A 55,665-nucleotide genomic window follows, 5' to 3' on the forward strand; every position below is an offset into this window, starting at 1 on the left:
AAGGTCGAGCTGCCGAAGAAGGTCGACCGCATCCTGCTCGGCGAAGGCCGCCTGTTCTACTCGCTGGCGCTGCTCGAAGGCGACAAGCCGGTCGCGCGCATCGCCGGCTGGCAGGGCGATTTCCGCCAGCTCGATCCACAGACCTACGGCCAGTACCGCGCCAAATTCCCCGAGATCGACAAGATCCCGCTGATCGGCAAGACCAGCGAAGCGTCGGTCAGCGGCGAGAAGGTCGTCTCGCTCAGGCCCGATATCGCCGTGTTCAGCCTCGCCGGCCACGGCCCGAGCGTGCACAACCCGCTGGTCAAGCAGCTCGAAGCCGCGAAGATCCCGGTGATCTTCGTCGATTTCCGGCTCAAGCCGATGGAAAACACCGTGACCAGCATGCGGCTGATGGGCAAGGCGCTGCAGCGCGAAGCACAGGCCGAGAAGTTCATCCGTTTTTACGAACAGAACATGAAGCTGGTCACCGATACGGTGAAAACGATCCCGGCGGCGCAGCGGCCGAAGGCCTTTCTCGATCTGCGCGCCGGTGCCATGGACGGTATCTACACCGCCGGCAAGGGCAGCCTGGGCGAGATGGTCGAGGCAGCCGGCGGCAGCAATATCGGCAGCGGCCTCCTGAGCACCGAAATCGGTGAAGTGAACCTCGAGAAGGTGATCGCGACCAATCCGGCCGTCTACATCGCGACCGGCGCCGGTACGCCAGATGCGAAGCTCGGGCTGAAGTTCGGCCCGGACGTGAGTGCCGATGTCGCGCGTGCCGCGCTCAAGGCCACGTCGACCCGTGCCCAGCTCGGCGCACTCGGCGCGGTGCGCAACGGCAAGTCCTACGGCGCGTGGCACCACTTCTACAACACGCCGTATCACGTCGTACTGGTGCAGCAGTTCGCCAAGTGGCTGCAGCCGGCGGCGTTTGCCAAGCTTGATCCGCAAGCGACGTGGGCGGCGATGTACAAGGACTTCCTGCCGGCGGTGACGCCGCAGGGGACGTACTGGGTCGACGCCGGGGACGGCCGGTGAGCGCACCCGAAGTTGACGTACTGAAGCCGGCCGACACCGTCGCCGGCTACCAGCGCCTGCTGGGCCGACGCCTCGCGATCATCGCCGCATTGCTGGTAGTGATCGTTACGTCCTTGCTGCTCGACTTCACCATCGGCCCGTCGGGCATGCCGATCGGCGATGTGGTCCGGGCGCTGTTCGACCGTGCCGCGGCCGACCCGGCCACCGCGGTCATCGTCTGGGACATCCGGCTGCCGTATGCGCTGATCGCCGTCGCGGTCGGCCTGGCGCTGGGCCTGGCCGGTGCCGAGATGCAGACCATCCTGAACAACCCGCTGGCCAGCCCGTTCACGCTCGGCGTGTCGCAGGCGGCGGCGTTCGGCGCCGCGCTGGCGCTGGTGCTCGACCTGAGCATTCCCGGCGTTTCGCCCGAATGGGCCGTCGCGGTCAACGCCTTCATTTTTGCCATGCTGTCGGCATGGCTGCTCGACTTCGTCACCCGCGTCGTCGGCATGAGCACCTCGGGCGTGGTGCTGTTCGGCATTGCGCTGTTCTTCAGCTTCGACGCGCTGCTGGCGCTGCTGAAGTACGTGGCCAGCGCCGAGGCGCTGCAGGGCGTGGTCATGTGGACGATGGGCAGCCTGTCGCGCGCGACCTGGCCCAAGGTGATCGCGCTGTTTGCCGCCTGTGCGCTGCTGCTGCCGTGGTCGATGCGCAATGCGTGGCGGCTGACCGCGTTGCGGCTCGGCGAGGATAGAGCCGCGAGCTTCGGCGTCGATGTGCGCCGGTTGCGGCTCGGTTCGCTGACGCGCATCAGCCTCTTGACCGCGCTGGCGGTGTCCTTCGTCGGCACGATCGGCTTCATTGGCCTGATCGCGCCGCATATCGCACGTCGCCTCGTCGGCGAGGACCACCGTTTCTACCTGCCGGCGAGCGCGCTGGTCGGTGCGGTGGTGATGTCGCTGGCGTCGGTGGCGTCGAAGAATATCGTGCCGGGCGTGATCGTGCCGGTCGGCATCGTCACCGCGCTGGTGGGGATTCCGCTATTCATGGCGATCGTGTTCCGCCACGGCGGGAGGGCATGATGACGACATTGTCGATTCAAAACGTCCGCGTCCGCTACGGCCGCCGCGAGGTGATTCCGGGGCTGAACATCGCCGCGCTGCAGCCGGGCGAAGTGACCGCCTTGCTCGGCCCGAACGGCTGCGGCAAGACGACCTTGCTCAAGGCCGTCGCCGGCCTGGTGCGCTGCGACGGCAAGGTGGTGTTCGACGGCCAGACCTTCGGCTACGGCGATTTCGCCGCGCGGGCGCGCCACATCGCCTACCTGCCGCAGACCTTGCCGCCGACGGTGCACCTGCGCGTGTTCGAGTCCATCCTCGTCGCCCGCCAGGCGACCGCGGTCGGGCTGGCACGCGGCGGCGACCACGCCGAAGTGCTGCAGGTGCTCGACCGGCTGGCCATCGGCCATCTGGCGATGCGCTATCTGAGCGAGCTGTCGGGTGGCCAGCGCCAGCTCGTCGGCATCGCGCAGGCGCTGGTGCGCGCGCCGAAGGTGCTGCTGCTCGACGAACCTTTGTCGGCGCTCGACCTGAACCATCAGTTCCAGGTGATGGACCTGCTGCGGCAGGAAACGCGCGCGCGCGGCATGGTCACGGTGATCGTGCTGCACGACCTCAACGTCGCCTTGCGGCATACCGACCGGGCGCTCTTGCTCAAGGAAGGCCGGCTGGTGGCCGAAGGCAGGCCCGATGCGGTGATCAACGCGGCGACGCTGGCCGAGGTCTACGGCGTGCGCGGGCGGGTCGAGCCGTGCTCGCAGGGGTACAGCCAGATCATGGTCGACGGTCTCGAACCAGCCCACGATCTTGCTGCGCGCCGCTGATCGGGGCTCATGTGCTGCTCGGAATCCTCATTTACTTATGTAAATTCCGGTTCCTGCGCTGCGCTTCACCCCACTGAGCGTCGCTCGCGACAGATCGTGAACCGGTTCTGTCGTTTCGCGACCGAAGAACGCCACCTTCGGGTGGCGTTCTGCATTCTGTCGGTCAGTGCTGGACAAGTAACTTCTTTAAGATATATCTTAAGATGCATCTTTAGATATATCTTGTGAGGGCTTCATCATGCGAGGCGAAATGGGAAGTCGGGGCGGCCGCCGTGGCCGCGTGTTCGATCATGGCGATCTGCGCCTGGTGGTGCTTGCACTGACGGCGCAAAGCCCGCGCCACGGTTACGAGATCATCAAGGTGATCGAAGAAAAGTTCGGAGGCAACTACGCGCCGAGCCCGGGGGCGATCTACCCGACGCTGACCTTGCTCGACGAGCAGGGCCTGCTCAAGGGCGAGGTCGACACCGACGGCAAGCGCCGCTACACGGTCACGCCCGATGGCGAGGCGTATATCGTCGCCCACCGCGACACCATCGACGGCGTGATGGTGCGGATGGAGCTGATGGCGCGGCGCATGGCCGGCCATATGCCGCCCGAGCGGGTGATGCAGGCGATGCAGACGCTGAAGCAGGCGCTGCTGCTGCGCGAACACGGCTGGACCGATGCATCGGTCGCCGCCGCCGCCGCCGCAATCGAAACCGCCGCGAGGGAGATCGTCGATGGGCCGCGCTGAATCCTGTTGACGCGGCCATCAATGGCCCAGGCCAGACGCGCCGCGTCGTCCATCAGACAAGGATGAATACATGCAAGAAAAACACAGTGTTACCCGCGTTCGCCATCCGCTGAAGATGCGGCTGATCACGGTACGGAAGGCCGAACGCATCGCGCCGCACATGCTGCGCGTGACCTTTGCCGATGAATCGCTGTGCGACTTCACGTCGGCATCGCACGACGACCACGTGAAGCTGTTTTTCCCGACGCCGGGTCAGGTGGCGCCGGTGCTGCCGACGCTTGACGAGTCCGGACTGGTTTACGCCGACGATGCCGAACGTCCGGTCACGCGCGACTACACGCCGCGCAGCTTCGACCCGGTGGCCGGCGAGCTGGTGATCGATTTTGCGCTGCACGGTGACGGCCCGGCGGCAAGCTGGGCCGAACAGGCCCGGCCCGGCCAGACGCTCGGCACGGCCGGTCCCAAGGGCTCGTTCGTCGTCCCGGACGATTTCGACTGGTATCTGCTGATCGGCGACGAAACGGCGCTACCGGCGATCGGTCGCCGGCTGGCCGAGCTGCCGGTCGGCGCCCAAGCGATCGTCATCGTCGAAGTCGGCGGTGCCGGCGAGGAGATCGTCATGCCGAGCGAAGCGCAAGTCTCGCTGAGCTGGTTGCACCGCAATGGTGAAGCGGCCGGAACGCCGGCGCGGCTGGTTGACGCGGTGCGCGCGCTGGCGCTGCCGGACGGCGAGGGGTATGTCTGGGCGGCTGCCGAGCTGTCGGTGATCGGCGCGATTCGCAAGGTGCTGGTCGACGAGAAGGGCGTCGACAGGAAGCGCATCCGCGCCGCCAGCTACTGGAAGCACGGCGCCGTGGCGCACCACAGCGCGCTCGAGGACTGAGCCCAAGACCCTGCTGGCTACGTGCACCGGGTTTGCGCCAGCGTCCTCGGGGCTCCTGTCGCGCAGGTCGTAGATTCGAACCCCGCTCAGGCGGGGTTTTTCCTTGGCGCCAGTAGCAGCGATGAGGCAATCACCGCGCCGCCGAGCAGCATTCGCGGCACGCTGCCTTCCGGGTGGCCGATGACGAGGCTGATCGCGATGCCGACCGGGATATGCATATTGTTCATCGCGCCGAGCCGGCCGGCATCGACCATGCACGCGCCCTTGTTCCACCAGAAGTAGCCGAGCGCGGTCGATACGAGGCCGAGAAACACCAGCACCGCCCACTGGGCCTCGGTCGTCGGCAGTTTGGCTGGATTGCCGAACAAGAGGTACGACGGCAGCGCAACGAGGAGTGCGCCGATGAAGAAGTAGCCGAAACTGGCGTGTTGCGGCAGCGGGCTCGGGTGGCGGCGCAGCAGGTGCTTGTAGCCGATCTGGCCGGCGGCAAAGCTCAGGTTCGCCAGCTGCAGCAGCAGGAAGCCGGCGAGGTAGTCGCCGGTCAGCGCGTCGTAGCGGACGATGGCCGCGCCGATCACCGCAACCAGCGCCGCGAGCAGTGCGCGCGGCTTGAAGCGGCGGCTCATTGCGTCGTCGATCAGCGTGATGTAGATCGGCGTGAAGATCGTGAACAGCAGCACCTCGGGCACGGTCAGGAAGCGGAACGCCCGGTACAGGCACAGATAGGTGACGCCGAACTGCATCGCGCCGACGGCGATCAGGCCGAGCCTGAGCGGCGGCACAACCGCGCGCCAGCGCAGGAAAGGCAGGAATACCGCGCCGGCGAGCACGACGCGGGTGAGTACGGCGAAATCGGCATCGATGCGGCCGGCGAGAAAGGCGCCGATCAGGTTGAACGACAGCGCCCAGATGACGGTGATGGTGGCGAGGGAGGGCACGGCAGCGGCGGTGTGTGATGAACGGCCGATGATACCGTAACGGTGGTGCTTGAAATTGCAATCATCGTCGGCACCTGTAGCCGATCGCCCTGCATCGAGCCCTCACCGAGCAAACATCATGAAGCGTCTTTCCGATATCAATTTCTCCATCCTCGACCTCGCGACCATCGTTCGCGGCGGTACGGCGGCGGATGCATTCGCGCGCAGCGTCGCGCTGGCGCAGCAGGCCGAACGGCTTGGCTACACGCGCTTCTGGCTGGCCGAGCATCACAACCTCGACGGTATCGCCAGCTCGGCGACCAGCGTGCTGATCGGCCTGATCGCTGCCAATACCCGCAGCATCCGCGTCGGCTCGGGCGGGGTGATGCTGCCCAACCACGCGCCGCTGATCATCGCCGAGCAGTTCGGCACGCTCGAATCGGTTTATCCGGGCCGGATCGACCTCGGCCTCGGCCGCGCGCCGGGCACCGACGGCGTCACCGCCAGGGCGCTGCGCCGGCATCTGGTTGGCAACGAGCAGGAGTTCGCCGACGAAGTCGCCGAGCTGCGCGGCTATCTGGCGCCGCCCCGTGCGGGCCAGCATGTGCGGGCGATTCCGGGCGAAGGGCTGGATATCCCGCTCTGGCTACTCGGTTCGGGCTCTTACAGCGCACAGCTTGCCGGTCAGCTCGGCCTGCCGTTCGCCTTTGCCAGCCACTTCGCCCCGGATTATCTGCTGCGCGGCATCGAGCTGTACCGGCAGACGTTCCGGCCGTCCAAACAGCTGGCCGAACCGTACGTGATGATGGGCGTCAATGTGCTGGCGGCCGATAGTGATGCGCAGGCGAGCCATATCGCCACGTCGATGAAGCTGCGCTGGCTGCGGATGATCCGTGATCAGCGCGGCCCGATCGAAGCGCCGGTCGAAACCATGGACGGGCTGTGGAACGAGCTGGAGGCCGCGCAGGTCAATGCGCGACTGGCCGCATCGGCGATCGGTTCGCCCGAAACGGTGGCGCGACAATTGCAGGCACTGCTCGACCAGACCCAGGTCGACGAGATGATTGTGGTCAGCGATGCTTACGATTTTTCCCATCGACAGCGCTCGTACGAATTACTCGCAGGGCTGTTCAACAAGGCTTGATTGGCGCGACTTGCAACGCCGGGTGTTGATCGCTGCGGCCGGATTTTCTGAAACGACGTTCGTGGATAAAAATGACAGCATTAGTCAATTAGATGTCATTGTTATGTCTGACTTCGTCGGCCCGCTGCCGGCTCCGATCCCATTTTCATCCCGCGCCCACCATGACGACCATTTGCCCGAAATGCCGCCACTCCCGCTCGCCCGACGCCACCGTGCCCGACTGGCAGTGCCCTCACTGCGGTGTGGCTTACAACAAGGCCGCCGAGGCGTTGAACACGCCACGGCTTGCGACGAGCGGCTACGTGGCCAGACCCGAACCACGGCGCATTCCCTGGGGTGCGCTCATTCTGGGTGCGGTGATTGCCTGGGGGGCGTGGAGCGGTATCAAGTTCGGCTTGGCCAAGTACGACGGCACCGAAAGCACCAGCGCCAGCGCGGGCCAGAATCCGTCAACCGATGAACTGGCCCGGCTGGCGGGTACGGTCAAACCCGGTGATGTGGTGATGTACACCACCACGCATTGCCCCTACTGCGCCCAAGCCAAGGCATGGCTGAATCAGTATGGCTTTGCGTTTGACGAGTGCGACGCCGAACAGTGGCCCGAATGCGCCAGCCAGATGCAGGCACTGGGCGCGAACGGCGTGCCCTTCCTGCTGGTGCGCGGCCAGCCGATGAAGGAAGGCTTCGATACCGAGCAGTTCCTTGCGCTTTTGAAGTAAAAGCGCGCCGGCGCAGTGCGCGCTGCGCCTATTCGGTCGTGCTGGCGTTCCAGAACACCTGCTTCACATAAGGCCGCGCCACCAGATGGCTGCTGATGCGTTCGAGCTGGGCCGAATCGACCGATGTCGATTGCAGCGTGGCGGTGATCTCGACGTCGTCGTCGCCGAACGGCTCGATCTCGAGATCGCCGAGCGGGTAGTCGGCCTGTTCGAGCAGCGCTTCAAGCTCGACCAGCATCTGCTTCTGCCGCTCGTCCGCGACAATCATGCACAACTGGTAAGTGACTTCGCTGCGCTGATCATCGATCGGCATCCGGTTGATCGCGTTGACGACCGGGCGTAGCAGCGTGTTCGAGGCAATGACGAAGCCGGCGGCGAGCACCGCCTCGGCAATCAGGTCGGCGCCGGCGCAAGCGCCGACCGCGGCCGATCCCCACAGCGTTGCCGCGGTGTTCAGTCCGCGCACGTTCAGGCCTTCCTTCATGATCGTGCCGGCGCCGAGAAAGCCGACGCCCGACACCACGTAGGCGACGACGCGCACTGCGCCGCCGCTGCCGTCGAGTCGGTACGCCATGTCGACGAAGATCGCCGCGCCGACGGCGACGAGGGTATTGGTGCGCAGCCCGGCGGTGCGCTGGCGGTACTGGCGCTCGAACCCGATCACCGAGCCGAGTACGAAGGCGGTGATCAGGCTGACGAGCGAATCGAGCAGCGCCGGCAGGTTGAATTGAATGATGGCTTGCATGGGCAGCTCCAATGAGGCGGCGCAGATCACTGCACCGCCGTTCTTATTATGTGGATGTTTGATGACAGTCTCTGCGTGGCGCTGCGAATGAAACGCAGCGCAGCGGTGCTGGCAAGGCGTGTGCACGATAGACAGTACGTTTAGTACAGCGAGTGCGCACAGCGCCGCCAGCAGCGTTTCATTTGCAGGGCCTTATTGCCAGCCGTAGCGGCGGGCGTAGAACCCCTTCATCAACTGCGTCAGTGTCATGTAGCAGACCAGGATGCCGACCAGCCACGGGAAGTACGAGAGCGGCAGCGCCTGCAGCTTGAAGTAGCCGGCCAGCGGGCCCATCGGCAGAAAGATGCCGATCGCCATGATCACCGCCGTCATCAATAGTAGCGGCCAGGCGGCGCGGCTCTGGATGAACGGGATCTTGCGCGTGCGGATCATGTGCACGATCAGCGTCTGCGACAGCAGGCCGACGACGAACCAGCCGGACTGGAACAGCGTCTGGTGCTCGGGCGAATTGGCGCCGAACACATTCCACATCACGACGAAGGTGGTGATGTCGAAGATCGAGCTGATCGGGCCGAAGAACACCATGAAGCGCGACAGCTCGTCCGGGTTCCAGCGCTGCGGCTTCTTCAGCAGCTCGTCGTCGACGTTGTCGAACGGAATCGCGATCTGCGAGATGTCGTACAGCAGGTTCTGCACCAAGAGATGCATCGGCAGCATCGGCAGGAAGGGGATGAAGGCGCTGGCGACCAGCACGCTGAAGACGTTGCCGAAGTTCGAGCTGGCGGTCATCTTGATGTACTTGAGCATATTGGCGAAGGTCTTGCGGCCTTCGATCACGCCTTCCTCGAGCACCATCAGGCTTTTTTCCAGCAGGATCAGATCGGCCGCTTCCTTGGCGATATCGACCGCGCTATCGACCGAGATGCCGATGTCGGCGGCGCGCAGCGCCGGCGCGTCGTTGATACCGTCACCCATGAAGCCGACGACGTGGCCGCGCTCGCGCAGCAGCCGGACGATGCGCTCCTTGTGCATCGGCGTCAGCTTGGCGAACACCGTTGCGGTCTCGGCCACGGCGGACAATTGCAGATCGCTCATCGCGTCGATCTTGTCGCCAAGCACGACGCCGTTCACCTTCAGCCCGACCTCGCGGCAGACCTTGAGCGTCACCAGTTCGTTGTCGCCGGTCAGCACCTTGACCTCGACACCGTTGGCCTTCAGCGTCTTCAGCGCCGGCGCGGTGCTTTCCTTCGGCGGATCGAGGAAGGCGATGTAACCGGCGAGCACCAGTTCGCGCTCGTCGGCGACACCGTAGTTGGTCACATCGAGCGGCACCGGCTTGCTGGCGACGGCGACGACGCGCAGCCCTTCGCGGTTCAGCCCGGCCGCAACCTCGCGGATCTGCGCCAGCAGGCCGGCGGAAAGCGGCAGCGTCTCGTCGCCGCGGCGCACGCGGGTGCACGCGGCGAGCACTTCCTCGAGCGCACCCTTGCAGATCAGCAACTGCTGGTCGTCACGCTGTTTGACGACGACCGACATCCGGCGGCGGACGAAATCGAACGGCACTTCGTCGACCTTCTCCCAGCCGTGGTCGGCGTTGAATTCGGCCTGTAGTTCGGCGTGTTCGAGTACGGCGACGTCGAGCAGGTTCTTCAGCCCGGTCTGGTAGGCGCTGTTCAGATAGGCCATGTCGAGCACCGTGTCGCAGCGCTCGCCCCAAGCGTCGGTGTGGCGTTCGAGCGCGATCCGGTCCTGCGTCAGCGTGCCGGTCTTGTCGGTGCAGAGGATGTCCATCGCACCGAAGTTCTGGATCGCGTCGAGCCGCTTGACGATCACCTTCTTGCGGCTCAGCACCACCGCGCCCTTGGCCAGCGTCGACGTGACGATCATCGGCAGCATTTCCGGCGTCAGGCCGACGGCGATCGACAGTGCGAACAGTGCCGCCTCGGTCCAGTCGCCCTTGGTGAAACCGTTGATGAACAGCACCAGCGGCGTCATCACGAACATGAAGCGGATCAGCACCCAGCTGACCTTGTTCACACCGGTCTGAAACTGCGTCGGCGTGCGATCCTGCGCGGTGACCTTTTCGGCCAGCGCGCCAAAATAGGTTTGGTTGCCGGTGCCGACGACGAGCGCGGTGGCCGAGCCGCTGACGACGTTGGTGCCCATGAAGCACAGATTGGCCAGCGCCAGCGGATTGCGCTCGGCGTGCTCAAGCTGGTCGGCGAACTTCTCGACCGGCAGCGATTCGCCGGTCAGCGCGGCCTGACTGACGAACAGGTCCTTGGCGGTCAGGATGCGCAGATCGGCCGGAATCATGTCGCCGGCCGAGAGCTGGACGATATCGCCCGGCACCAGGTCACGAATCGGCAGTTCCAGCCGGGCGCCATCGCGCAGCACCGTCGCGGTGTTGCTGACCATGGCCTTGAGCCGGTCGGCGGCGGTGGTCGAGCGCTTTTCCTGCACGAAGCGCAGTACCGTCGAGATGCCGACCATGGTGGCGATGACGACGGTTGCCTGCATGTCGTCGGTCGCCGCCGAGATCAGCGCGAGCACGGTCAGCAGTACGTTGAACGGGTTGCGGTAGCACAGCCACAGGTGAGTCCACCACGGCATCGGTTTTTCGTGTGCGACCTCGTTCGGGCCGGTGCGATCGCGCTTGGCGTCGGCTTCCGCGCTTGCGAGGCCGTCGTTGCGGCTGTCGAGCCGTTTCAGTGCCGCGGCCGGGACGAGGTGGGAGAGGGCGATCAACCGCTCGGACAGTTGCGACGACACCGACCGGCCGACGGCATCGCCACGCAGCAGGTCGAGCAACGCCAGCCGCCGCAGTTGTCGGGCCGAGAGCCCTTTTTGCAGAAACGCGAGAACGCGCAGTTTGATGAAATCAAAACGCATAGTACTTCCCCGGCCGGGACGCACGACGGCGCCCGGCTTGTACGGGTCGTGCCGACGCGGGCAGACAACGGGCGCAGCAGCGCTTCTTGCGGTACCCGTCAAAGCCGCTAACAAACCCCAGCGAAGCGGTGCTGGCAAGGCGCGCGAAACGCAGACAGTACAAGGAGAGTACGGCCAGTGAGTGCAACGCAGGCAGCAGGGGTTTGTTCGCGGCGCAAAGCCGGACGCAAGCCGTCATCGCCGATGGCGACACGAACTAACAAAAATTCAGGAAGGGGAGTACGAGCCCGTTGGACTCGAAGACGCCACTACCCGCCAGATCGGCAAGGGCAGCGGCAGGGGAAGACCTGCGTTGACCTCGCCGCTAGCGACCGATGCAAGATCGGCTACTAGAACCACTTTCCACGAGGGAACTCCATCTACGAAAGACCGGCGGAAGGTAAGCCAATGGCGTCGGTTTTGTCCAGCCTTTTTGCCGGGCTTGGTAAAAATTGCGGTTTGAAATATCGGTGCTCAGTCGCTGGAAATCGCCCGCGTGGCAACCCGGTGCCGATCGGATGATGGCGGTAATTGCAGCTTTAAAATTACTTTTTCGCTGAACTTGACGGCAAGTTGCGTGAATTATTCGGCGGGGTCCTGAGGGCGGGCTTTGTCATCTGCGCATTCCGGTGCCGGCCCGTCCCGGCTTTCGCCTGCGGGCATGCTCGCACCCGCGGTCAGATGCAAGTGTTGTTGCAGGCTTTGGCGGCTTGCCGGTACAAGGCCAAACGGACCCGAATAATCCACATTTGCAGTGCCTGCATTTCCGGTAATACTGGCGGCTTGCACAACAAGACAGGCTGGAAGGTCACAGCCTCGGCCGCTTCAGATCACGTTTCATAGGCAGATGTCCGCTCATGCGTATTCCATCCTTCCCCCGACTGCTGCTGTTCATCGTCGTTTATGGCGCGCTGGCGATGTTCAGCATGAGTACGCGTGATCCGGTCACGCACTCGACCATCGTCTGGCCTGCTGCCGGCATTTTGCTGGGCACGCTGATGCTGGCGCCTTACCGGCAATGGCCGGTGTGGGCGCTGCTGACCGTGGTGCTGCACACCGGCGTGGCGCTGCTGCACGCGAGGGCCTTGCCCGTTTCGCTGCTGCTGTCGCTGCTCAATCTGCTGGTGATGGCAGGCATTGCCGCCGCATGGCGGCATCAGGCCGGTGAGCGGCAGACGCTGACGAACCCGTCCAGCCTGTTCTGGTTCGTGCTGCTGGTGCTGGTGGGCTGTATTGTCGGCGCTTATGTCGGGGTATTTCTGCTGCATGCGTTCGGCTACGTCTCCGGCAGGATCGATCCGCAAATCTTTGCCGTCGCCGATGGCGTCGGGGCGCTGATCGGTGCGCCGCTGGTGATGGCCTGGGCCGGTTTTCATCCCGCGCGCTCGGATGGGGCTTCGCGACGCAACGCGTGGCTGGGCTTGCTGGGTTTCCTGGCGCTGATCGTTACGGCCGAACTGGCGTTCGACGGGCCGACCGCCACCGCGGTGCTGGCATCGACCCGGTACGAACTCTCTTATCTGCCACTGGTGTTCGTGGTGCTGATCGCCATGGTCTGGCAGCGCCGCGGCATGACGCTGGCGCTGGTCGTGCTGGCGGCGATTGCCGGGCTCAATACCTATCAGGGTGAAGGGCCGTTTGCCGCGTCGGCCTACGGGCTGACCAACCCGCTGCTTGAAGTACAGCTCTACCTTGGCGCTGCAGCGCTACTGGGGCTGCTGATGGCGACCATGAACGCCAGTCGCGACGAAGCGCTGCGCGAGGCCGTGGCGTGGAAAGTGCGGGCCGAGAGCATGTTGCTGAGTACCAACCAGCTGATGTACGAGGTCGACCCGCGTGACGGCAAGGTGGTCTGGGCCGGGCAGATGGTCGAATTGCTCGGACTGGATGCATCGGCGCTGCCCACGCTGGCGAGTTTCATCGAGCGCGTGCACCCCGAGGATCGCGAGCGCGTGACCCGCTATGCCGAGCAGCGCGGCAGCGGCGACACGAACGCACGCAAGCAGCGTTTCCGTTTTCTGACTGGCGACAACGAGTACGTGGTTTTGCGGGACATCGGCGCACCGGTGGTCGATTTCGACGACACCGTCTACCGCGTCGGCGGCTTGCTGCGGCTGGACGAGTCCGACGTCGAGCAGGGCTGAGCGGATGGAAGCCGCTGAAGAACGCCCATCGGTTGGCGTGCTGCTGGTCCACGGACTCGGTGGCACCCAGTATGACCTCGGTTCGCTGCACAAAATACTCAAGCGCGCCGGCGTCGAGCCGCACACGCTGACCTTGCCCGGCCACAGCGGCAAGCCCGAGGATTTGCTCGATGTACGTGCCGAGGACTGGGTGGACACGGTTGAGGCGCGGTATCGCGAACTGGCGCTGGAGCACCCGACGCTGCACGTGGTGGCGATGTGTCTGGGGTCGCTGATTTCGGTCGAGGCGCTCAAGCGCATCGAGCAGCCGTCGGGCAAGCTCGTGCTGCTGGCGCCGCCGGTGTTTCTCGATGGCTGGGCGACGCCGTGGTACTGGATTTTCCGGCATATCGTCTACCGGATTCCGTACTTCGCCCGCAGCATGAAAATCGCCGAGGAAGATCCGTTCGGCGTCAAGAACGACCTTGTTCGCAGCATCGTCAAGGCCAAGTTCGAACGCGGTGATGACTTTCACTATCCGTGGGTGCCGCTGGCGTGCATCAAGCAGGTCGATCGCTTGCGGGGCTGGGTGGGCAAGGGGCTGGCCGCCGTGCGCAGCCCGACCCTGATCATCCATGCGCGCGAGGACGACCTGACCAGCCCGCGTTCGGCCGAGTTTCTGGTGCGTGAAATGGGCGGGATGGCGCGGATGATCCTGCTGGACAACAGCTACCACATGATTTGCGTCGACAACGATAGAGATCAGGTGGCAATCGAAATGCTGCGCCACTTCGGTCTGGATACCTCGGTGGTCAAGGTGCGCACCCGGGCACGCGGCTAGATGGTTTTTCCGCCTGCCGCCGCCCGGGAGTATTACCAGCCGGCGCTGCGGTAGGCCGACTCGATCAGCGCGATCGTGGCCGCGGCATCGTCGCCGGTGATCGGTGGCGTGCCGCTGTCCAGACTGGCAATCCAGTCGTTCAGTTCGAGCAGGTAAGGATCGGTGGTGTCGAACTCGAGATCATCCGGACTCAGGCCCGTGGTGGATTCGATCCGCAATCGGGCCGGGTCGAAAGCCACATCGCTGCTGAGCGTGGCGTGCTCGAACCGCAGGCAATAGCCGTGGCTGTTGGCCGGAAAAGCCGTACCGCCAAGGTAATGCACACTGGTGCCGCCAGCGAAGGCCAGCTGCAGCGCAACGGTGTCTTCAAGCTCGTGGCTGGCGGGCCGCTTTGAAATCTGCGCCTGCACCGCCAGTGGCTCGCCGAGCACGGTACGCAGCCAGTCCAGCTCGTGTGCGGCAACCTCGTACAGATAGCCACCGCTGCCGGCGCGCTGGCCTTTCCATGGCGAAATCTGCAGGAAATCGTGCTCTAACCGCCAGAAGGAAAAATGCAGCGCCCGGCCGAATTTTCCCGTGCGGTAGGCCCGGGCGATGCTGCGGTAGGGCTCGAAGTAGCGCAAGACATGGCCGACCATCAGCGACACACCGGCATCGCGCACCGCAGCATTGATCTCGGCACAGGCCGCTTCGCCGAGGGCCATCGGCTTTTCCAGAAAGATGTGTTTGCCGGCGCGTGCGGCATTGATCGCGTTGCCCTGATGCTGTGCCGGTGGCGTGGCAATCAGCACCGCATCGACCTCGCCCAGCGCCAGCAGCGCCTGTTCGTCGGCGCAGGCGCGCGCCGAATGCAGTGCGGCAAGTTTGGCCGTGCGCGCCGGATCGACATCGGTCACCGCCACGACCCTGGCGCTGCCGGTCTTTTCGGCCGTGGCCGCCAGAAACGCGCCGAACTGGCCGCAGCCGATCAAACCCAGTCTGAGATCGCTAGTCATGACAACTCCGTCGTGGGGAGGGGAACCGCAACGCCGCGCCGTGCCGCATCCAGCGTGGCGTAATGCGCTGCAAGCTGTTCGAGCAGCAAGGCATGGGAAACCGGCTCGGTGCCTTCGCTGAAAAACCGGTGCATCTGCTCGAACAGCAGTGCGTAGCCGACGTCGAACTCGATCTCGGCCGATGCGCGCCGGCTGCCATAAAGCTTCAGTGTGAAGCCGTACCAGTCGCTGCCGGGGCCGACCAGCGACAGGACGCCGCGCGCCGCACCGACGGCGGAGTCGGCGGCGTACTCGAGCGTAACCGTGGCGGGGGCGCTCAAACGATGCGGATCGCCATCGGGGCTGGGTAGATCGGCGTGGATGATGCGCGCGAGTCCGGGGCCGAGCGTGCTGAACAGGCAGGCGTACAGATGCGGCAGATACCAGTCTGCGGTATCGGTCGGCCCGGTCAGGGTGAAGAAGCGCAGCGTGCCGATCTCGGCCAGCGCCGCTTTAACCGTCTGCGCCGCATGCGTATGCAGTAGCGCCGAGGCCGAATAGACGCTTGCGCCATGTTGATCGGCAAGCCGCAAGATTGCTCGGGCGTCGGCCAGACTGCCGGCAAACGGCCGATTGAAAAAAACCCGCCGGCCGGCTTCAAGGTGTGGCCTTGCCAGAGCAAGGTAGCGGGCAGGATCAAGCGTGGCGATCAGAACGCCGTCGCAACCATCGGCCACCGATGCCGCCGATGGCGCAACGCTGGCGCCGGTGAGCGTGGCGATCTCTTGTGTGGCGGCGATGTCCTCGTCCCACACCCGCGCGGCGATCAGCCCGTGTTCGGGTTCACTTTGCCACTGCTTGGCCCACATCCTGCCGTGGCTGCCTGTGGCGCAGCCGATGATGCCAAGGCGGATCGGCCCGTCTGCATATTCGCTCATGATGCCTCCCGTTGGATGGGTCATTGTGCGCGGGAGGGCGGAGGGCGAGAAGCCTGGGCGGCCCGCCAGGCAAGCTCGGCAAAGCCGCCGGAGCGAAGATCGGTGACTGGGGCGAGGCCCGGAAAGCGAGGACGGCGAAAGCCCCGGCCCGGATCAGCTAGTGCTGTCCGGCGCTCGGGGCTCTCATGCGATACATGCGTGCAGCACCGCCAGATGGCGGCGGGTGCTTAGCGCGAGGTTGACCGGCCCAGCACCGCCGCCAGCGCAGTCGCCAGTGCGGTATCGGGCAATGGACGATCTTCGCGCGGTTTGGTTTGCTGTGCCTGTTGCGGCTTGTTGGCCGGCTTGCGGCGCGGCTGTGCCGGCTTGCCCTGTCGCGGGTTTGCCGGCTTGGCACCTTCCACGGCGGGCTTGCTGGGCGCCGGACGCGGATTTTCCTTGGCTCGTTGTGCGCGGCGTGCATCTTCGGCGGCCTTGATTCTGGCCTTGATCGATGCCGATACCGCTGCGGCGTGGGTTTGTTGTTCGGCACTCAGCTCGCCGCTGACGCTGCCATCCAGCCCGTAACGCGCACCGCCGGCTGCCATGGCAGCCTGATACGCGGGACGACGTACCCACAGGAACACCGCGCGGGCAACCTTCTCGACATCCAGTCCCTTGGCTTCGCACTCGGCCTTGAGGCGGTCACGGGTATCCAGTGCCAGGGGCTTGGGATTCCGGGTGTCGAAGGCGACCGGCCAGTGCTCGGCCAGCAGGGCGAAGGCGGCTTTGCGCTCTTCGGTCATTTTTTGTTTGCGGTTCAGTGTTTCGGTCATGACGCCTCCGTTTGCACAGGAGTACAAAATACGGAATAAAGGTTAAAAACAGGCAAAGAAAAACCCCGATAAGCACTGCATTATCGGGGTTTGAAGTGTTTGGTGGAGCCGGCGGGAGTCGAACCCGCGTCCGAAAGCCCTCCACGAAGAGATCTACATGCGTAGTCTGGTTCATTTAAGTACTTTTAACCGATGACACGCCAGCCGACGGGCTTGGCACCAGCGAGTTACCTTGGATTTAACCCTTGCTCAAGTAACCCGAGCAAAAGCGATCCCATCTAAATGACTCTGCTGCCGGTTGCCCGACCTACCCGATGGGAGAAATAGTGCAGAGTCCAGCGCGATTAAGCGGCTAGAGCGTAGTCTTGGTCGTTTGCGACTAAGAATTTTCAGCGTTTTACGGGGTGACTGAAATCCCGGCATGCCCTCATCCGCTTTGTAACCCCCGTCGAAACCATGGCGGCCCCAGATGTAGCGAGATGATTATACCGCGTTTGCCTGTATGTGGGGCAATGCATCGGCAGCCCCGTTCAGCGCTACCTCGACCTCTTGCGTCATAACCGCAATTGGCATGGCAGAATCGTTGCGGGAAGCCGGGTGTTCGCAGGTTTCGGTCTATCAAGCAAAGTGGAGGTTGGAATGTTCAAAGCAGTGTATCTGACACGGGATGGCGAGTTTTCCGCCGGGGTGGCTGAACTGGACGAGTCGGCTTTGCCAGCCACGGGCGTGGCATTGCGCGTTGAGTACTCAACGCTTAATTACAAAGATGCGCTGGCGATGACCGATACCGGCTCGGTGGTGCGGCAGTTTCCGATGGTCGCCGGGGTGGATGCGGTCGGCACGGTGCTGACTTCCGATTCGGCGGATTTTGCCGCCGGCGATAAAGTCATCCTGAACGGCTGGGGTTGTGGCGAATTGAGCTGGGGGGCGCTGGCGCAGCGGGCGACGGTGCCGGCCGAGGGATTGGTGCGTTTGCCGGCGGGCCTGAGCGCCCACGATGCGATGGCCTTGGGTACGGCGGGCTACACCGCGATGCTGTGCGTGCAGGCGCTGAAAAAGCACGGCCTGACGCCGCAATCGGGGCCGATTCTGGTCACCGGTGCGAGCGGTGGCGTCGGCTCGGTGGCGATCATGCTGCTGGCGAGATTGGGTTTTGAGGTGGTTGGCGTGACCGGCAAGGCCGATGCGGCCGACTATTTGCAAAAGCTTGGCGCCGCCGAGGTGATCGATCGCTCTTCGCTATCGGGCGTCGGCAAGCCGTTGCAGAAGGAGCGTTGGGCCGGGGTGGTCGATTCGGTCGGCAGTCATGTGCTCGCCAATGCCTGCGCACAGGTCCGGCGTGGCGGTGCGGTGGCCTCGTGCGGCCTGGCGGGCGGGATGGATTTCCCGGCGACGGTGGCGCCGTTCATTCTGCGCGGGGTTACGCTGTATGGCATCGACAGCGTCTATGCGCCGCGCCAGCAGCGCCAGGAGGCGTGGGATTTGCTGGCGGGTCTGATCGATCCGGTCTTGCTGGCCAGCACGAGCACCGAGATCGGTCTGGCGGAGACCTTTGCCGCGGCGGCCGACATCATCGCCGGGCGACATCGCGGCCGGTTTATTGTTGACGTGAATCGTTAAGCGCTCCGCCAAACAAAACGCCCCGATATGTCGGGGCGTTTTTACTGTGCTGAAGTTTGAAGGTCAGCCTGGAAGGTGCGCGAGCAGATCAAGCGGGTGAGTGATGCGCAAATCCGCTCCCCACGCGGTCGGTTGGTCGTCGCTGCTGATATAGCCGTAATCGGCGATGACCGTTTTCATGCCGACGCGCCGGCCGGCCTCGATATCACGCTCGGCATCGCCGACGTAAATGCACGCACCGGGCGGAACGCCGAGCTGCTCGGCAGCGTGCAGCATCGGCTTCGGATCGGGCTTGGCGACGCCGACGGTATCGCCGGACACGACGCAGCCCGGTTGCACCGGTAGCGGCAATTTGCGTACCAGCGGGTCGGTAAAACGCCCCGGCTTGTTGGTGACGATGCCCCAGGGCAGGCCGCGCGCGCCGATGGCGGCGATCAGTTCGGCAATGCCGTCGAACAGTACCGTGTGCTCGCACAGTGCCGCAGCGTAGTGCGCCAGAAAACGTTCGCGCAGCAAGGCAAAGGCCGCATCGTCGGGCGTTACACCAAATCCCAGTTCGATCAGCCCACGCGCGCCGTGCGATGCCAGTGGGCGGATCGCCTCATGAGGCTGCTCGGGCAGGCCCTCCTCGATCAGCAGCCGGTTCAGCGCTGCGCCAAGGTCGGGCGCGGTATCGGCAAGCGTGCCGTCGAGATCGAAAAGAATGGCACGAATCATGGCGCTGTCCTTGTTGTATCAAGCTGGGGCCGGGTGCTATGGCCGGTGTTCAAAGCGGTTTGCGGCAGGCCACCAGATAATTGACGTCGGCGTCGTCCGAAAGTGCGGCAATCCCCGAAAGGGGGTTGTAGCTCATGCCGCTGACGGTGATCGTTTCCAGCCCGGCGGTGCGCGTCATCCGCGCCAGCTCCGACGGTTTGATGAACTTGGTGTAATCGTGGGTGCCGCGCGGCAGCAGCCCCAGCAGGTATTCGGCGCCGATCACCGCCAGCGCATAGGCTTTGGGATTGCGGTTCAGCGTCGAGAAAAATACCCAGCCGCCGGGCTTGGCCAGGCGGGCGCATGCGGCGACGATGCTCGCCGGTGACGGAACGTGTTCAAGCATTTCCATGCAGGTGACCACGTCGAAGCTTTCCGGCGCCTCTTCGGCCAGCGCTTCGACCGCGATACAGCGGTAATCGACCGATTGGCCCGACTCGAACAGGTGCAGCTTGGCGACCTTGAGCGATTTCTCGGCCAGATCGATGCCGGTCACTTGCGCGCCCGATTGCGCCAGCGCTTCACTGAGAATGCCGCCGCCGCAGCCGACATCGATCGCGCTCGTGGCAGTCAGCGGTGCGTGGTCGGCGACGAATTGCAATCGCAGCGGATTGATCTGGTGCAGCGGCTTGAATTCGCCTTCCTTGTCCCACCATTTGTGGGCGAGGGCGGAAAACTTGGCGATCTCGGCCTGATCGGCATTGAGCGGGGTGGTGGTGTCGGTCATCGGTATCGGCGTAAAGGCGGGCAAGCCGCTAGTTTACCTCGTGCGTCGCCGCGGCTGAACCTCCAAGCGCGGCGGAGCGATCAACGCGGCGCGATGCGCGCCTGCCAGCGCTTGGCATTGGCGAGCAGTTGCGCCGATTTGAGTCGGGTCAGCTGACCGCCCGCGAGCTGGGCGACACCGGCAATCCAGACGTGGCTGACTTGGTTGCGATCGGCCGCATACACCAGCTGCGACACCGGATCGTACGCCGGCTGGGTGCTCAGGGCCGAGAGATCGACCGCGATGATGTCTGCTTGTTTGCCGGGGGCAAGGCTGCCAATGCGATCGTCCCAGCCGAGCGCCCTGGCGCCGTTCAGCGTCGCCATTTCCAGTGCCTGCCACGCCGGCAACGCAGTCGGCGTGCCACTCTGGCCTTTGGCCAGCAGCGCGGCGAGCCGCAGTTCGGCGAACATATCCAGCTTGTTATTGCTGGCGGCGCCATCGGTGCCGATGCCGACATTGATGCCGGCGGCGAGCTGGTCGGTGATGCGGGCAAAGCCCGACGCCAGTTTCAGGTTGGACGCCGGGTTGTGCGCGACATGGACGCCGCGTTGTGCCAGCAGCGCGATCTCGGCATCGGTGCTGTGCACCATGTGCGCGGCGATCAGCGGGCTGTCGAGCAGCCCCAGCCTCGCCAGCCTTTCCAGCGGGCGAACGCCGTACTGCTTGAGGCTGTCGTCGATTTCGTCCTGGGTTTCGTGAATATGGCAATGGATGCCGACGTTCAATTTATCGGCCAGTGTGATGATGCGCCCGAAGGTGGCGTCGCTGACCGAATACGGCGCATGCGGCGCCAGCGTGAAACCGAGCAGCGATTCGCCGGCGAATTCATCGATACAGCTCAGCGCCTTGCGCAGGTACTGGTCCGCATCGCTGGCATAGGGTGTCGGGAATTCGAGGATCGAGCAGCCGACCATCATCCGGAAGCCACTTGCCAGTGCGGCGCGAGCGACGGCGCCGTGGTGAAAGTACATGTCATTGGCGCAGGTGGTGCCGCCACGGATCATTTCGGCAATCGCCAGCTGCGTGCCGTCGAAAACGAATTCGTCTGACACATGCGCGCTCTCGGCCGGCCAGATGTGATTGTTGAGCCAATCCATCAGCGCCAAGTCATCGGCATAGCCCCGCAACAGCGTCATCGCCGAGTGTGCATGCAGGTTGACCAGGCCCGGCAGCAGCGCGTGCTCGGGAAGATCAATCCGTTCGGCGTTCGGATAACGGGCGAGCGCGTCGGCAACGGGCAGGATGGCGTCGATGAGATCGTTCTTGATGACCAGTGCATGGCCGGTAAGAACAAGGCGCGGTTCGATCGGAATCAGCCAGCGCGGCAACAGGATCTGAGTGGACATGGATTTGAATCGGTTTGGCGTCGTGATGGAACGTCAGAAATGCAAAAAGCCGACCTCGCGGTCGGCTTTTCGTTGCAGCGCGCTTAGATTACTTAGCGGCCGAAGCAACTTCCGAAGCGGCAGCAGCCACATCCGAAGCAACAGCTTCAACAGCCGAAGCAACTTCCGAAGCAGCAGCTTCAACAACAGCCGAAGCTTCTACAACAGCCGAAGCAGCAACCGGAGCTTCTTCTTTCTTGCCGCAAGCGGTCAGAGCAACAGCGAACAGGGCAGCAACGAGCAGGGACTTATTCATTTTAATTAACCTTTGATAAAGACGAGTTGGACAAAAAACCACTAGAGCTATCGACCGCTTGATCGATGGCTTCAAAAAAGCAGTTAGGCATCACTTGACGACCGACAGGGGCAGATTCTATCAACGTTTTGTGCAAAAAGGTAGGCAAAGGGCGGCTTCGGATGCATCGTATTGCCAGCCAATTGCAACAACTTGTACGAAGTAGCTGACGAATCCCAAGTGTGAGGCGTGTAAAAGCAAGCAGGGTGGATCGACTTGCGCGCTATGCCAGTCCGGGCGCGGCTTGGCGCCGGGTGCCCTGGTGTTGGCGCGTGCATCGCGACTACAGGTAGAGCCGGTTCCATGTCGATTCGGGCTGTGCAGCGGCCCAAATTTCAGCGTATTGCTGTTGTAGTAAGGCAACAGATGATGTGCTGCCCAGTTCGCCGTGCGGCCAATCGGCATGCCGCCGTGTCAGGTAATGCTTGCCGTCGCTGATTGACAGGCCATAGGCGATCAAACCACTGTCTTCCGGTACGCGCAGCCATTGCATCCGGTGGCCAAAGTGATCGCGCAGCTGCATGAAGCGCGGCGCTTCGGTCGCCAGATACTCGCAGCGCCAGGCTGCGAGTTGCAATTGACCGCCACCGACGAAAAAATCCCACAGCGCATCACAGACCACGCGGCTGCCGAGGTCGGTGATGCGAAAGTCGTCCTCGGCCAGCCACAGGGTCTTGCGGGCGCTGGCAACCAGCGTGGCGAAGGCGTCACGGTAGTCGCGGTGCCGATCGATCCGAAACGGCGGATCAGCCGGCAGGGCGAAGGAAGCCATAGTCGTAGCAGGTGTACAGCGCTTCGAGTGCCGCATCGTCGTACTCGCCGGCCGGTAGCGCGCGGGTATCGGCGAGTTGTTGCAAGGCGGGCAGCGCGGCCGGCTCGGCGGCGACTTCATCGCCATTGATATAGATACGTTCGTGCTCGAACAGCATCTGGCTTTTCAGATCGAGTACCACACCCGATTCAGCCACCTGCGCGCTGAAGTTGTCGAAGTCCAGCGGTTCGTCTGGCGCTTCGAAAAATACGTGCGGTTTGGGCTCGGTGAAATAGCGGCCGACAAAGCGGCGTACGCTGGTTTCATCCCACTGAATCTGTTTGAGCATGTCGGCCATGCTGGTGACAAAGGCGTCGTCGATTTCGCCCGGGTGCGTTTGCACCTGGCGCTGCGGATCGGCGTACATGCCGTCGAGGCACAATTCGTCCTGGATGAACTCGAGAAACTTGTCGGCGATTTCCTGCGTTTTCGGCGCGCGAAAGCCGATCGAGTAGGTCATGCCTGGATCGAGCGCGACGCCGTAATGGGCGTACTTGGGCGGCAGGTACAGCATGTCGCCGTGTTCGAGTATCCACTCCTGCTCGGCGGTGAAATCCTTCAGTACGCGGATCGGCGCATCCTCGACGAAGTTGCCCGCGTCATCGCTGGAAATCTGCCAGCGCTTGCTGCCGCCGACTTGCAGCAGGAACACATCGTAGGAATCGTAGTGCGGGCCGACGGTACCGCCGGGGGGGGCGTACGAAATCATCAGGTCATCGAGCCGGTAGTACGGCAGGAAGTTGAAACGGTAGAGCAGATCGTTGATGTGACCGACATGGTTGTTGACGTTGCTGACCAGCAGCGTCCAGTCGGTTGCCGGCAGGCGCGCGAGGCGGCGCGGCTCGAACGGGCCGTGTTCGAGCGACCATTTGCCGTTGCGGCATTCAAGCAGACGCGATTCGGCGTCGTCGCTGCAGGCCAGTTCGGTCAGCCGGGCCAGATCGATCAGTTCGGGGAAGTCGGTCCACGCCTGGCGGATCAGCAGCGGCTTTTTTTGCCAGTATTCGGCAAGGAATTGTTCGGGCGTGATGCCGCCGAGAAGTTGCATGGTCATGGCTGGGCACTATAACGACTGTGAGAATGACGCGATTATCGCACCGAGGGAGATTGCATGTTGAACCCAGGCGACATGGCACCCGATTTCGAACTGCCCGATGCGATGATGGATCCGGTCAAGCTATCGGATTACCGCGGGCGGCAGCATGTGGTGCTGTACTTCTTTAATAAGGATCACACGCCCGGCGGCGTGATCGAGGCGGTTGAATTCAGCGACCGTGTCGCCGCGCTGGCCGAACACGATGCGATCGTGCTTGGCGTCAGCCTTGATGACTGTATGGCGCATGAGCTGTTTATCGATGAAGAAGGCGTCGAATTCGATCTGCTTTCCGACGTTGAGGGCGAAGTCAGTCGCCAGTACCATGCCCTGCGCGAGTGGCAGGTGGGCAGCGTGGTAAGATACGGGATAGAACGCTCGACTTTCGTCATCGACAAGGCGGGGCTGATCCGCCACGCTTTCTACCATGTCACGCCGAAAGGTCACGCGGCCGAGATACTCACCCTTGTTCAATCGCTAGGATAAGCCCTGATGCAAATCGCCAAGAACACCGCAGTTACCATCAACTACGAAATGTTTGACCTCGAAGGCAAGCAGCTCGACAAGACCGAAGAACCGATCGCCTATCTGCACGGCGGTTACGACAATATTCTGCCGCTGGTAGAAGAAGCACTCGAAGGCAAGACCGTCGGTGACAGCATCGACGTAGTCATGGAAGCCGACGACGCTTTCGGCGAACACGAGCCGGAACTGATCCGCACCGAAGATCTGGATGTGTTCCCGCAAGAAGTCACCGTTGGCATGATGTTTGAAGCCGATGATCCGCAAACCGGCGATGTGTTGCTGTTCCGCGTGGTCGACATTACCGGCGGCAAGGTCACGGTTGATGCGAACCACCCGTTTGCCGGAGTCAAGATTCGCTTCGTTGGTAAGGTGGTTGACGTTCGCGCCGCGACCGATGAAGAAATCGCCCATGGTCATATCCATGGCGAGCATGGCCATCAGCACTAAGCGTCAAGCTTCTGCTTGAAAACAAAACGGGGCGACTTCTGGTCGCCCCGTTTTGTTTTTGCCCGCTACGATTTATCGATCGTTCTGCGGGCTGTCCTGTTGTTCACCCTTGCCGTTGACGCCGTCCTTGAAGCCGCGAATGGCGGCGCCAAGATCGCCGCCGGCGTTGCGCAGCCTGCGGGTGCCAAAGACCAGCACCACGACGACCAGAACCAGCGCCCAGTGCCAGAGACTGAAAGAACCCATGTTTATCTCCTGCCTGGCCCCGGGGCACTTGCAAGTGCCCCGGGGCCAGCGTGATTAAATCCCGATGGTGCCACCGTCGTTCTTGGTGATGACGATCGTGGCCGAGCGCGGGCGGGCGTTGCCGCCGTCCGGCCAGTGGCTGGTGAACTTGCTCGGGTCGGCCAGATCGGCCACTTTGGTGTCCTCGCCCGGGTGCTGGATGTTGACGAACAACGTCTTGCCATCCGGCGTTTCGGCCACACCGGTGATTTCGCAATCCTTCGGGCCGACCAGGAAGCGGCGCAGCGATTCGCCGTCCGGATTTTTGCCCTTGTGCGTGCTCACTTCCAGCGTGGCGGCGCCGATCGTATTGGCCACCTTGGTCGCACCGCCATCGCCGATCTTGCCCGGAATCGCGGCCAGCATCATGCAGTTGGTGACGTCGGAATAGGCGCCATCGTCGGTCTGGATCCACAAGAGGCCGCTCTTCGGGCTGAACCAGATGCCGTCCGGGCTGGACATGTCGTTGTCGTCGGTCAGCGCGGACAGATTGACCGCAGCGCCGGCCTTGGCTTCGGCGGCGAAGACATAGACATCCCACTTGAAGCTGGTCGCGGCGGCATCGGCGCCGGCTTCGGCGGTGCGGATGATATGGCCGTTGACGTTGCCGGTCTGCTTGCTGGCGCCCTTCATGTCCTCGTAGGCGCGCGGATTGGCCGCATCCGGGAGGATCTTGCTGCCCGAAGCGGCGGTGGTGACGCGATTGGAGTTGTTGGTCAGCGTGTAATAGACCTCGCCGTTCTTCGGGTTGACCGAGCACCATTCCGGGCGATCCATCTTGGTGGCGCCAGCGGCATCGGCGGCGATGCGGGTGTGGATGCAGATGTCGGCCAGCGAGGCGAAGGCGAAACCGGCATAGCCGCTGATCGCGGTATTGGCCAGTGTCAGTGGCAGCCAGGTGCCCGAACCGTCGGCGTTGAACTTGGCAACATAAAGTGTGCCTTCATCGAGGTATTTGTCGCCGGCGGCCAGGCCCTTGGTGGCATCGGCCGAATCCCAGACCGCTTTCGACACGTACTTGTAGATGTATTCGTTGCGCGAATCGTCGCCCATGTAGAACACCACCGGCTTGCCGGCAACGACCGGCGCGTACACGGCGCATTCGTGCGCGAAACGGCCCAGGTGGGTGCGCTTGCGCGGGGTCGACGAGGCGGCGTACGGATCGATTTCGACCACGTAACCGAAGGTGTTGGCTTCGTTGCGGTAGTCGGCGAGGGCGCTGGCGCCGCTGTTGGCGAGGTTCCAGCGTTTGTAGACATCGGCCGCGCCGGCGGTATCCCACTTCTTGCCCGATGCACCGCTCGGCACGCCATAACGACCGAAAGAGGCCAGTTCGTTCGCGCTGCGGCTGGCGAGGACATCGCCGGTGCGCGAGAAGTAGCCGGCCCAGTTTTCCTCGCAGGTCAGGAAGGTGCCCCACGGGGTGTCGCCGGTGGCGCAGTTGTTGACCGTGCCACGGCTCTTGGTGCCATCGGTCGAATAGAGGGTTTTGACCTGATCACTGCCGCGCACCGGGCCGTACAGATCCATCGGCGTTTGCGCGGTGATGCGACGGTTGTAGACGGAGCTGCGATTGAGCTGGAACTTGCCGGCCGTTTTCTGGACTTCGATCACCGCGACGCCATGGGCGCGGATTTCCTTGTCGACTTCGGCTGCCGGGCGCACGCCAGCGGTGGTGGTGGCGCCGGCAACGTGCAGGAAGGCGTCGGTGATGTTTTCGTGGTTCATCGCGATCAGGCCGCGTTCGCTACCGTTCAGGTCGCGTGCGGTGCCTGCTGCGTTGAGGCCGAAGTAGTTCATGCCGTCATGATGATCGCCGGCGCGGAAATCGAAGCTGGCCGCATCGTCGCTGCCGTCGTTCTTGTAAGCGGCAGTGGTGGTATTGATCGGATCGCCCAGTGCGTACAGGACGGTGGCGCTGTAACCGGCCGGCAGTGTCAGCGCATCCAGCATGTTCTTGGCGACCGGATTGAAATTGAAGCGGGCTGCCGGCGGCGTCGTCGGAGTGGGCGTCGGCGCAGGGACCGGGCCTGGTGTGGGCGCCGGGGTCGGGCCGGGCGTCTGGTTGCCTGTGGTGTTGTCGGTGCTGCCGCCGCCACAGGCGCTCAGTGCACCGCCGAGGGCGACACCGCCGAACATCATGGCCGCTGCACCACCAAGGCCACCACGCAGAATGCCGCGACGGCTGATGCGCGATTCGAGCACGTTCTCGAAGCTGCCGTTGTCGCTATCGTTGTGACCGATGTCGTCCGCATCGATATTGCTGATTTGCGTGTTGTTTTGTTCTTTCATCGCAGTGAGCCCCCTGTGCTTGTCTATTTACGCGAAGCGGCAAGCGTAGAGGGTGTCGATGACAGCAACGTTAAAGCCGCGGGGGATTGCAAAGTTGCGCGGGCCGCCGGGCTGGCTGCGGTTGGTGATTGAAACCGGCCTGCCGTCATCCGGCGCTACGCGGGTTTGACGCCGGGCATGCTGTCTCAATACTGGCCCCATTTTTGCTTTCGATTTGCGTGTCTTTTTCTTGCAACGCAAGCGTCATAAGGCCCACGCGGTCCAGAGGGCGGATATGCGTGATTTGCGCCGTCGATCGTCGTTTATCACATGAGCCGGCTGTTGCACTAGCCGGGGCTGATACCCTAGTATTTGTGTTAATCGCAGTTTGTGAACACAAGATGTTGTGTTTCTTCACAATCTATTCACAGACTTGTGCACATCATAGAATCCCCTCTACCCAGAAGGAACTGAGCGCATGTACGCCACGCTGGATAGCACTACTGGAAGCCGCATGACCGATACCCTCGATACGAGCAAACAGCACGATTACGGTGCATACGCCAACTACAAAATCATCCGCCGTAATGGCGCAGTGGTGCCGTTCGAGCCGCTGAAGATTTCCGTGGCCGTGACCAAGGCCTTCATCGCCGTGCAGGGCAGCCAGGCGGCATCGTCGGCTGCGGTGCGCGAGCGCGTTGCCGGCCTGACCGATGCGGTGGTGCGCGCGCTGATGCGTCGCAAGCCCGAAGGCGGCGCGATCCATATCGAGGAAATCCAGGATCAGGTTGAACTGGCGCTGATGCGCACCGGCGAGCACGACGTCGCGCGCGCCTACGTGATCTACCGCGAACAGCGTTCGCAAGAGCGCCATCACGCCAAGATCGAGCACGAAGTCGAGCACCACGACAGCATCAACGTCGTCTACGAAGACGGCAGCCGTCGTCCGCTCGACCTCGGCCGTCTGAAGTCGCTGATCGCCTCGGCGTGCACCGGTTTCGACAACGAGACCGATCAGGCCGCGATCCTGAACGAAGCACTGAAGAACATCTACGACGGCGTGCCGGCCGAAGAAGTGCGCAAGTCGGTGATCATGGCCGCGCGCCAGCTGATCGAAAAAGACCCGTCGTACTCGCAAGTCACCGCGCGCCTGCTGCTGGACAGCCTGCGCCGCGAAGTGATCGGCGCGGAAACCAGCCATGAAGAAATGGCCGATGCCTATGCGCGTTACTTCCCCACCTTCATCAAGCGCGGCATCGACGCCGAGCTGCTCGATGAAAAACTGGCCCAGTACGATCTGGCCCGTCTTGGCGCCGCGCTGAACCACAACCGCGACTACCAGTTCGGCTACCTTGGCCTGCAAACGCTGTACGACCGTTACTTCCTGCACATCGAGGACGAGCGCATCGAGCTGCCGCAAGCGTTCTACATGCGCGTGGCGATGGGTCTGGCGCTGAACGAAATCAACCGCGAAGAGCGCGCGATCGAGTTCTACAACGTGCTGTCGACCTTCGATTTCATGTCGTCCACGCCGACGCTGTTCAATGCCGGTACCCGCCGCTCGCAATTGTCGAGCTGCTACCTGACGACGATTGCCGATGATCTGGACGGCATCTACGAAGGCATCAAGGAAAACGCGTTGCTGTCGAAGTTTGCCGGTGGTCTGGGCAACGACTGGACGCCGGTGCGCTCGCTTGGTTCGCACATCAAGGGCACCAACGGCAAATCGCAAGGCGTCGTGCCTTTCCTCAAGGTGGTGAACGACACCGCCGTGGCGGTCAACCAGGGCGGCAAGCGCAAGGGCGCGGTCTGCGCCTATCTGGAAACCTGGCACGCCGACATCGAGGAATTCCTCGAGCTGCGCAAGAACACCGGTGATGATCGCCGTCGTACCCACGACATGAACACCGCCAACTGGGTGCCCGATCTGTTCATGCAGCGCGTGATCGAAGGCGCCGACTGGACCTTGTTCAGCCCGGCCGAAACCCCGGACCTGCACGACAAGTACGGCAAGGACTTCGCCGAAACCTACGCGCGTTACGAAGAAAAGGCCGCGCGCGGCGAGATGCGCGTGGTCAAGAAGCTGCCGGCGCTGAACCTGTGGCGCAAGATGCTGACGATGCTGTTTGAAACTGGCCATCCGTGGATCACCTTCAAGGACCCGTGCAACATCCGTAGCCCGCAGCAGCACGTTGGCGTCGTGCACAGCTCCAACCTGTGCACCGAAATCACCCTGAACACCAACGACGAAGAAATCGCCGTCTGCAACCTCGGCTCGGTCAACCTGGTGAACCACCTGAAGAACGTCGACGGCGCGATCGTCCTCGATCAGGAAAAAATCGCCCGCACCGTCAAGACCGCGATGCGCATGCTCGACAACGTCATCGACATCAACTTCTACCCGGTGGCCAAGGCGCGCAATTCCAACCTCAAGCATCGTCCGGTTGGCATGGGCATCATGGGCTTCCAGGATGCATTGCTGGCGCAGCGGATTCCGTACGCATCGGATGCTGCGGTCGCGTTTGCCGATAACTCGATGGAAGTGATCTGCTACCACGCCTACTGGGCATCGACCGAGTTGGCCGAAGAGCGCGGCACCTACCCGAGCTTCAAGGGCAGCCTGTGGGATCGTGGCATCCTGCCGCAGGATTCGCTGGAGCTGCTGGCGCAAGAGCGCGGCGGTTATCTGGAAGTGGATCGTTCGTCGCAACTGGACTGGTCGTCGCTGCGCGAGCGCATCGCTACCGTCGGCATGCGCAACTCGAACTGCGTCGCCATCGCCCCGACCGCGACCATCGCCAACATCATCGGCGTTTCGGCGTCGATCGAACCGACTTACCAGAACCTGTTCGTGAAATCGAACCTGTCGGGCGAGTTCACCGTGGTGAACGAATACCTGGTGCGCGACCTCAAGGCCCGTGGCCTGTGGGACGAAGTGATGATCTCCGACCTCAAGTACTTTGACGGTTCGGTAGCGCGCATCGACCGCATTCCGCAAGACCTGCGTGATATCTACGCGACCGCGTTCGAAATGGATCCGAAGTGGCTGGTCGAAGCCGCATCGCGCCGCCAGAAGTGGATCGATCAGGCCCAAAGCCTGAACATCTATATGGCCGGCGCCTCGGGCAAGAAGCTGGACGAGCTGTATCGGCATGCGTGGATTCGCGGTCTCAAGACCACGTATTACCTGCGCACGCTGGCGGCATCGAACGCCGAAAAATCGACCGGCCGTGGTGGCGAGCTGAACGCCGTACCGGTGGATGGTGGCTACAACGCGACCGCAGCCGTTGCCGCGCCGGTTGCCGAAGCCGAGCCGATGATGGAACCGGCGACCGACATGAAGTTTTGCTCGATCGATAATCCCGAGTGTGAATCTTGCCAATAAACCTATCCCGTTAGGCGACTGCGCCTGCGCATTTTGCCCCCGTCCGATGCTCGAAACCCCGCAAGGGGGCTACCTTCGGGTCGTCCTCATGGACTTCATGGCGATGAAGGTTTCTGCGCTTCGGGCGGGACCAAACTGCTTTGGCTCGCTCGCCTACTGGAACAGGTTCGGAGGGCTGTTTTTATTCAGTCGTCCGCCATCGGCCCGGTTCGCCGGGCCCGATGCTTGAGCCGGTTGCTCGCAGCCGCTTCAAGCATCGGTAAAAAAACATCAACAAGGCCGCCAACGAGCGGGCCAGAGAGGAGCAGGGGATGAAGGCGATTTTGCGTCTGGTGTTGCTGGGCTTCGCGCTGGCTTTGGCTGGCTGCAGCAATATTCAGCAACTGATCGGTAGTAACGAGCCGAAGAAGATCGAAGCGCCGGCCGGCAAGGCGGTGGTCATGCTGACCCTGACTTGGACGGCGCTGGATAACGATAGCGCCAGGGTGGCGCTGGTATTGCGCGGGCCACATGGCGAGCAGATGCTCTCGGGCAAGGATGGCGATGTGGTGCTGTCACCGAACGGCCCGAGCGTATCGGGCAAGCGCTTCTTGCTGACGCTGGTGCCCGGCCAGTATCAGTTGATGAACCTGCAGGGCAGCTGGCAGACCGATGAAGGCGGGCGTTCGCGCCAGCAGCCGGTGTGGTTGCCGCTGGGGCAGACCTTCAGCGTGCAGGCCGGCGATGTCGTTTACATCGGCAATGTGAACGTGGCGCTGGATTTCAAGCCGTCAGCCACGGTCAGCAATCAGGCCGGTCGGGATTTTTATGATCTGGTAATGAGCAAGTCGGCCAATGAACTGTCCAACATTCAGGTACAGCTGCCGCAAGGCGGCAGCTTGCCCTATGGAAGTTGACCCCGCCTTGAGCGGGCAGGAGGGCACGATGCGAGTTCATACAGGGTTGCGAGCCTGGCTGGTACCGGTGGCGCTGATGCTGCTGGCCGGCTGTGCCTCGCTCAAACCGCAAACCAACGATGGCCAGATGTTGCCTCCACCGGGGCAAGGCTACGCCGTGCTGGCATTTACCTTGCAGAGCCTGGAGCCCGATAGCGGCAACGCCAATCTGGTATTCAACGGCACGGGCGGCAGTGGCCAGTTTTACGCCAGTGAAAACACCGATTACATCCGTGCACCGGGCAATATTCCGGATGACAAGGGCAGGCTGGCTTTTGCCGCCTTGCCGCCGGGGGATTACACCATCACCCATGTTTATGGCCGCTGGGGTGTACCGGACACCATGGGTGATGCAGGCATACCGAATATCGTCAGCTTGCCGCGACAAGACCGTTTCAGCGTCAAAGCCGGCGAAGTGGTGTACCTGGGCGATTTTCACCTGAACATGAATTTCAAACCCGATGTGGTGCTGAGCAATCAGCAAGCCCGCGATTTCAACCACATGAAAGTGATGTGGGGCGTGAGCGATTTTTCCAATGTCCACACGCGTGTGCTGGATGGCAGAGCCCAATAAGAACACTTGAAACACCGGCCCGGCACCACGCCGGGCCACTGCAACAATTTTGATATTTGATAGACAAGGATTGAACACCATGAGCACGCTGAATTTCGAAGACACCGCCCAACCGACCGTAGCACCTACCGGCGACCACACTACCGGCAGCATGCAATCGGTGAGCGAAAACCGTGTCAACGTCGTCGACAAGCGCGTGATCAACGGCACCACCGACGTCAACCAGCTCGTGCCGTTCAAGCACAAGTGGGCATGGGAAAAGTATCTCGCCCAGTGCGCCAACCACTGGATGCCGCAAGAAGTGAACATGCAGCGCGACATCGAGCTGTGGAAAGACCCGAACGGCCTGACCGACGACGAGCGCCGTCTGGTCAAGCGCAACCTCGGCTTCTTCGTCACCGCCGACTCGCTCGCCGCCAACAACATCGTGCTCGGCACCTACCGCCAGATCACCAGCCCGGAATGCCGTCAGTTCCTGCTGCGCCAGGCGTTTGACGAAGCCATCCATACCCACGCCTACCAGTACATCGTCGAATCGCTCGGCCTTGATGAAGGCGAAATCTTCAACGCCTATCACGAAGTCACCTCGATCCGTAACAAGGATGAATTCCTGATCCCGTTCATCGACGTTTTGACCGACCCGCAATTCAAGAGCGGGACTCTTGAGACTGACCAGCAACTGCTGCGTTCGATCATCGTCTTTGCCTGCATCATGGAAGGCCTGTTCTTCTACGTCGGCTTCGTGCAGATCCTCGCACTCGGCCGCCAGAACAAGATGACCGGCGCCGCCGAACAGTATCAATACATCCTGCGTGATGAATCGATGCACTGCAATTTCGGCATCGACCTGATCAACACGATCAAGATGGAAAACCCGCAGCTGTGGACCGAACCGTTCAAGGCCGAGATCACCGAACTGTTCAAGAAAGCCGTTGATCTTGAATACGCGTATGCGGAAGACACCATGCCGCGCGGTGTGCTGGGCCTGAACGCCAGCCAGTTCAAGGAATACCTGCGCTTCATCGCCAACCGCCGCATGCAGCAAATCGGCCTCGACCAACTCTTCCCGGGCGTGACCAACCCGTTCCCGTGGATGAGCGAGATGATTGATTTGAAGAAAGAGAAGAATTTCTTTGAGACGCGTGTGACTGAGTATCAGACTGGCGGGGCTTTGAGCTGGGATTGATCTTTAAGCCGCTTTCGAGCGGCTTTTTTTATATGGAATTTAATTGTGAACTTAAATGTTTTTCAGGTAGATATTGATAGGTTTGTTGACGAAATTAAGTTGTTGCCGGACGTAAATAGCGAGTATGTGTCTATAGTTGTTGATCTGATAAGTCGCTGGGAGACTATTTCTCGCTCTGCCCCTTATGTTTGCGAGACGCAAGGTGAGGGATTTGCTTCGAATGTTTCAAGGCGAGGTTCAGCTGCAAATGAATTGAAAGAAAGGCTGGATTGGGTGGCATTCTTCCTGGCGTGCGCATGGCGAGAACAAAACATGCGTACAAATACTCTGGCGAGTAGTAAGGTTGAATGGCTTTTTAGTTATTTTAATGACAAAAACTTAGAGCTCTGTGATGAGGTGCGTGCACGTGCATCATATGTTAACTATTTGTTGCCAGCTAATGTGGCCTCTAATGATATTAAAAAAAGTTTAATTGAGCTCGAAGAAAAAAAGAAAAGCGTTAGTGATCATGCTTCAAAAGTTAGTACAGTATTGAGTGATGCTGATCAGAGATTGACCTCTTGGTTGAAACAGGTGGATGTTTATGAGTCAAGATTGAAGGAGTATAGAAGTAACTATAATTTTCTGGGCCTTTCTCATGCATTTGAAGGTTTGATAAGAAGTAAAAAAAATGAACTTAGGATTGATGTGGGAATCTTGACCATAATGGCTATGGTTATGACTGCAATTCCAATTGCATATTCAATTGTAAAAAGTGTTCCAGATGATTTGAGTAAAGCCTTATTGTTCTATGCTCCTATAGTTGGTGTTGAAATTTTGCTAGTGTTTTTCTTTAGAATTGTTTTGCGAAACTATTACTCCAGAAAAACTCAGGTTGTTCAATTGGAGTTGAGGCATGGTATTTGTGCATTTTATGAATCCTATGTTGATTTTACTAATAAACACAAATCGGATAGGAGTTTTGATAGATTTGAATCTTTGATTTTTAGTGGGGTTGTCGAAGAGTCTGGAAAAATTCCTACTACATTTGATGGTTTGGAAAGTATTATTGCTTCTGTTGCTAATGCGATGAAAGGAAAGTCTTAACTGTCAAATGTGACCGCGGTACGTCGGATTAGTTTGATTGCGTCAGTAATCTACGATTCGCTGGTTGTAGGGTGGATTTGGCGGAGCCAATCCACCGCGTTGCTTGATGCCGCAGCCAATCGCGAATCTATATCGGCGATTCAGTGCCTGCGGCACAGTGTTTAGATGCGCGTTCCGCCGCGCAGACGGGTTACTTTTCTTGCTTCGCCAAGAAAAGTAACCAAAAGAAGGCGACCCCGCATCCGCGCCCCTTCGGGGTTCCCTCGCTGCGGACAATCGGGGCGGCGGCTGCGCAACTCGCTTCGCTCAGACAGTGCTCGCCGAAACCCCGCCCCGCTTGTTCCTCGCTCGGCGCTACTGAGGGGATTGGGTGGTGTGCTACGGTCTGCGCAAATCGAGGATTCAACTTACCGCGGAACGTCGGATTGGTTTGATCGCGTCGGGAATCGGCGGATTGTCGCTGCGCTCCGAATCCGCCCTACGATTCGCCGGTTGTAGCCAATCCACCGTTTTGCTCAGACCTTCGCATACCGCCCCAAATCCCGTCCTAGGCAGCCGAGGAGTGGAGCGAGACAAGTCGGGCTTCATGACTTGGCTCGCGACCGACGCAGGGTAGCGCGGAGCGCCTGCCGTCTCGGGTCGCTTTTCTTTGGTTACTTTCTTTGGCGAAGCAAAGAAAGTAACCCGCCAGCCGGGCGGGTCCGGCGGTTTGGTTTTTGATTTTCGCCTTTGATCTTACTAGGTGGTGTCGTCACAAGATGCGCGCCCAGATCGCAATGCAGCGAATCTGGACTGCCGCCAGGAATGACGCCGCATTCTTGGCATAGCGCGTGGCGATGCCTCGCCAGCGTTTGAGCTGCAAAAACGCATTTTCAACCAGATGCCGGTGGCGATACAGCGCCGCATCGTGTTCACGCGGCGCCTTACGGTTGCGGTGCGACGGAATCACCGTTCTCATGCCTTGCGCCGAGGCCTGAGCAACGATGGCGTCGCTGTCATAGCCACGATCAGCCAGCAGGTATTCCGCGCTCAAGCCGTCAATCAACGCGCCGCCCTGGGTGCAGTCCGCCGTCGTGCCCGAGGTCACCAAGACCCGCACCGGCATGCCGTGCGCGTCCACCGCCAAGTGCAGCTTACTGTTTAGCCCCCTTTGGTCACCCCCATTGCCTGATTGCCGCCGCGTGCGCCGGCGGCATGCGGATGCACCTTGGCATGCGTGGCGTCGATCATCAGCCATTCGAAATCCGGATTGGTGATCAGCGCTTCAAGCAGGTGTGCCCAGACGCCCTTGTCACGCCAGCGACAAAAGCGGCGGTGGGTGTTCTTCCAGTCGCCATAATCGGGCGGCAAATCGCGCCATGGGGCGCCGGTACGCAAAATCCAGAACACGGCGTTGAGGAACAGGCGGTTATCTCTGGCCCGGCCGCCCCAGGCGCCGTGGCGACCGGGCAGGAGCGGTTCGAGCAAAAGCCACGTTTGATCAGGAAGGTCGTGGCGGCGGTGTACCAGGCGCTTGGTCGGCGGTGTGCTTGTCATGGCGGCAGCATACACACTCGCCAATCACTCGTGACGACACCATCTACCGCGGTACGTCGGATTAGTTTAATCGCGCCGACAATCGGCGGATTGTCGCTATGCTCCGAATCCGCCCTACGTTGCTTATGAATGGGCCATCTGCGCAATCGCGCAATCAAAGCCCCTCCACAAACCCCTTCAACTTGCCCAACGCCACTTCCCATTCCCGCCCGATCACTTCCAGCGTCTGCCGCGCAGCCTCGACCTGCGCCGGCTCCAGTTGCCACAGCCGCTCCCGGCCCAGCTTCACATCCCTTACCACGCCGGCCTCGGCCAGCACCTGCAGGTGCTTGGTGACGCCCTGACGGCTGATGTCGGTGTTGGCGGTGAGCTGGGCGATCGAGAACGCGCCGCCGGCGCAGAGCACGGCGACGAGTTTCAGCCGGGTCGGGTCGCCCAACGCGGCGAACACCCGCGCCAGCGTGTCGCTGGCGTGGATGACGTCGGTGAGCGTGTCGCCGCCCGTGGCGGGCGGGGGAGCACTAGGCGCTGGCATAACGGGCGATGTTCTCCAGTTGCGCCACCCAACCGTTGCCGTTCATGCGGAACGCTTCGAGCCGGCGGTTGGGCGGGACGTTGTCGAAGCCGGATTCTGCCACCTTCAGCAGCGTGGTGTTGTCCGGCGCGTCGTGCAGCGTGAACACCACGCGGGTCGGCGTTTCCAGCTCGTAGTCGATTTTCGGGTCGACCGGGTACGGATGCCAGCGGTAGGACAGCAGCTGTTGCGGCTCGATCCGCTCAATCACCACGTCGAAGTGGATGTGCTCGAAGCCCTGGATGGTGATCGGCCCGCGCGTGCGCTGCCCCGGTGTAAAGGTCTGGCCCCTGAGATCGGCGCCGAACCAGGTGCCGAAGGTTTCGGCATGCGAGAGCGCATGCCACACCCGCTCGCGCGGGGCGTTGATGACGATGCTGCGTTCGATGTGGTCGGTATCGCTGACAGTGCTCATGATCTCGTCCTTCAGGCGGCGATGGGTACGGCAGGGTGCGGTTCGGCCGGGCGGTACGGCGTGCCGGTGCCGGTGCCGGTGGCGACGTACTGCTGCAGGCTGGCGAGGAAATGCTGCCAGCCCTTACGGCATAAATCGTAGCACTCGAATTCCGGCACCAGCCCGATATGTTCGAAGTCCAGCCGGGCCTGCCCGTCGCCGGCCGGGGCAAGGCGGAACACGATCCGCGTGCCGACCCATTCGTCCTTGCGGGTGAAGGCATCCACGTCGGTGAACGCGGCGGTGCACAGCCAGCGCACCTCGCTCGCCGGTGTCAGTTGTTCGATCCGCATGTGCATGTAGTGCGGCCCGAAACGGAATTGCAGATTGCCGCCGATGTGGGTGTCGACATCGCAATCCTGCGTCCACCAGCCGCGCAGGCCGGCGGGCGTGGTGAGGGCGGCGTAGGCCGTCGCAGGGCTGGCCTCGAGGGTGAGGCTTTGCTGGTAGTGGCTCATGGCATGGCTCCTTTTTGACCTTCTTTAGGCAACTTAATGGTTGCATATTTTTAGTATGCGAGCGGATGCCAATAAAGCAACCATTTGGTTGCCTTGTTTGGTGCTGCCTGCCCATGACGACACGGCCGAGTTGCGGGTTCGAGCCGCGCCAACGCTGCAACAGCAGCGATCCGGCTGGTGGGCGCCAGAACCTCGGTGGGCAGACGAACGGTGCGGGCTTATGCGCCGCTCGACGCGGTGTCGCCATCGCTGCCTGCGCGGTAAAATCGCGGCCACAGGCGCTCTGGCGTAGCGCCGATGGCACATACAGGTTGAACCATGCACAACGAATTACTGATTGAAGACACCGACATCGGCACCGGCAAGGAAGTGGTCAAGGGCGCGCTGATTACCGCCCACTACACCGGTTTTCTGGAGGACGGCACGAAGTTCGATTCGTCCCATGACCGTGGCAAGCCGTTCCAGTGCGTGATCGGCACCGGCCGCGTCATCAAGGGCTGGGATCTGGGGCTGATGGGCATGAAGGTCGGCGGCAAGCGCAAGCTGTTCGTGCCGGCGCACCTGGCCTATGGCGAGCGGCAGATCGGCGCGCACATCACGCCGAACTCGAACCTGATCTTCGGGATCGAGTTGCTGGAAGTGCTGACGCGGGACGATTGATCGGCCCGCCATTCGGCAGCTTACGTCCGCTCCCCATCGCACCACAGACTAGGCTGGGATTTTCAGATGTCCTCAGCAATGAGGGGAGCCGGGCGATGAAAACCGAAGCACTGCAGCAGCACCGGTGGCTGCAACAACTGGTGGGTGACTGGACGTTCGAGTGCGAGATGCTGATGGCGCCGGAGCAGCCGGCGGCGAAATCCGGCGGCACCGAATCCGTCCGCGCGCTCGGTGATTTGTGGGTGCTGTGCGAGGGGCGGGGCACGATGCCCGATGGCGATCCCTGCACCATGCTGATGACGCTGGGTTTCGATCCGGCGCGGCAGCGTTTCATTGGCAGCTGGGTGGGCTCGATGATGGCGCATATGTGGGTGTACGACGGCGAGCTCGACGCCAGTGGCCGCATCCTGACGCTGACGTCCACCGGCCCGGATTGCCTCAACCCCGGCCAGACCAATACCTACCACGACGTGATCGAAATCATCGACGCCAAGCAGCGCGTGATGCGCTCGGAAGCACAGGGCGCCGACGGTGTGTGGGCGCCATTCATGACCGCACGCTACATCCGCAAGGCTTGAGGGCGGTTCGGGCGGAGAGCGCCGCCTACTCGTAGATTTTTCCGCAGTATAAAAACATCGCAAACCGCTTCCACGGCGAGGCGTCGTTCAGCCCTTGGGTCTTGCCCAGATGCGTGGTTTCCGCCCATGTGAGCGCGGCTTCGAGAAAATCCTCGATGCTGTGGTTTTCCCAGCCGTTGGCGCCCCGGCCGGTGTCGCCGAGCGGTTGGCCGGCCTCGGCCTGGCGGTCGGCGATCAGCGCGCGGACAAACACGAGGAAGGAGGTCGGGTCGGTGACGTTCTGCAGCTGGTCGTAAAGCGTCATGGCGGGCTCGGGGGCGAGAAGTGCGGCCAGTGTGCCGCAAAACCGCCGCCGCTGCGCCGGGTCGTTCGTCGCGCGGCAAGGGCAAAAGGCCTTTCACCGCCGGAGCACCGGCCTATGATCGAATCAGATCGCCAGCCGGGACAGCCGGCGCAGGCGATTACGGCAAAATTGCTGAAATCTGAGGCCGCACGGCACTCATGCTCACGCGGCCGGGAGCACGATCATGGCCAAACATCAATTGCGCAGTGGCAGAGAAGCGAAGAAGCCGAAAAAACCGAAACCGGTTGTTGTTCCGGCAACCTCGTTTGTCAAATCCGTTCCGGCCACCACGCCGACGGGCACCAAGCACTGAAAGCCATCGCCGGTCTTGCATCGACCATCGGCTTTGGGCTGGGCTGGGCTGGGCTATGGCGGCATTGGCGCATTTGCTGCGTCAGGCGGCGGCTTGCCCGTTCGGTTAGTAATCCAGAACGCTAAATCCCAATCCCGCGGCCTTTTTCACTTTCAGTTGTACCGGTATCCGCTCTTTCAGCGCTTCCACATGGCTGATGATGCCGATCATCTTGCCGCTGGCGTTGAGGCTATCGAGCGCGTCGAGGGCGATTTCCAGTGTTTCGCCGTCGAGCGTGCCGAAACCTTCGTCCAGAAACAGCGAATCAATCGACGTTTTGTGGCTGACGAGGTCGGAGAGCGCCAGCGCCAGCGCGAGGCTGACCAAAAAGCTCTCGCCGCCCGAGAGTGTGCGGGTGTCACGGGCGAGGTCGCCTTGCCAGGTGTCGGCGATGGCCAGTTCAAGCTCGCCGCTGCGCATCAGTTGATAGCGGCCGTGCAGCCGTTCGAGCTGGCGATTGGCAAGGTGGACCAGGTGATCGAGCGTCAGCCCCTGGGCAAAGCGGCGGTACTTGGCGCCGTCGGCCGAGCCGATCAGCCCGTTCAGGTGTTGCCACAGGTCGTAATCGGCGGTTTGGGCGCTGATGTCGTCGAACAGCGCCTGCTGGCTTAGTCGGCGTGCATCGTCGCCGGCCAGTTGTGCGCCGATTTCGCCCTGACGCTGCACCACGGTTTTGATCTCGGCCTGCACGTCGGCCCATTGCTGCGTGAGCGTTTCCAGACTCGCTTCGGTGACCGCTTGCGCTTGCAGCTCGGCCAGCGTTTGCGTCGCGGCGGCGAGCAGCGCTTGCGCTTCGACCACGCCGGTATCGAGCCGCTGTTTCAGCGCCAGCAAGGGCTGGCGTTCGTCGTCGCCGAGCCGTGCGGCGATAAATGCGGCCTCATCGGCAAACGGGCTTTGCGCGAGGCGTTCGCGCCATATTGCAGTGGTGCTTTGTGCGGTGGCGGCTTCGGTCGCCAGCCGTGCTTGCAGCGTCTGTTCCGTGCCCTTGAGCTGGTTGGCGCGGTCTTGCGCCTGCGCCAGCTCGGCCTCGCACTCGGCCAAGGCCTGCGCGCTGTCGGCGACGGCGCCGAGTATCGCGCCGGCCGGCTCGCCCAAAGCCGCCCAGCGCTGTTGCCAGAGTGCGGCTTGCTGTTGCGCGGTCTGGGCATGTTGCCCGGCGGTGCTCAGATCAAGGGCGAGTTGTTGCAGCTGGCTTTGCGCTTGCTGCCACGCTTGCCATTCGTGCTCGCGCTCAGCCAACCAAGCTTGGTTGTCGCTCGGCAGCGTGTAGCCCAGCGATGCCAGCGCGGCATTCAGTTCGGCGGTTTGGCTATCGAACAAGGTCGTGGATGCCTGCGCGCGTTCGGTCAGCTCGGCGAGTTGGCGCTGGCGGTTGTGCAGGTCTTGTTGTTGCAGCGCCAGTTGTTGCGTGGCGTCGGCGCTGGTTTTTTCGAGCTGTTGCCGCGCCTGGCTGGCCTGCGCGAGTGTGGTTTTGCTGGCATCGAGCCGGTCGAGCCGCTGTTGCAGCGTGGTCAGTTCGGTTGCGTGGCTTTGCTGGTGAGCGGCGAGCGCATCGAGGTCGGCATCGGTGGCAAGACCCAGGCGCAGGGCGAGTTCGGCACGCTGCGCATCCAGCTGCAGCAAGGCCTGTTGCTGGCCGTCGCCTTGCGTTGCGAGCTGTTCGATCTGCGCCAGCAGCGCCGCGACTTCGCCGCTGACGTTCTGGCCTTGCGTTGTCAGGGCATCGCGCTCTTCGCGTTTGGCCAGCAAGGCGGCCTCGGTGGCCGAGGTGTTCAGCGCCTGATACGCGGCGACGGCGGGGTGCTCGGTTGCGCCGCACAGCGGGCACGCCTCACCGGGCTGCAACTGGGCGCGGTGCGCTTCCAGATCCTGAATGCGCTTTTCCTGCGCCAGCAGCGTTTCCTTGTCGGCGATCTGTTGTTTCAGATCGGCGTATCGTGCCCGCAAGGTTTGCTGTAGCTCGGCCTTGGCGCCGTGCTGCTCGCGCTTTTGCGCCAGCTCGGTGTTGATTTTCTCAAGCTGGCCGGCGCCTTGCTGGCGGGTCGTGACGATCTGCTGCAACTGCTGCAGATCGTTACCCTGATTGATCAGCCCGTGCCATTGCTGCCGCAACGCGGCTTCGTCACTGCCGGCGAGCAGGGCGTTCAGTGCCGCTTGCGCGGTCTGCTCGGCCTGCTGCGCGGTGGCCAGATTCGTCGCGTGCGCGTTCAACGCTGTTTGCTGCGTGGCGATCAAGGCAATCAGCGTGCTGATGCCGGCGTCGATCTGACCTTGGTCTAGCCGTAACCGCCGCACATCGTGCTGCGTTTGTGCATGCGCACTGAACTGCCGCCGCCATGCGCCTAGCCGTTCGCCCAGCTGGCCGTGTTGCGGCTGCGCGGCAAGGCGGGTTTGCAACTGCGCTTGCTGCTGCGCGAGCGCGTCGAGCGCGCTTTGCTTGCCGATGGCGATCTGCTGCGCCAGCGCGCAGCCACGCCAGCCGAGTTCGGTGATGCGGCGATGCGTGGCTTGGCGCTCGGTGCCGACGCGTTCCAGTTCGCGCTGGGTGCCGGCCTGTGCCGCTGCTGCCGCCTGCTGCGCCGCGTACAGCGGCTGCAATTGCTGCGCCGGTTCGCTGGCGGCCAGTCGCGCCAGTTGCGGCTGCGCGTCGGCCTGCGCCGCGTGCGCATCGGCTTGGCGGGATTGCGCCGCGCCGTGCGCTTGCCCGGCCTTGGCGAGCGCGTGTCGCCATTGTTGCTGGGTGTTCAGCAGTGCCTGTCGTTCCTGTAGGCCGGCTTCCTGCTGGACGAGCCCGGCGGCCTCATCGTGCAAGGCCGCGCGTTGCGCATCGTCGAGCAATTCAACGCCCGACGCCTTGGCGCGCAGCTGATCGAGTGCGGCCTTGGCGTCGCGCGCCTGTTCGAACACGCGCTGCGAGATTTGCCCGTAGATTTCGGTGCCGGTGAGCTCTTCGAGCAGTTCGGCGCGCTCGTTGGCGTTGGCCTGCAGAAACGCGGCAAAGCCACCCTGCGCCAGCAGCATCGATTTGGTGAAACGGGCGAAATCAAGGCCGGTGAGGCTTTCGGTCTGGCGCAGTTTGTCGTTGATCTTGTCGGTGAGGATATTGCCGCTAGCGTCGGCCAGTTCGACCTTCGGTGCTTGCAGCGCGCCGTCGGTTTTGTCGCGGGCGCGGCGCTGGCTCCAGAACGCGCGGTAACGCGCGCCTTTGACCTCGAATTCGACTTCGGCAAGGCAATCGGCGGTGTGCCGGGTCATCAGCTCGTTGCTGCCGGCCGAAACGGTGTTCATCCGCGGCGTCTGGTGATACAGCGCCAGGCAGATCGCGTCGAGCAGCGTGGTCTTGCCGGCGCCGGTCGGCCCGGTGATCGCGAACAGGCCGTTGTCCTTGAACGGCTCGGCGGTGAAGTCGATCTTCCACTCGCCCTTGAGCGAATTCAGGTTTTTAAGCCGCAGCGTGAGGATTTTCATGCGTCAGCCTCCTGCAGGCTGCTGACGATTTGCCGGTAGCGCTGCGCCAGTTGCGGCTTGAGTTCATCGGCAAGGTCTTCGCTGGCGAGCCGCTGCGCGAACACGTCATCGGGGCTGAGTTCGGCCAGCGTTTCGCTCGCCATCCGCTGCAAACCGGGCTGGGCGTTGCCGCGCTCGCGCTTGATCCGCAGCACCTCGACCGGCAAACCTTCGCAGATGGCCTGAATGCGCGTGGCCAGATCGCTGAGGTAATCGTCGGCGCTGACCACGACTTCCAGCCACACCGGCAGCTCGGCGCAGCCCGATTGCGCCGCGTCGGCAATCACCACCTGCAGCTCGGCGAGGGTGCCGCGTACCGAGATCATCGGCTGAAAGCGCGGGATGGGCAGCGGCGTGACCGAGCGCAAACCGGTGTGATCAAGATCGACCAGCAGCACTTCCTTGGTCTGGCGGGCTTCGTCGAAACTGAGCGGAATCGGCGAGCCGCAGTAGCGGAGATGTTCCAGCCCGCCGACTTTTTGCGGTTTGTGGATGTGGCCGAGCGCGATGTACGCCGCCGGCGGAAAGGCATTGGTCGGGAAGGCTTCAAGCGCGCCGACGTAAATCTCGCGTACCGATTCGCTGGCGCTGGCGCCGACGGTGGTCAGGTGGCCGGTGGCGATGATGGGCAGCGCGCCGCCCCGTTTGTCTCCCAGCTCGTCGCGCTTCGCTTCGGCCAGCGCGTAAATGGTCTGGTAATGCGCGGCGATGGCGCTTTGCAGCGTGCGCTGCTTGTCTTCGGCGCTCTGGCCGGCCTGGCTCTGCATCACGTCGCGCGCGCGGATGAACGGAATCCCGCACAGCACCGCGCCGGCACTGCCGTCGCGCTTGTGCAGCACCAGCACCTGATCGGCCGCGTTCTCGCACACGCCGGGGATGACGCGGGTATTCAGGTGCGCCAGCAGCGTTTTGCTTTCACCCAGCGTGGCCACCGAATCATGGTTGCCACCGAGGATGACGAGTTCGGCACCGCTATCACGTAGCGCCACCACAAAGCCGTTGTACAGCTCGCGGGCATAGCTGGGCGGCGAGCCGGTGTCGAAGATGTCGCCGGCGATGATGACGGCGTCGATCTGCTGCGCCGCAATCTGATCGATCAGCCAGGCCATGAATGCTTGATGCTCAAACTGGCGGGTCTTGCCGATGAAATGCTGGCCCAGATGCCAGTCGGACGTATGCAGAATGCGCATCCGGGGTCGAACCTTGTGGGGAAAGCGGGAGGGTGCGCGCCATTTTAGGCACTTTGGCGTGGGGCGTCGCCGGCAAAAAAAAGCCCCGGCACGCCAGGCACCGGGGGAGAGGGATAGAAATCCGCATGACAGGACAGATTTCTGCCTTCAGCATAATGCTGCACCGCAACAATTCATACCTGGTCATCGATTTTTCGGTCTGAGTGGTATCGATGCGTCAGTTGGGCAAGTGGCATCCGGTGAATATTTTTACCGGGAAAGGTGCATATTCGCATCAATGCTAAAATTGCAGCCAGACCCTCGTCTACCCCGGCCTGCTGCGCAGATACGCGGTATTTCCGGCGGTGGATTGATAAGCAACTTGATGAAAATAAAGGATTTTATATGCTTGATCAGAATCACCTGATCTGGCTGGACATGGAAATGACCGGCCTTGACCCGCAGAACGACAAGATTATCGAACTGGCGATCGTGATTACCGACAGCCAGCTCAATACGGTGGCCGAATCGCCGTCGTGGGCGGTGCACCAGCCCGATCACGTGCTCGATGCGATGGACGACTGGAACAAGTCGACCCACGGCCGTTCGGGGCTGATCGAGCGGATCAAGGCATCGACGCTCAGCGTCGAGGAAGTCGAGGCGGCGGCGCTGGCGTTTATCCAGCAGTACGTGCCGCAGCGCACCAGCCCGATGTGCGGCAATTCGATCTGTCAGGATCGCCGCTTCATGGCGCGCTGGATGCCGACGCTGGAAACATGGTTCCACTACCGCAATCTGGATGTCTCGACGCTGAAAGAGCTGTGCAAGCGCTGGCAGCCCGATGTGTACCGCCTGTTCAAGAAGAAGGGCCGGCACGAGGCGCTGGCCGATATTTACGAATCGATCGACGAGATGAAGTTCTACCGCGAGCACTTCCTCAAGGTGCCGGTCTCGCCGCTGCTGGTCGATTAAGCCTTGTACGCAGCGATGAGTGCCCCCATGTTGAATACCGAGGCCTTGGCCGAACAACTTGGCCAAGCGTTGCTGGCGCGTGGCCAGAGCGTGACCACGGCCGAATCGTGCACCGGCGGTTTGATTGCCGGGGCGATCACCGATGTCGCCGGCTCGAGCAACTGGTTCAACCGCGGTTTCGTCACCTATAGCAATAGTGCCAAGGTCGATATGCTCGACGTGCCGCCCGGCTTTATCCAAGGCCTGGGCGCGGTGAGCGAACCGGTGGTCGCGGCGATGGTGCAGGGCGCGATGGCGGCATCCAGCGCCGACTGGGGCATCGCGGTCTCCGGCGTCGCCGGCCCCGGTGGCGGCAGCGCCGACAAACCGGTTGGCACCGTCTGGTTTGCCTGGGGCTCGCCGCTGGGCATCGTCACCGAACGCTGCGTGTTTGCCGGCGATCGCCGTGAAGTACGCCAGCAGGCCGTTGCCCATGCTTTGGGCAAACTCGTGCAATTGATCAAGGAAAGCCGTTGACCACCGTCGTTGTCGTCAGAAAGAACAATCAGATCGCCATTGCGGCCGATAGCCAGTCCACTTTTGGCGATACGGCGCTGGGCGCGGGTTTTGATGCGCAGTGGAACAAGATCTTCAAATCGCACGGCAGTTATTTTTCGATTTCCGGCAGCGCTGCGCACGATCTGGTGATGCAGGCCGCGTTGAAGAAATCCAAGACGCTGGATTTCAGCAGCCGGGTGTCGATTTTCGAGAGCTTTCGCAAGCTGCATCCCAAGCTCAAGGAAGATTTCTTCCTCAAGCCCGACGAGGAAGAAGACGAGCCGTACGAATCGAGCCAGCTGACCGCGCTGATTGCCAACAAACACGGCATTTTCGGCGTTTACAGCCTGCGTGAGGTGTACGAATATTCGCGCTTCTGGGCGATTGGCAGCGGCCATGATTACGCGCTGGGCGCGATGCAGGCGGTGTATGACCGCGACGAACTTTCCGCCGCCGATATCGCCCGCATCGGCGTCGAGGCCGGCTGCACCTTCGACATCAGCTCCAGCCTGCCGATGACCGAATATCAGCTCACCATTGCCGCCGCCGACGATTGAAACGGAGTTAAACGATGTTTATCGGCAATCTGGCCAACTGGCCACAGCAACGCGCCGTGTTACCCGATGCCGTGAACCGGGCGCTGGATGCGCTGGCGCAGCACGATTTGCACGCCATGCCCGCCGGCCGTTACGAGATTGACGGCGACCGGCTGTTTTTCATGATTCAGGAAATGCTGACGCAGCCGTTTGAAGCCGGCAAACCCGAAGCGCATCACCGCTATGCCGATATCCAGCTTTTGCTGAGCGGTGAGGAGGGTTTCGGTGTGGCGCCGGCCGATGCAGCGCTGGCCGTGGTCGACGATCGCTTCGACAGCCGTGATATCGCTTTTTACGCGGCGCCGGCCAACGAGCAGCGCATCAATCTGCAGCCGGGCGATTTCGTGGTCTTTTACCCGGGCGAGTTGCACCGGCCCGGTCGCTGCGTGGCCGGATCGATGCCGATCCGCAAGGTGGTCGTGAAAATCGACCGCGCCCTGCTTGGCCTTTAAGTACACAAGCAATCCCCGGCTGGGTACGTAATCCATGTCTGCGCTGGGTGTGTTTGCAGTGCAATGTTTGTTCCAACTCTGAGATAACGCCGGCTCGATCCGGCCAGAAGCCATGACCCAAGACACGCTTGAACGCTTTCTCTTTGACAATGCCCCGGTGCGCGGCGAGATCGTCAAACTGGACGATACCTACCGCGAAGTGCTCACGCGGCACGATTATCCGCCGGTGCTGGCCAGGTTTATCGGCGAGCTGATGGCGGCCGGCACGCTGCTGTCGGCGACGCTGAAGTTCGAAGGCACGCTGGTGATGCAGCTGCACGGCACCGGTGCGGTGCGGCTGCTGGTGGTCGAGGTCACCAGTGACAACACCATCCGCGCCATGGCGCGCTGGGAAGGTGATATCCCCGATGTGTCGCTGGCCGAGCTGCTTGGCAAGGACAAACGTTTCATGCTGACACTCGACCCGGACGAGGGCGAGGCCTATCAGGGCATCGTCGGCCTTGAGTCAGGCCAGAGCGTGGCCGAGGTGATCGAGCACTACATGAAGCATTCGGAGCAACTGGAAACCCGGATATGGCTGGCGTGCGAGCAGGGCGTCGCGGCGGGGCTGATGGTGCAGAAGATGCCCGCAGTCCAGGGCGATACGGATGCGTGGGACCGGATTCAGGCACTGGCGCAGACGATTACACCGGAAGAACTGGTGACGCTACCGGTGCGCGATGTCTTGTACCGACTGTTCAACGAGGAGGAGGTGCGCGTTTTCGAGCCGGCCATGCCGCGCTTTGCCTGCACCTGCTCGCGCGAGCGCGTCGGCAGCATGCTGGAAATGGTCGGTCGCGAAGAGGTCGATCATGTGCTGGCGGAGAAAAGCACGGTCGACGTCACATGCGAGTTCTGCGGCAAGGATTATCACTTCGATCCGGTCGATATCGAGCAGTTGTTTGCCGGTCACGGCACGACGCCGGTGCAAGGGCCGGTGCACTGAGTATCGTGCGCTCGTTTGTACAAAAGGCCCCGATTGTTCGGGGCCTTTTGTTTGCGTCTGCTCAGATCGCCAGCCAGACCAGCATGCCGGTGGCGAGACCGACGTAGAACAGTGTTTTCAGCACCCGCCCGGTGTCCTGCGCCGGCAGCTCCAGCGTATAGCTGCTGAAGGCGCTGAACACGCCGTACCAGAACCAGGCGAGTGCGCCGACCAGATCGCCGATCACCGGGCCGCGAACAAAACCCAGCACCGCGAACATGCCTGTCGAGGCAAGCACGGTGGCCAGCAGCGTCGTGCCGCTGCTCAGCAGCCACGCCAGCAACACGGCGAGCATCACGCCGTAAATGGCACCGAACAGCGCACCGAGCAAGGCATAGCTCAGGCGCTCGCTCAGGCCGGGGTTTTCCTCGCCCGTGTCGCCGCCTCCGGGCGGACTCACTCGCGCGGCCCGATATAGGCAAAGCGCGGCACCGTTCGGCCTTCGATGGTCACGTTCTCGAAGAACATCTCGTACGGCCGAACCCACAGGCCGAAATCGCCGTACAGCGCGCGGTACAGCACCAGCCATTCCAGTGTTTCCGAATGGCGAACGACGTCGACGACTTCGTAATTCATATTCTTGTAGTGGCGGTAATGGCCGGTTTGCAGTGCGGGGCGGGGCGTCATGGTGTTCCTCGAAAGCATGAAAAAACGGCTGGGCCCGGAACGGAATCCGGGAACCAGCCGTTATGCAGGGTGTGCCGGTTACAGCTTGGCTTCGACCCAGTCAGGCAGGCTCTGCAGCGCGGCCGGCAGGTTTTCCGGCTGCGTCCCGCCGGCCTGGGCCATGTCCGGGCGGCCGCCGCCCTTGCCGCCAACCTGTGTGGCGATGTGGTTGGCGATCTCGCCGGCCTTGATTCTGCCGGTCAGATCCTTGGAGACGCGGGCGATGATGCTGACCTTGCCGTCGAGCGTGCTCGCCAGTACGGCCAGCCCCGAGCCGATGCGATCCATCAGCTTGTCGCTCATCTCGCGCAAGGTGCCACCGTCGATACCGTCGACATTGGCGATCACGACCTTGACGTCCTTGATGCTGCGCATGCCCAGACCGACCAATTGATCGAGCTGGCCGAAGGCCATCTGGCTCTTCAGCCCCTGGGTTTCCTTCTGCGCGGCCTTGAGTTCGGCCTGCAGTTTTTCCAGCTTGGCGATCAACTCACCCGGCTGTGCGCCGGCGATGTTGGTTGCGGCCTTGAGTTCGGATTCGATCGCCTGCACCGTCGCCAGCGCACCTTCGCCGGTGACGGCTTCGACGCGACGGATGCCGGCGGCAACACCGGTCTCGGCGACGATCTTGAAGAAGCCGATGTCGCCGGTGCGGTGCACGTGGGTGCCGCCGCACAGTTCGGTCGAGAAGTCGCCCATTTTCAGTACGCGTACTTCGTCGCCGTACTTCTCGCCGAACAGCGCCATCGCGCCGGCCTTGATCGCGTCGTCGTAGCTCATCAGGCCGACATCGACGCTGTGGTTGCTCATGATCACGTGATTGACCACGGCTTCGATCTTGGCGATCTCTTCCGCTGTCAGCGCCTTCGGATGGCTGAAGTCGAAACGGGTGCGCTCGAACGTGACCAGCGAGCCCTTTTGCTCGACATGCGAGCCGAGCACGTCGCGCAGCGCGGCGTGCATCAGGTGCGTGGCCGAGTGGTTGCGCTGGGTGGCGTTGCGCTTGTGCAGATCGATGGTCGCGGTGATGCTATCGCCGACCTTGAGCGTGCCGCGTGCCAGCCGGCCCTGATGGCCGAACACATCGGTTTTGACCTTCTGGGTGTCGGTGACGTCGAACAGTGCGTTCAGGCCACCGGCGGCGGAAATCTCGCCGACGTCGCCGGCCTGGCCGCCCGATTCGGCGTAGAACGGCGTGTTGTCGAGCACGACCACGCCTTCATCGCCGGTATTCAGTTGCTGTACCTGTTCGCTGCCTTTGTAGAGCGCGATCACCTTGGCGTCGACGCTGGTTTCCGAGTAGCCGTGGAAGCACGATGCGTCGCCGTCGTAGGCGAGGCCGGCGGTCATCTTGAAGCTGCCGGCGGCGCGGCCGCGTTGCTGCTCTTCCTTCAATTCGCGCTCGTAACCGGTCATGTCCAGCTCCAGTGCGCGTTCGCGGCAGATGTCGGCGGTCAGGTCGATCGGGAAGCCATAGGTGCTGTGCAGCGTGAATGCGGTCTTGCCGTCCAGTACCTTCTTGCCGCCTTCGAGTGATTTCTCCAGCAGGGCCATGCCGATATCGAGGGTGCGGCCAAACTGTTCTTCTTCCTGCTTCAGTGTGTCTTCGATGATGGCCTGGCGCTGATGCAGCTGCGGATAGGCATCGCCCATGACTGCGGCGAGATCGGCCACCAGCTTGTGGAAGAACACGCCTTTCTGGCCCAGCTTGTAACCGTGGCGCACCGCGCGGCGCACGATGCGGCGCAGCACGTAGCCGCGGCCTTCGTTCGACGGAAGTACGCCATCGGCAACGAGGAAGGCACAGGCACGGATATGGTCGGCGATCACCTTGAGCGACGGTTGATCCTGGCTGTAGGCCACGCCGGTTTCACGCGCAGCGGCCTTGACCAGTGCGGAAAGCAGGTCGGTTTCGTAGTTGGACTTCACGCCCTGCAGCACGGTCGACAGCCGTTCAAGCCCCATGCCGGTATCCACCGACGGCTTGGGCAGCGGATGCAGCGTGCCGGTTTCGTCGCGGTTGAACTGCATGAAGACGTTGTTCCAGATCTCCATGTAACGGTCGCCGTCTTCATCCGGGCTGCCCGGCGGGCCGCCGGCGACGGATGGGCCGTGGTCGTAGAAGATTTCGGTGCACGGGCCGCATGGGCCGGTATCGCCCATGGTCCAGAAGTTGTCCGACGCGTAGGCCGCGCCCTTGTTGTCGCCGATGCGGACGATCTTGTCGGCGGCCAGGCCCACTTCCTTGTGCCAGATGTCATACGCCTCGTCGTCCGACGCGTAGACGGTGACCATCAGCTTTTCCTTGGGCAGGTTCAGCCATTGGGGGCTGGTGAGGAATTCCCACGCAAAGGTGATCGCATCGCGTTTGAAGTAATCACCGAAGCTGAAGTTGCCCAGCATTTCAAAGAAGGTGTGGTGGCGCGCGGTGTAGCCGACGTTTTCAAGGTCGTTGTGCTTGCCGCCGGCGCGCAGGCATTTCTGGCTGGTGGTGGCGCGGGTGTAGCTGCGCTTTTCATTGCCGAGGAAAAGATCCTTGAACTGCACCATGCCGGCCACGGTGAACATGATGGTGGGGTCGTTGCCGGGCACCAGCGGGCTGGAGGCGACGATCTGATGGTTCTTGGTGGCAAAAAAATCCAGGAATTTCTGGCGAATCTCGGCGGTTTTCATGGGCGCTGGGCTCGGAATGCGAAGAAGGTACAAACCTTGGATTCTAAAGGAAAGCCCGCCGCTGGGGGGAGCGGCGGGTTTGTGGCACGGCGGCGTGTCGCCTCTATGCGTTCAGGCGGGCTTGGCGCGAACGAAATAGCGGTTGATCGCCCAGCCGAGGATGCCGCACAGCGCCATGGCGAATGCCAGCGGCCGCGCGGTGCCATCGTGGATCATGCCCATCGCGAAGGTGGCGATCGTGGCGAGACCGTATTGCAGCGTGCCGAGCAAGGAAGACGCACTGCCGGCGCGCTCCGGATGGTTGGCGAGCGAGGCGGCGGCGGCGTTCGGGTTGACGAAGCCGAGGCTGCTCATGAAGCAGAAAATCCCCGCCAGCAGCAGCGGCATGGTGGCAATACCGGCCACCCCGGCGACGATCAGCAGCGCGGACGCCGCTAGCGCCGCGGTCAGGCCGTGACGCAGCAAGGTATAGATGCTGTTGCCCTTGAGCAGCGCCGCATTGAACTGCGAGGCGGCGATCAGGCCGACCGAGTTGGCGCAGAACACCCAGCCATAGGCAGTCGGGCTCAGATGAAACAGTTCGATCAGCACGAAGGGCGAGCCGGCCAGGTAGGCATACAGGCCGGCCTGGGCAAAACCGCCGGAAATGGCATGGGTGCTGAATTCGCGATCACGCAGGATCTCGACGTAGGCGCTGAAGACCTTGAACGGATTGAGCGAGGTGGCGAGATCGGGCTGGCGGGTGTCGCGCAGCGAGGTGGTGACGGCGATCAGGCAGCCGATGCCGAAGGCGACGTTGATGCCGAAGATCGTCCGCCAGCTTGATACCTGCAGGATGTAGCCGCCAAGCAGCGGCGCCAGGATCGGCGATACGCCCATGATCAGCATCAGCATCGAGAACGAGCGCGCGGCTTCGCGCGGATCGCAGCGGTCGCGCACGATGGCGCGCGCCAGCACGATACCCGAACACGCACCGAAAGCCTGGATGAAGCGCCAGAACATCAAGGACTCGATGCTTTGCGCCAGCATGCAGCCGATCGATGCCAGCGAGTACAGCGCCAGCCCCGCCATCAGCGGCTTCTTGCGGCCGAAACGGTCGCTGGCCGGGCCGTAGACGAGCTGGCCGGCCAGCATGCCAACGAAGAAGGTCGTCAGCGTCAGTTGCACGCTGCCACTGCTGGCGTTCAGGCTTTGCTGGATGGCCGGGAAGGCCGGCAGATACATGTCGATCGACACCGAGCCGATCGCGGTGAGGATGCCAAGCAACAGCATCCAGCCGGGAATGTGGAAGCGGGGGGCGGAAGAGGCGGTCATGGTGAGATTATGTCATTTTGGCATGATGATTGCATCAGGAATAATTTCTTAGGTAATCAAATTTGCGCCGGCAAGGCGATTGAAAGCCCGACAGCCCGCCTGGCGCTGAGGTCTGGTAGAGCGACGTCAAGCGAACATTAATCAATAGCCGACGGTAAATCGTGCGCGGCTGTGCTTCGGCGTTTCGAGTTCGTCGATCATCGCCACTGCATAGTCTTCGACCGAAATGCGGCTGTTGCCATCGGCGTCGGCGAGCAACTGGTCGCCGCCGAGCCGGAAGCTTGCGGTGCGTTCGCCCGGTTCGAGCAGGGCCGACGGGCTCAGCATGGTCCAGTCGAGTGCGGTTTCACCGCGCAGCAGATTCAGCGCTTCACGGGCGCCGAGCGCCGACGCTTTCCATTGTTCCGGGAAGGCCGGGGTATCGACGAGTTGCACACCCGGTGCGACTTCCAGACTGCCGGCACCGCCGACGACCAGCAGCCGCGCCACGGCGGCGGCCTTGCTTGCGGCAACGATGGCCTTGAAGCCATCGATGAAATAGCCGAGTACATCGCTTTGCGCATGGCCGCTGAAGGCGCTGATCACCGCATCGTGGCCCTTGAGCAGCGGCACCAGCGCGGCGGCATCCTGCACCTTGGCGGCACCGCCGGTCAGCTTGGCGTGGGTGGGCAGTTTCTCCGGATGCTGGACGATGGCGGTGACGTGATGGCCGCGGTTGAGCGCTTCGGCGAGCAATTTGGCGCCGACATAGCCGGTGGCACCGATCAGGGCGATTTTCATGGTGTTACTCCTTGGGGATCGAGCGTTGGGATCAAACGTTGCGGGAGACAAACTCGACCAGCTCGGCCGGGTTCTGGAACAGCAGGGCATTGGGAACGATAGTCAGATCGCTGCCGCGCCGCAGCAGCAAGACCGGCACGCCGCGCAAATTCAGTTGCAGCATCAGTGCACGCGCTTGCGCCACTTCGTGCTGCAGCGACGCCGGCCAGCCTTGCTGAAACGCCGCTTGCAGCGCGGCCGGATCGAGCCCGAAGGCTTCGGCAAGCGAGGCAATGGCCGTTGCATCGCAATGAACGCCATCGACATAACGCAGCGCTTGAACCCGCTGCAGCACCGCCAGCACTTGCTTGGGGCATTGCCGGGCGACGAGGTGCCAGGCGAGTGTGGTCTGGGTCGAATCAAGCGAAACGCGGTCGCTGCCGAGAATGCGGTCGCGATACGCCTCGCTGAATGCCATGCCGGTGCGTTCGCGGATTTGCATATCGCTGCGCCAGAAGTACGCGTCCTGCTGCGCCACATCGGCGGCGCCGGCAAACAGGCCGGTTGGCAGCAGCCTCCAAGGCAGCGGGCTGGCGGCGTGCAGGGCGGCCAGCGCCGGATGGGCGCCGTAGCACCAGCCGCAGTTCGGATCAAACAAGAGAATGAGTTCGGCGTCTTGGAGCATGAGGGCATCCGTTCGATCGGTTTTCAATGCAGCCATCATGCGCGGCGGGATTGAATTGATAAACGGCCTAATTGATAATTTACTGTTCTTGATTAAATAACAGTGCCATGCGTAATGCGATCGATCTGAACCGGCTGGCTGTGTTCGCCGCCGTTGCCGAAGCCGGCAGCTTTACCGCCGCCGCCGAGCGGCTGAGCAAGCCGAAGTCGATGGTCAGCCAGCAGATCAGCCGGCTGGAGGCCGAACTCGGCGCGACCCTGTTCACCCGAACCACCCGCAAGGTGGCGCTGACCGAGGCCGGCAACGCACTGTTCGACGAGTGCGCGCCGCTGCTGCGCGAGATGCAGGCGGCGGTCGAGCGGCTTGAAGCGGGTCGGCGTGAACCCAGCGGACTGTTGCGGCTGACCGTGGCGGCCGATTACGCCGCGACGGTGCTGGCGCCGCTGATCGTCAGCTTTCTGGCGCGCTATCCGCACATGGAGGTCGAGGTGGTCACCGCCAGCGAACAACTCGATCTGGTGGCCGAGCGGCTGGATCTGGCGATTCGCATGGGCTGGCTCAAGGATTCGACGCTCAGGGCGGTACCGCTGGGCGATTTTGGCCAATGGGTGGTTGCATCGCCGGCGTATCTGCGCAAGCACGCCGCGCCACAGACGCCGGGCGAGCTGGCGGCCCATCGCTGGGTCGCGCTGAGCTTGTTGCGAGCGCCGCTGCAATGGACTTTCGGCACGCCCGATGGCGGGCAGGAGACGGTGCGGGTGAAGGCGGCGCTGCGAACCAATTCGACGTCGGCACTGCAAGGCCTGGTTGCTGCCGGCGCCGGCGTGTCGACGCTGCCCGATTTCATGGTCGCCGAGCAAGTGCGCGATGGCACGCTGCAGCGGCTACTGACCGCTTATGCGCTGCCGCGCGCGGGCATTTACGCGGTCTATCCGGATGGCCGACACCTGCCGGCGAAGGTGAGGGCGTTTATCGATCATGTGCGTGACGCACTGACCGCGGCGTGAGCGGTTATTCGGCGTGGTCGCCTTGATCACCGTAGTCGTCCTCGCCGCCGCCAACGACCTTGTACACCACATCGAGCGAGAAGCCGCGCCCGGCCAGGAAGCGCAATTGCTTGGCGCGTTCTTTCTGGTCTTGCGGCGCGCTACCGAACTTCTTCTGCCACTGCGCGCGTGCCTGTGCGTACTCATCGTCGCTGACATTGGCGAGCGCATCGTCGATCAGGTTGTCGTCGACACCTTTCTGTCGCAGCTCGGCGCGCAGTCGTTGCGGGCCGTAACGCTGCGAGCGAAAGTGCGCCCACTGCTCGGCGAAGCGCGCATCGGACAACCAGCCACGGCTGACGAAATCGTCGAGAATGGCGTCGAGCGAGGCTTCATCGCCATCGGCGTGCGGCAACAATTTCTGGCGCAATTCAAGCCGGGCGTATTCACGCCGGGCGAGATAGCCGAGCGCGCGGTTCCTGAGGGTTGGAGTCGGGGCCATGATTTTCTACAAAAGCAAAACGGCCGGTAAACCGGCCGTTTGGACTGCGGCGTAAATTATTCCGCCAACTCTTCGGCGACATCGTCGAATGCACGCGCCGGTTCCAGCGGCATCACCAAGCCGATCTTTTCACGGACCTTGGCGACGATCTCGGCGGCGACTTCCGGATTATCCTTCAGGTACTGGCGCGAGTTCTCCATGCCCTGACCGATCTTGTTGCCGTTGTAGCTGTACCAGGCGCCGGATTTCTCGACGATCTTCTGCGCGACGCCCTGTTCGATGATTTCGCCTTCACGCGAAATGCCTTCGCCGTAGAGGATATCGAAAGTGACGATGCGGAACGGTGGCGCGACCTTGTTCTTGGCGATCTTGACCTTGGTCTGGTTGCCGATGATCTCGTCGCCCTTTTTCACCGCGCCGATACGGCGGATGTCGAGGCGAACCGAGGCGTAGAACTTCAGCGCGTTGCCGCCGGTAGTGGTTTCCGGGCTCTGGCCGGGCATCATCTGGCCGATCTTCATGCGCAGCTGGTTAATGAAGATCACCAGCGTATTGGTGCGCTTGATATTGCCGGTCAGCTTGCGCAGCGCCTGGCTCATCAAACGGGCTTGCAGGCCGACGTGCACGTCGCCCATTTCGCCTTCGATTTCGGCCTTCGGCACCAGCGCGGCGACCGAGTCGACGACGATGATGTCAACGCCACCGGAGCGAACCAGCATGTCGGCGATTTCCAGACCTTGCTCACCGGTATCCGGTTGCGAAATCAGCATTTCCGACACATTGACGCCA

At 62.4% G+C, this 55,665-nt stretch carries 55 protein-coding genes and 1 other RNA gene (2 of these 56 cut by a window edge); 26 read left to right on the top strand and 30 right to left on the bottom strand.

The window, feature by feature from the left end; all coding sequences use genetic code 11:
* The 5 genes from JLC71_RS02690 to JLC71_RS02710 form a co-directional block, all read left to right on the top strand.
* Positions 1-1,023, top strand: the 3' portion of a protein-coding gene (locus tag JLC71_RS02690) for an ABC transporter substrate-binding protein (protein ID WP_236250953.1). The gene continues 105 nt to the left of window position 1, outside the view; only the last 1,023 of its 1,128 coding nucleotides appear in the window; the start codon falls outside the window, past its left edge; the stop codon is at positions 1,021-1,023.
* The gene (locus JLC71_RS02695; protein ID WP_200917145.1) at positions 1,020-2,087 is read left to right on the top strand and encodes a FecCD family ABC transporter permease; all 1,068 of its coding nucleotides are present in this window, start codon (positions 1,020-1,022) and stop codon (positions 2,085-2,087) included. The genes JLC71_RS02690 and JLC71_RS02695 overlap by 4 nt, the downstream gene beginning before the upstream one ends.
* Positions 2,087-2,887: an ABC transporter ATP-binding protein gene (locus JLC71_RS02700; RefSeq protein WP_200917146.1), complete on the top strand. Its 801-nt coding sequence runs from the start codon at positions 2,087-2,089 to the stop codon at positions 2,885-2,887. Before JLC71_RS02695 ends, JLC71_RS02700 begins: the two co-directional genes overlap by 1 nt.
* 250 nt (positions 2,888-3,137) lie before the next feature.
* Positions 3,138-3,623, top strand: coding sequence for a PadR family transcriptional regulator (locus tag JLC71_RS02705; RefSeq protein WP_200917147.1), 486 nt, complete (start codon positions 3,138-3,140; stop codon positions 3,621-3,623).
* Between the two features lie 70 nt (positions 3,624-3,693).
* Positions 3,694-4,506 (top strand): siderophore-interacting protein, encoded by an 813-nt coding sequence (locus JLC71_RS02710; protein WP_200917148.1) that lies wholly within the window; start codon positions 3,694-3,696, stop codon positions 4,504-4,506.
* A gap of 86 nt (positions 4,507-4,592) precedes the next feature.
* Here the strand turns inward: JLC71_RS02710 and JLC71_RS02715 are convergent, their stop codons facing one another.
* Positions 4,593-5,444 carry a carboxylate/amino acid/amine transporter gene (locus tag JLC71_RS02715; RefSeq protein ID WP_200917149.1) on the bottom strand — a complete coding sequence of 284 codons (852 nt, stop codon included), beginning with the start codon at positions 5,442-5,444 and terminating at the stop codon, positions 4,593-4,595.
* A gap of 118 nt (positions 5,445-5,562) precedes the next feature.
* On the opposite strand from JLC71_RS02715, the gene JLC71_RS02720 reads away from it, so the two are divergent.
* The gene (locus JLC71_RS02720; protein WP_200917150.1) at positions 5,563-6,567 is read left to right on the top strand and encodes an LLM class flavin-dependent oxidoreductase; all 1,005 of its coding nucleotides are present in this window, start codon (positions 5,563-5,565) and stop codon (positions 6,565-6,567) included.
* Positions 6,568-6,728: 161 nt separating this feature from the next.
* Positions 6,729-7,286 carry a glutaredoxin family protein gene (locus tag JLC71_RS02725; protein ID WP_200917151.1) on the top strand — a complete coding sequence of 186 codons (558 nt, stop codon included), beginning with the start codon at positions 6,729-6,731 and terminating at the stop codon, positions 7,284-7,286.
* A gap of 28 nt (positions 7,287-7,314) precedes the next feature.
* Here the strand turns inward: JLC71_RS02725 and JLC71_RS02730 are convergent, their stop codons facing one another.
* Positions 7,315-8,031 (bottom strand): MgtC/SapB family protein, encoded by a 717-nt coding sequence (locus JLC71_RS02730; RefSeq protein WP_200917152.1) that lies wholly within the window; start codon positions 8,029-8,031, stop codon positions 7,315-7,317.
* Between the two features lie 192 nt (positions 8,032-8,223).
* On the bottom strand, positions 8,224-10,923 hold the full coding sequence (gene mgtA, locus JLC71_RS02735; RefSeq protein WP_200917153.1) for a magnesium-translocating P-type ATPase: 2,700 nt from the start codon (positions 10,921-10,923) through the stop codon (positions 8,224-8,226).
* 896 nt (positions 10,924-11,819) lie between these two features.
* Here mgtA and JLC71_RS02740 point away from each other — a divergent pair.
* Positions 11,820-13,106 carry an MASE1 domain-containing protein gene (locus JLC71_RS02740; protein WP_200917154.1) on the top strand — a complete coding sequence of 429 codons (1,287 nt, stop codon included), beginning with the start codon at positions 11,820-11,822 and terminating at the stop codon, positions 13,104-13,106.
* Positions 13,107-13,110: 4 nt separating this feature from the next.
* Positions 13,111-13,926, top strand: coding sequence for an alpha/beta hydrolase (locus JLC71_RS02745; protein ID WP_200917155.1), 816 nt, complete (start codon positions 13,111-13,113; stop codon positions 13,924-13,926).
* Between the two features lie 32 nt (positions 13,927-13,958).
* Here the strand turns inward: JLC71_RS02745 and JLC71_RS02750 are convergent, their stop codons facing one another.
* The 4 genes from JLC71_RS02750 to ssrA all read right to left on the bottom strand — a co-directional run bounded on the left by JLC71_RS02750 (position 13,959) and on the right by ssrA (position 17,120).
* On the bottom strand, positions 13,959-14,921 hold the full coding sequence (locus JLC71_RS02750; RefSeq protein WP_200917156.1) for a Gfo/Idh/MocA family protein: 963 nt from the start codon (positions 14,919-14,921) through the stop codon (positions 13,959-13,961).
* The gene (locus JLC71_RS02755; RefSeq protein ID WP_200917157.1) at positions 14,918-15,838 is read right to left on the bottom strand and encodes a Gfo/Idh/MocA family oxidoreductase; all 921 of its coding nucleotides are present in this window, start codon (positions 15,836-15,838) and stop codon (positions 14,918-14,920) included. Before JLC71_RS02755 ends, JLC71_RS02750 begins: the two co-directional genes overlap by 4 nt.
* Positions 15,839-16,065: 227 nt before the next feature.
* On the bottom strand, positions 16,066-16,653 hold the full coding sequence (locus JLC71_RS02760; RefSeq protein ID WP_200917158.1) for a ProQ/FINO family protein: 588 nt from the start codon (positions 16,651-16,653) through the stop codon (positions 16,066-16,068).
* Positions 16,654-16,753: 100 nt separating this feature from the next.
* Positions 16,754-17,120, bottom strand: a transfer-messenger RNA (tmRNA) gene (ssrA, locus tag JLC71_RS02765).
* Between the two features lie 172 nt (positions 17,121-17,292).
* Here ssrA and acuI point away from each other — a divergent pair.
* The gene (gene acuI / locus JLC71_RS02770; RefSeq protein ID WP_200917159.1) at positions 17,293-18,273 is read left to right on the top strand and encodes an acrylyl-CoA reductase (NADPH); all 981 of its coding nucleotides are present in this window, start codon (positions 17,293-17,295) and stop codon (positions 18,271-18,273) included.
* A 63-nt stretch (positions 18,274-18,336) separates the two neighbouring features.
* Here acuI and JLC71_RS02775 read toward each other — a convergent pair whose 3' ends face one another.
* The 6 genes from JLC71_RS02775 to JLC71_RS02800 all read right to left on the bottom strand — a co-directional run bounded on the left by JLC71_RS02775 (position 18,337) and on the right by JLC71_RS02800 (position 23,343).
* Positions 18,337-18,990, bottom strand: coding sequence for an HAD family hydrolase (locus JLC71_RS02775; protein WP_200917160.1), 654 nt, complete (start codon positions 18,988-18,990; stop codon positions 18,337-18,339).
* Between the two features lie 49 nt (positions 18,991-19,039).
* Positions 19,040-19,756, bottom strand: a complete 717-nt coding sequence (gene ubiG, locus JLC71_RS02780; protein ID WP_200917161.1) for a bifunctional 2-polyprenyl-6-hydroxyphenol methylase/3-demethylubiquinol 3-O-methyltransferase UbiG — start codon at positions 19,754-19,756, stop codon at positions 19,040-19,042.
* An 80-nt stretch (positions 19,757-19,836) separates the two neighbouring features.
* The gene (locus JLC71_RS02785) at positions 19,837-21,144 is read right to left on the bottom strand and encodes a TRZ/ATZ family hydrolase (RefSeq protein WP_200917162.1); all 1,308 of its coding nucleotides are present in this window, start codon (positions 21,142-21,144) and stop codon (positions 19,837-19,839) included.
* Positions 21,145-21,232: 88 nt separating this feature from the next.
* Positions 21,233-21,439: a hypothetical protein gene (locus tag JLC71_RS02790; protein WP_200917163.1), complete on the bottom strand. Its 207-nt coding sequence runs from the start codon at positions 21,437-21,439 to the stop codon at positions 21,233-21,235.
* Positions 21,440-21,761: 322 nt separating this feature from the next.
* A complete protein-coding gene (locus tag JLC71_RS02795; protein WP_200917164.1) occupies positions 21,762-22,250 on the bottom strand; it encodes a hypothetical protein in 489 nt (162 codons plus the stop codon).
* Positions 22,225-23,343, bottom strand: coding sequence for a cupin domain-containing protein (locus tag JLC71_RS02800; RefSeq protein WP_200917165.1), 1,119 nt, complete (start codon positions 23,341-23,343; stop codon positions 22,225-22,227). The genes JLC71_RS02795 and JLC71_RS02800 overlap by 26 nt, the downstream gene beginning before the upstream one ends.
* A gap of 57 nt (positions 23,344-23,400) precedes the next feature.
* Here JLC71_RS02800 and JLC71_RS02805 point away from each other — a divergent pair, with 57 nt between their 5' ends.
* Both JLC71_RS02805 and JLC71_RS02810 read left to right on the top strand, forming a co-directional pair.
* Positions 23,401-23,868 (top strand): peroxiredoxin, encoded by a 468-nt coding sequence (locus JLC71_RS02805; protein ID WP_236250954.1) that lies wholly within the window; start codon positions 23,401-23,403, stop codon positions 23,866-23,868.
* Positions 23,869-23,874: 6 nt separating this feature from the next.
* Complete coding sequence (locus JLC71_RS02810) at positions 23,875-24,354, top strand: FKBP-type peptidyl-prolyl cis-trans isomerase (protein ID WP_200917166.1); 480 nt, start codon at positions 23,875-23,877, stop codon at positions 24,352-24,354.
* 72 nt (positions 24,355-24,426) lie between these two features.
* On the opposite strand, the gene tatA is transcribed toward JLC71_RS02810, so the two are convergent.
* Both tatA and JLC71_RS02820 read right to left on the bottom strand, forming a co-directional pair.
* Entirely contained in the window at positions 24,427-24,600 is a 174-nt protein-coding gene (gene tatA, locus JLC71_RS02815; protein WP_200917167.1) for a Sec-independent protein translocase subunit TatA, read from the bottom strand.
* Between the two features lie 54 nt (positions 24,601-24,654).
* A complete protein-coding gene (locus tag JLC71_RS02820) occupies positions 24,655-26,931 on the bottom strand; it encodes a PhoX family protein (RefSeq protein ID WP_200917168.1) in 2,277 nt (758 codons plus the stop codon).
* A 493-nt stretch (positions 26,932-27,424) separates the two neighbouring features.
* Here JLC71_RS02820 and JLC71_RS02825 point away from each other — a divergent pair, with 493 nt between their 5' ends.
* The 5 genes from JLC71_RS02825 (at position 27,425) to JLC71_RS02845 (ending at position 34,076) form a co-directional block, all read left to right on the top strand.
* Complete coding sequence (locus tag JLC71_RS02825) at positions 27,425-30,295, top strand: ribonucleoside-diphosphate reductase subunit alpha (protein WP_200917169.1); 2,871 nt, start codon at positions 27,425-27,427, stop codon at positions 30,293-30,295.
* A gap of 311 nt (positions 30,296-30,606) precedes the next feature.
* The gene (locus tag JLC71_RS02830; protein ID WP_200917170.1) at positions 30,607-31,191 is read left to right on the top strand and encodes a hypothetical protein; all 585 of its coding nucleotides are present in this window, start codon (positions 30,607-30,609) and stop codon (positions 31,189-31,191) included.
* A 28-nt stretch (positions 31,192-31,219) separates the two neighbouring features.
* Positions 31,220-31,804 (top strand): hypothetical protein, encoded by a 585-nt coding sequence (locus JLC71_RS02835; RefSeq protein ID WP_200917171.1) that lies wholly within the window; start codon positions 31,220-31,222, stop codon positions 31,802-31,804.
* Between the two features lie 79 nt (positions 31,805-31,883).
* Positions 31,884-32,990: a ribonucleotide-diphosphate reductase subunit beta gene (locus tag JLC71_RS02840; protein WP_200917172.1), complete on the top strand. Its 1,107-nt coding sequence runs from the start codon at positions 31,884-31,886 to the stop codon at positions 32,988-32,990.
* A 45-nt stretch (positions 32,991-33,035) separates the two neighbouring features.
* Positions 33,036-34,076, top strand: a complete 1,041-nt coding sequence (locus JLC71_RS02845; protein ID WP_200917173.1) for a hypothetical protein — start codon at positions 33,036-33,038, stop codon at positions 34,074-34,076.
* Between the two features lie 751 nt (positions 34,077-34,827).
* On the opposite strand, the gene JLC71_RS16695 is transcribed toward JLC71_RS02845, so the two are convergent.
* From JLC71_RS16695 to JLC71_RS02865, 4 genes are all read right to left on the bottom strand, one after another.
* Positions 34,828-35,612 (bottom strand): IS5 family transposase gene (locus JLC71_RS16695; RefSeq protein WP_236250955.1). Its coding sequence is split into 2 segments (ribosomal slippage): positions 34,828-35,228 and positions 35,228-35,612, totalling 786 coding nucleotides; the frame shifts between segments, so codons are not numbered across the junction.
* 154 nt (positions 35,613-35,766) lie between these two features.
* Positions 35,767-36,147 carry an ArsR/SmtB family transcription factor gene (locus tag JLC71_RS02855; RefSeq protein WP_200917174.1) on the bottom strand — a complete coding sequence of 127 codons (381 nt, stop codon included), beginning with the start codon at positions 36,145-36,147 and terminating at the stop codon, positions 35,767-35,769.
* The gene (locus JLC71_RS02860) at positions 36,134-36,601 is read right to left on the bottom strand and encodes an SRPBCC family protein (RefSeq protein WP_200917175.1); all 468 of its coding nucleotides are present in this window, start codon (positions 36,599-36,601) and stop codon (positions 36,134-36,136) included. Before JLC71_RS02860 ends, JLC71_RS02855 begins: the two co-directional genes overlap by 14 nt.
* An 11-nt stretch (positions 36,602-36,612) precedes the next feature.
* Entirely contained in the window at positions 36,613-37,098 is a 486-nt protein-coding gene (locus JLC71_RS02865; RefSeq protein WP_200917176.1) for an SRPBCC family protein, read from the bottom strand.
* 318 nt (positions 37,099-37,416) lie between these two features.
* Between JLC71_RS02865 and JLC71_RS02870 the strand changes: the two genes are divergently transcribed.
* Positions 37,417-37,758, top strand: coding sequence for an FKBP-type peptidyl-prolyl cis-trans isomerase (locus JLC71_RS02870; RefSeq protein WP_200917177.1), 342 nt, complete (start codon positions 37,417-37,419; stop codon positions 37,756-37,758).
* A gap of 95 nt (positions 37,759-37,853) precedes the next feature.
* Complete coding sequence (locus tag JLC71_RS02875) at positions 37,854-38,336, top strand: DUF1579 domain-containing protein (RefSeq protein ID WP_200917178.1); 483 nt, start codon at positions 37,854-37,856, stop codon at positions 38,334-38,336.
* Positions 38,337-38,361: 25 nt separating this feature from the next.
* Here the strand turns inward: JLC71_RS02875 and JLC71_RS02880 are convergent, their stop codons facing one another.
* Entirely contained in the window at positions 38,362-38,640 is a 279-nt protein-coding gene (locus JLC71_RS02880) for a DUF7660 family protein (protein WP_200917179.1), read from the bottom strand.
* Positions 38,641-38,754: 114 nt separating this feature from the next.
* Between JLC71_RS02880 and JLC71_RS02885 the strand changes: the two genes are divergently transcribed.
* The gene (locus JLC71_RS02885; RefSeq protein WP_200917180.1) at positions 38,755-39,117 is read left to right on the top strand and encodes a hypothetical protein; all 363 of its coding nucleotides are present in this window, start codon (positions 38,755-38,757) and stop codon (positions 39,115-39,117) included.
* Here JLC71_RS02885 and JLC71_RS02890 read toward each other — a convergent pair.
* Both JLC71_RS02890 and sbcD read right to left on the bottom strand, forming a co-directional pair.
* Positions 39,098-42,502, bottom strand: a complete 3,405-nt coding sequence (locus JLC71_RS02890; protein WP_200917181.1) for an AAA family ATPase — start codon at positions 42,500-42,502, stop codon at positions 39,098-39,100. The genes JLC71_RS02885 and JLC71_RS02890 overlap by 20 nt on opposite strands.
* Positions 42,499-43,731, bottom strand: coding sequence for an exonuclease subunit SbcD (gene sbcD / locus JLC71_RS02895; RefSeq protein WP_200917182.1), 1,233 nt, complete (start codon positions 43,729-43,731; stop codon positions 42,499-42,501). Before sbcD ends, JLC71_RS02890 begins: the two co-directional genes overlap by 4 nt.
* A 384-nt stretch (positions 43,732-44,115) precedes the next feature.
* On the opposite strand from sbcD, the gene orn reads away from it, so the two are divergent.
* The 5 genes from orn to hslO all read left to right on the top strand — a co-directional run bounded on the left by orn (position 44,116) and on the right by hslO (position 47,252).
* On the top strand, positions 44,116-44,682 hold the full coding sequence (orn, locus tag JLC71_RS02900; RefSeq protein ID WP_200917183.1) for an oligoribonuclease: 567 nt from the start codon (positions 44,116-44,118) through the stop codon (positions 44,680-44,682).
* Between the two features lie 27 nt (positions 44,683-44,709).
* The gene (locus JLC71_RS02905) at positions 44,710-45,198 is read left to right on the top strand and encodes a CinA family protein (RefSeq protein ID WP_200917184.1); all 489 of its coding nucleotides are present in this window, start codon (positions 44,710-44,712) and stop codon (positions 45,196-45,198) included.
* Entirely contained in the window at positions 45,195-45,776 is a 582-nt protein-coding gene (locus JLC71_RS02910; RefSeq protein ID WP_200917185.1) for an MFS transporter, read from the top strand. The genes JLC71_RS02905 and JLC71_RS02910 overlap by 4 nt, the downstream gene beginning before the upstream one ends.
* A gap of 14 nt (positions 45,777-45,790) precedes the next feature.
* Entirely contained in the window at positions 45,791-46,267 is a 477-nt protein-coding gene (locus JLC71_RS02915) for a NanQ anomerase/TabA/YiaL family protein (protein ID WP_200917186.1), read from the top strand.
* Positions 46,268-46,379: 112 nt separating this feature from the next.
* Positions 46,380-47,252, top strand: coding sequence for an Hsp33 family molecular chaperone HslO (gene hslO / locus JLC71_RS02920; RefSeq protein WP_200917187.1), 873 nt, complete (start codon positions 46,380-46,382; stop codon positions 47,250-47,252).
* A 61-nt stretch (positions 47,253-47,313) separates the two neighbouring features.
* Here hslO and JLC71_RS02925 read toward each other — a convergent pair whose 3' ends face one another.
* From JLC71_RS02925 to JLC71_RS02950, 6 genes are all read right to left on the bottom strand, one after another.
* On the bottom strand, positions 47,314-47,691 hold the full coding sequence (locus JLC71_RS02925; RefSeq protein ID WP_200917188.1) for a hypothetical protein: 378 nt from the start codon (positions 47,689-47,691) through the stop codon (positions 47,314-47,316).
* Positions 47,688-47,918, bottom strand: a complete 231-nt coding sequence (locus JLC71_RS02930) for a DUF1653 domain-containing protein (RefSeq protein WP_200917189.1) — start codon at positions 47,916-47,918, stop codon at positions 47,688-47,690. Before JLC71_RS02930 ends, JLC71_RS02925 begins: the two co-directional genes overlap by 4 nt.
* A 78-nt stretch (positions 47,919-47,996) precedes the next feature.
* Positions 47,997-50,630: an alanine--tRNA ligase gene (gene alaS / locus JLC71_RS02935; protein WP_200917190.1), complete on the bottom strand. Its 2,634-nt coding sequence runs from the start codon at positions 50,628-50,630 to the stop codon at positions 47,997-47,999.
* Positions 50,631-50,741: 111 nt separating this feature from the next.
* Positions 50,742-51,944, bottom strand: coding sequence for a multidrug effflux MFS transporter (locus JLC71_RS02940; RefSeq protein WP_236250956.1), 1,203 nt, complete (start codon positions 51,942-51,944; stop codon positions 50,742-50,744).
* 141 nt (positions 51,945-52,085) lie between these two features.
* A complete protein-coding gene (locus JLC71_RS02945; protein WP_200917191.1) occupies positions 52,086-52,724 on the bottom strand; it encodes an NAD(P)-dependent oxidoreductase in 639 nt (212 codons plus the stop codon).
* A gap of 31 nt (positions 52,725-52,755) precedes the next feature.
* Positions 52,756-53,388, bottom strand: coding sequence for a DsbA family protein (locus JLC71_RS02950; RefSeq protein ID WP_200917192.1), 633 nt, complete (start codon positions 53,386-53,388; stop codon positions 52,756-52,758).
* 107 nt (positions 53,389-53,495) lie between these two features.
* Here JLC71_RS02950 and JLC71_RS02955 point away from each other — a divergent pair, with 107 nt between their 5' ends.
* Positions 53,496-54,395 carry a LysR family transcriptional regulator gene (locus tag JLC71_RS02955; RefSeq protein ID WP_200917193.1) on the top strand — a complete coding sequence of 300 codons (900 nt, stop codon included), beginning with the start codon at positions 53,496-53,498 and terminating at the stop codon, positions 54,393-54,395.
* 4 nt (positions 54,396-54,399) lie between these two features.
* Here JLC71_RS02955 and recX read toward each other — a convergent pair whose 3' ends face one another.
* On the bottom strand, positions 54,400-54,876 hold the full coding sequence (gene recX, locus JLC71_RS02960; RefSeq protein WP_236250957.1) for a recombination regulator RecX: 477 nt from the start codon (positions 54,874-54,876) through the stop codon (positions 54,400-54,402).
* A 56-nt stretch (positions 54,877-54,932) separates the two neighbouring features.
* On the bottom strand, positions 54,933-55,665 hold the 3' portion of the coding sequence (recA, locus tag JLC71_RS02965) for a recombinase RecA (protein ID WP_200917194.1). It continues 320 nt past the right edge of the window; 733 of the gene's 1,053 nt are visible here — the last part of the coding sequence; its start codon lies off the right edge, out of view; the stop codon is at positions 54,933-54,935.

Origin of the sequence: Jeongeupia sp. HS-3, from assembly GCF_015140455.1 — a bacterium.
Classification (GTDB): domain Bacteria; phylum Pseudomonadota; class Gammaproteobacteria; order Burkholderiales; family Chitinibacteraceae; genus Jeongeupia.

Coding starts and splice junctions, on each gene's coding strand:
- JLC71_RS02700 (WP_200917146.1), top strand. CDS start 2,087: ATGACGACATTGTCGATTCAAAACGTCCGCGTCCGCTACGGCCGCCGC.
- JLC71_RS02705 (WP_200917147.1), top strand. CDS start 3,138: ATGGGAAGTCGGGGCGGCCGCCGTGGCCGCGTGTTCGATCATGGCGAT.
- JLC71_RS02710 (WP_200917148.1), top strand. CDS start 3,694: ATGCAAGAAAAACACAGTGTTACCCGCGTTCGCCATCCGCTGAAGATG.
- JLC71_RS02720 (WP_200917150.1), top strand. CDS start 5,563: ATGAAGCGTCTTTCCGATATCAATTTCTCCATCCTCGACCTCGCGACC.
- JLC71_RS02725 (WP_200917151.1), top strand. CDS start 6,729: ATGACGACCATTTGCCCGAAATGCCGCCACTCCCGCTCGCCCGACGCC.
- JLC71_RS02730 (WP_200917152.1), bottom strand. CDS start 8,031: ATGCAAGCCATCATTCAATTCAACCTGCCGGCGCTGCTCGATTCGCTC.
- mgtA (WP_200917153.1), bottom strand. CDS start 10,923: ATGCGTTTTGATTTCATCAAACTGCGCGTTCTCGCGTTTCTGCAAAAA.
- JLC71_RS02740 (WP_200917154.1), top strand. CDS start 11,820: ATGCGTATTCCATCCTTCCCCCGACTGCTGCTGTTCATCGTCGTTTAT.
- JLC71_RS02745 (WP_200917155.1), top strand. CDS start 13,111: ATGGAAGCCGCTGAAGAACGCCCATCGGTTGGCGTGCTGCTGGTCCAC.
- JLC71_RS02750 (WP_200917156.1), bottom strand. CDS start 14,921: ATGACTAGCGATCTCAGACTGGGTTTGATCGGCTGCGGCCAGTTCGGC.
- JLC71_RS02755 (WP_200917157.1), bottom strand. CDS start 15,838: ATGAGCGAATATGCAGACGGGCCGATCCGCCTTGGCATCATCGGCTGC.
- JLC71_RS02760 (WP_200917158.1), bottom strand. CDS start 16,653: ATGACCGAAACACTGAACCGCAAACAAAAAATGACCGAAGAGCGCAAA.
- acuI (WP_200917159.1), top strand. CDS start 17,293: ATGTTCAAAGCAGTGTATCTGACACGGGATGGCGAGTTTTCCGCCGGG.
- JLC71_RS02775 (WP_200917160.1), bottom strand. CDS start 18,990: ATGATTCGTGCCATTCTTTTCGATCTCGACGGCACGCTTGCCGATACC.
- ubiG (WP_200917161.1), bottom strand. CDS start 19,756: ATGACCGACACCACCACCCCGCTCAATGCCGATCAGGCCGAGATCGCC.
- JLC71_RS02785 (WP_200917162.1), bottom strand. CDS start 21,144: ATGTCCACTCAGATCCTGTTGCCGCGCTGGCTGATTCCGATCGAACCG.
- JLC71_RS02790 (WP_200917163.1), bottom strand. CDS start 21,439: ATGAATAAGTCCCTGCTCGTTGCTGCCCTGTTCGCTGTTGCTCTGACC.
- JLC71_RS02795 (WP_200917164.1), bottom strand. CDS start 22,250: ATGGCTTCCTTCGCCCTGCCGGCTGATCCGCCGTTTCGGATCGATCGG.
- JLC71_RS02800 (WP_200917165.1), bottom strand. CDS start 23,343: ATGACCATGCAACTTCTCGGCGGCATCACGCCCGAACAATTCCTTGCC.
- JLC71_RS02805 (WP_236250954.1), top strand. CDS start 23,401: ATGTTGAACCCAGGCGACATGGCACCCGATTTCGAACTGCCCGATGCG.
- JLC71_RS02810 (WP_200917166.1), top strand. CDS start 23,875: ATGCAAATCGCCAAGAACACCGCAGTTACCATCAACTACGAAATGTTT.
- tatA (WP_200917167.1), bottom strand. CDS start 24,600: ATGGGTTCTTTCAGTCTCTGGCACTGGGCGCTGGTTCTGGTCGTCGTG.
- JLC71_RS02820 (WP_200917168.1), bottom strand. CDS start 26,931: ATGAAAGAACAAAACAACACGCAAATCAGCAATATCGATGCGGACGAC.
- JLC71_RS02825 (WP_200917169.1), top strand. CDS start 27,425: ATGACCGATACCCTCGATACGAGCAAACAGCACGATTACGGTGCATAC.
- JLC71_RS02830 (WP_200917170.1), top strand. CDS start 30,607: ATGAAGGCGATTTTGCGTCTGGTGTTGCTGGGCTTCGCGCTGGCTTTG.
- JLC71_RS02835 (WP_200917171.1), top strand. CDS start 31,220: ATGCGAGTTCATACAGGGTTGCGAGCCTGGCTGGTACCGGTGGCGCTG.
- JLC71_RS02840 (WP_200917172.1), top strand. CDS start 31,884: ATGAGCACGCTGAATTTCGAAGACACCGCCCAACCGACCGTAGCACCT.
- JLC71_RS02855 (WP_200917174.1), bottom strand. CDS start 36,147: ATGCCAGCGCCTAGTGCTCCCCCGCCCGCCACGGGCGGCGACACGCTC.
- JLC71_RS02860 (WP_200917175.1), bottom strand. CDS start 36,601: ATGAGCACTGTCAGCGATACCGACCACATCGAACGCAGCATCGTCATC.
- JLC71_RS02865 (WP_200917176.1), bottom strand. CDS start 37,098: ATGAGCCACTACCAGCAAAGCCTCACCCTCGAGGCCAGCCCTGCGACG.
- JLC71_RS02870 (WP_200917177.1), top strand. CDS start 37,417: ATGCACAACGAATTACTGATTGAAGACACCGACATCGGCACCGGCAAG.
- JLC71_RS02875 (WP_200917178.1), top strand. CDS start 37,854: ATGAAAACCGAAGCACTGCAGCAGCACCGGTGGCTGCAACAACTGGTG.
- JLC71_RS02880 (WP_200917179.1), bottom strand. CDS start 38,640: ATGACGCTTTACGACCAGCTGCAGAACGTCACCGACCCGACCTCCTTC.
- JLC71_RS02885 (WP_200917180.1), top strand. CDS start 38,755: ATGATCGAATCAGATCGCCAGCCGGGACAGCCGGCGCAGGCGATTACG.
- JLC71_RS02890 (WP_200917181.1), bottom strand. CDS start 42,502: ATGAAAATCCTCACGCTGCGGCTTAAAAACCTGAATTCGCTCAAGGGC.
- sbcD (WP_200917182.1), bottom strand. CDS start 43,731: ATGCGCATTCTGCATACGTCCGACTGGCATCTGGGCCAGCATTTCATC.
- orn (WP_200917183.1), top strand. CDS start 44,116: ATGCTTGATCAGAATCACCTGATCTGGCTGGACATGGAAATGACCGGC.
- JLC71_RS02905 (WP_200917184.1), top strand. CDS start 44,710: ATGTTGAATACCGAGGCCTTGGCCGAACAACTTGGCCAAGCGTTGCTG.
- JLC71_RS02915 (WP_200917186.1), top strand. CDS start 45,791: ATGTTTATCGGCAATCTGGCCAACTGGCCACAGCAACGCGCCGTGTTA.
- hslO (WP_200917187.1), top strand. CDS start 46,380: ATGACCCAAGACACGCTTGAACGCTTTCTCTTTGACAATGCCCCGGTG.
- JLC71_RS02930 (WP_200917189.1), bottom strand. CDS start 47,918: ATGACGCCCCGCCCCGCACTGCAAACCGGCCATTACCGCCACTACAAG.
- alaS (WP_200917190.1), bottom strand. CDS start 50,630: ATGAAAACCGCCGAGATTCGCCAGAAATTCCTGGATTTTTTTGCCACC.
- JLC71_RS02940 (WP_236250956.1), bottom strand. CDS start 51,944: ATGACCGCCTCTTCCGCCCCCCGCTTCCACATTCCCGGCTGGATGCTG.
- JLC71_RS02945 (WP_200917191.1), bottom strand. CDS start 52,724: ATGAAAATCGCCCTGATCGGTGCCACCGGCTATGTCGGCGCCAAATTG.
- JLC71_RS02950 (WP_200917192.1), bottom strand. CDS start 53,388: ATGCTCCAAGACGCCGAACTCATTCTCTTGTTTGATCCGAACTGCGGC.
- JLC71_RS02955 (WP_200917193.1), top strand. CDS start 53,496: ATGCGTAATGCGATCGATCTGAACCGGCTGGCTGTGTTCGCCGCCGTT.
- recX (WP_236250957.1), bottom strand. CDS start 54,876: ATGGCCCCGACTCCAACCCTCAGGAACCGCGCGCTCGGCTATCTCGCC.